Source organism: Paenibacillus castaneae, from assembly GCF_002884445.1.
Taxonomy (GTDB): domain Bacteria; phylum Bacillota; class Bacilli; order Paenibacillales; family Paenibacillaceae; genus Pristimantibacillus; species Pristimantibacillus castaneae.
The window spans coordinates 4,536,865-4,594,535 of record NZ_KZ614144.1 but is presented as its reverse complement, the minus strand read 5'-3'; the positions used below and the strand labels follow the sequence as shown (position 1 = coordinate 4,594,535).

At 47.5% G+C, this 57,671-nt stretch carries 45 protein-coding genes, 1 tRNA gene and 1 pseudogene (2 of these 47 only partly in view); 39 read left to right on the top strand and 8 right to left on the bottom strand.

The features are described 5' to 3' along the window. The 3 genes in view from CEF13_RS20615 to CEF13_RS20605 are tightly spaced (at most 18 nt apart) and all read right to left on the bottom strand, a layout consistent with a single transcriptional unit that may run on beyond the window. Positions 1–881, bottom strand: partial view of a CotH kinase family protein gene (locus CEF13_RS20615; protein WP_102713529.1) — the beginning only. The gene continues 940 nt to the left of window position 1, outside the view; only the first 881 of its 1,821 coding nucleotides appear in the window; it begins with the start codon at positions 879–881; its stop codon lies off the left edge, out of view. Between the two features lie 18 nt (positions 882–899). Next, entirely contained in the window at positions 900–1,622 is a 723-nt protein-coding gene (locus CEF13_RS20610; RefSeq protein WP_102713527.1) for a DUF4956 domain-containing protein, read from the bottom strand. 1 nt (position 1,623) lies between these two features. Next, the gene (locus tag CEF13_RS20605; RefSeq protein WP_102713525.1) at positions 1,624–2,337 is read right to left on the bottom strand and encodes a polyphosphate polymerase domain-containing protein; all 714 of its coding nucleotides are present in this window, start codon (positions 2,335–2,337) and stop codon (positions 1,624–1,626) included. Between the two features lie 168 nt (positions 2,338–2,505). Here CEF13_RS20605 and CEF13_RS20600 point away from each other — a divergent pair, with 168 nt between their 5' ends. Next, positions 2,506–3,744, top strand: a complete 1,239-nt coding sequence (locus tag CEF13_RS20600) for a purple acid phosphatase family protein (RefSeq protein WP_243864265.1) — start codon at positions 2,506–2,508, stop codon at positions 3,742–3,744. A gap of 23 nt (positions 3,745–3,767) precedes the next feature. Beyond that, the gene (locus CEF13_RS20595; protein WP_102713523.1) at positions 3,768–4,949 is read left to right on the top strand and encodes an acyl-CoA dehydrogenase family protein; all 1,182 of its coding nucleotides are present in this window, start codon (positions 3,768–3,770) and stop codon (positions 4,947–4,949) included. A gap of 40 nt (positions 4,950–4,989) precedes the next feature. Here the strand turns inward: CEF13_RS20595 and CEF13_RS20590 are convergent, their stop codons facing one another. Further along, positions 4,990–6,531, bottom strand: coding sequence for a sensor histidine kinase (locus CEF13_RS20590; RefSeq protein ID WP_102713521.1), 1,542 nt, complete (start codon positions 6,529–6,531; stop codon positions 4,990–4,992). Next, positions 6,528–7,214, bottom strand: coding sequence for a response regulator transcription factor (locus CEF13_RS20585; RefSeq protein ID WP_102713519.1), 687 nt, complete (start codon positions 7,212–7,214; stop codon positions 6,528–6,530). The genes CEF13_RS20590 and CEF13_RS20585 overlap by 4 nt, the downstream gene beginning before the upstream one ends. Positions 7,215–7,364: 150 nt before the next feature. Between CEF13_RS20585 and CEF13_RS20580 the strand changes: the two genes are divergently transcribed. The 5 genes from CEF13_RS20580 (at position 7,365) to CEF13_RS20560 (ending at position 14,087) form a co-directional block, all read left to right on the top strand. After that, the gene (locus CEF13_RS20580; RefSeq protein WP_102713517.1) at positions 7,365–7,934 is read left to right on the top strand and encodes a histidine phosphatase family protein; all 570 of its coding nucleotides are present in this window, start codon (positions 7,365–7,367) and stop codon (positions 7,932–7,934) included. A gap of 127 nt (positions 7,935–8,061) precedes the next feature. Further along, positions 8,062–10,371: a glycoside hydrolase family 95 protein gene (locus CEF13_RS20575; RefSeq protein WP_243864267.1), complete on the top strand. Its 2,310-nt coding sequence runs from the start codon at positions 8,062–8,064 to the stop codon at positions 10,369–10,371. Positions 10,372–10,434: 63 nt separating this feature from the next. Then, positions 10,435–11,340, top strand: coding sequence for a Gfo/Idh/MocA family protein (locus tag CEF13_RS20570; RefSeq protein ID WP_102713515.1), 906 nt, complete (start codon positions 10,435–10,437; stop codon positions 11,338–11,340). A 131-nt stretch (positions 11,341–11,471) separates the two neighbouring features. Further along, positions 11,472–12,746 (top strand): DUF445 domain-containing protein, encoded by a 1,275-nt coding sequence (locus tag CEF13_RS20565; protein ID WP_102713513.1) that lies wholly within the window; start codon positions 11,472–11,474, stop codon positions 12,744–12,746. A gap of 6 nt (positions 12,747–12,752) precedes the next feature. Continuing rightward, positions 12,753–14,087, top strand: a complete 1,335-nt coding sequence (locus CEF13_RS20560; protein WP_102713511.1) for a DUF445 domain-containing protein — start codon at positions 12,753–12,755, stop codon at positions 14,085–14,087. Between the two features lie 102 nt (positions 14,088–14,189). Here CEF13_RS20560 and CEF13_RS20555 read toward each other — a convergent pair whose 3' ends face one another. Both CEF13_RS20555 and CEF13_RS20550 read right to left on the bottom strand, forming a co-directional pair. Beyond that, positions 14,190–15,266 carry a sensor histidine kinase gene (locus CEF13_RS20555; RefSeq protein ID WP_102713509.1) on the bottom strand — a complete coding sequence of 359 codons (1,077 nt, stop codon included), beginning with the start codon at positions 15,264–15,266 and terminating at the stop codon, positions 14,190–14,192. After that, positions 15,263–15,955, bottom strand: coding sequence for a response regulator transcription factor (locus CEF13_RS20550; protein ID WP_102713507.1), 693 nt, complete (start codon positions 15,953–15,955; stop codon positions 15,263–15,265). The genes CEF13_RS20555 and CEF13_RS20550 overlap by 4 nt, the downstream gene beginning before the upstream one ends. Positions 15,956–16,246: 291 nt before the next feature. On the opposite strand from CEF13_RS20550, the gene CEF13_RS20545 reads away from it, so the two are divergent. The 30 genes from CEF13_RS20545 (at position 16,247) to CEF13_RS20395 (ending at position 52,824) form a co-directional block, all read left to right on the top strand. Then, positions 16,247–16,669, top strand: a complete 423-nt coding sequence (locus CEF13_RS20545) for a hypothetical protein (RefSeq protein WP_244917109.1) — start codon at positions 16,247–16,249, stop codon at positions 16,667–16,669. A gap of 245 nt (positions 16,670–16,914) precedes the next feature. Further along, positions 16,915–19,059: a right-handed parallel beta-helix repeat-containing protein gene (locus tag CEF13_RS20540; protein ID WP_102713505.1), complete on the top strand. Its 2,145-nt coding sequence runs from the start codon at positions 16,915–16,917 to the stop codon at positions 19,057–19,059. Between the two features lie 178 nt (positions 19,060–19,237). Further along, a complete protein-coding gene (locus CEF13_RS20535) occupies positions 19,238–21,025 on the top strand; it encodes a glycerophosphodiester phosphodiesterase (protein WP_243864268.1) in 1,788 nt (595 codons plus the stop codon). Between the two features lie 26 nt (positions 21,026–21,051). Then, on the top strand, positions 21,052–21,780 hold the full coding sequence (locus tag CEF13_RS20530) for a uracil-DNA glycosylase family protein (protein WP_102713503.1): 729 nt from the start codon (positions 21,052–21,054) through the stop codon (positions 21,778–21,780). Between the two features lie 27 nt (positions 21,781–21,807). Further along, a complete protein-coding gene (locus CEF13_RS20525; RefSeq protein ID WP_102713501.1) occupies positions 21,808–22,596 on the top strand; it encodes a GDSL-type esterase/lipase family protein in 789 nt (262 codons plus the stop codon). Next, a complete protein-coding gene (locus tag CEF13_RS20520; protein WP_102713499.1) occupies positions 22,593–23,504 on the top strand; it encodes an ABC transporter ATP-binding protein in 912 nt (303 codons plus the stop codon). Before CEF13_RS20525 ends, CEF13_RS20520 begins: the two co-directional genes overlap by 4 nt. Next, positions 23,497–24,468, top strand: coding sequence for an ABC transporter permease (locus CEF13_RS20515; RefSeq protein WP_102713497.1), 972 nt, complete (start codon positions 23,497–23,499; stop codon positions 24,466–24,468). The genes CEF13_RS20520 and CEF13_RS20515 overlap by 8 nt, the downstream gene beginning before the upstream one ends. Before the next feature lie 83 nt (positions 24,469–24,551). Continuing rightward, the gene (locus CEF13_RS20510; protein ID WP_208414271.1) at positions 24,552–24,899 is read left to right on the top strand and encodes a hypothetical protein; all 348 of its coding nucleotides are present in this window, start codon (positions 24,552–24,554) and stop codon (positions 24,897–24,899) included. Between the two features lie 157 nt (positions 24,900–25,056). Continuing rightward, positions 25,057–25,983: a metallophosphoesterase family protein gene (locus CEF13_RS20505; protein WP_102713495.1), complete on the top strand. Its 927-nt coding sequence runs from the start codon at positions 25,057–25,059 to the stop codon at positions 25,981–25,983. A 116-nt stretch (positions 25,984–26,099) separates the two neighbouring features. Then, a complete protein-coding gene (locus CEF13_RS20500; RefSeq protein ID WP_102713493.1) occupies positions 26,100–26,855 on the top strand; it encodes a YheC/YheD family protein in 756 nt (251 codons plus the stop codon). 528 nt (positions 26,856–27,383) lie between these two features. After that, entirely contained in the window at positions 27,384–29,207 is a 1,824-nt protein-coding gene (locus CEF13_RS20495; RefSeq protein ID WP_102713491.1) for a sensor histidine kinase, read from the top strand. Continuing rightward, on the top strand, positions 29,204–30,709 hold the full coding sequence (locus CEF13_RS20490; protein ID WP_102713489.1) for a response regulator transcription factor: 1,506 nt from the start codon (positions 29,204–29,206) through the stop codon (positions 30,707–30,709). The genes CEF13_RS20495 and CEF13_RS20490 overlap by 4 nt, the downstream gene beginning before the upstream one ends. A gap of 298 nt (positions 30,710–31,007) precedes the next feature. Next, on the top strand, positions 31,008–32,390 hold the full coding sequence (locus tag CEF13_RS20485; protein WP_102713487.1) for an ABC transporter substrate-binding protein: 1,383 nt from the start codon (positions 31,008–31,010) through the stop codon (positions 32,388–32,390). 90 nt (positions 32,391–32,480) lie between these two features. After that, on the top strand, positions 32,481–33,347 hold the full coding sequence (locus CEF13_RS20480) for a carbohydrate ABC transporter permease (protein WP_102713485.1): 867 nt from the start codon (positions 32,481–32,483) through the stop codon (positions 33,345–33,347). Beyond that, positions 33,344–34,249: a carbohydrate ABC transporter permease gene (locus CEF13_RS20475; protein ID WP_244917108.1), complete on the top strand. Its 906-nt coding sequence runs from the start codon at positions 33,344–33,346 to the stop codon at positions 34,247–34,249. Before CEF13_RS20480 ends, CEF13_RS20475 begins: the two co-directional genes overlap by 4 nt. Before the next feature lie 39 nt (positions 34,250–34,288). Then, on the top strand, positions 34,289–36,961 hold the full coding sequence (locus tag CEF13_RS20470; protein WP_102713483.1) for a family 78 glycoside hydrolase catalytic domain: 2,673 nt from the start codon (positions 34,289–34,291) through the stop codon (positions 36,959–36,961). Between the two features lie 439 nt (positions 36,962–37,400). After that, complete coding sequence (locus CEF13_RS20465) at positions 37,401–38,507, top strand: Gfo/Idh/MocA family protein (RefSeq protein WP_102713481.1); 1,107 nt, start codon at positions 37,401–37,403, stop codon at positions 38,505–38,507. Positions 38,508–38,612: 105 nt separating this feature from the next. Next, positions 38,613–39,416, top strand: a complete 804-nt coding sequence (locus CEF13_RS20460; protein ID WP_102713479.1) for a sugar phosphate isomerase/epimerase family protein — start codon at positions 38,613–38,615, stop codon at positions 39,414–39,416. 33 nt (positions 39,417–39,449) lie between these two features. After that, complete coding sequence (locus CEF13_RS20455; protein ID WP_102713477.1) at positions 39,450–40,844, top strand: sulfatase family protein; 1,395 nt, start codon at positions 39,450–39,452, stop codon at positions 40,842–40,844. Next, entirely contained in the window at positions 40,841–41,845 is a 1,005-nt protein-coding gene (locus CEF13_RS20450) for a Gfo/Idh/MocA family protein (RefSeq protein ID WP_102713475.1), read from the top strand. Before CEF13_RS20455 ends, CEF13_RS20450 begins: the two co-directional genes overlap by 4 nt. After that, positions 41,842–42,429, top strand: a complete 588-nt coding sequence (gene cysC, locus CEF13_RS20445) for an adenylyl-sulfate kinase (protein ID WP_342352597.1) — start codon at positions 41,842–41,844, stop codon at positions 42,427–42,429. Before CEF13_RS20450 ends, cysC begins: the two co-directional genes overlap by 4 nt. Before the next feature lie 55 nt (positions 42,430–42,484). After that, positions 42,485–43,912 (top strand): sulfatase family protein, encoded by a 1,428-nt coding sequence (locus CEF13_RS20440; RefSeq protein WP_102713471.1) that lies wholly within the window; start codon positions 42,485–42,487, stop codon positions 43,910–43,912. A gap of 46 nt (positions 43,913–43,958) precedes the next feature. After that, a complete protein-coding gene (locus CEF13_RS20435; protein WP_102713469.1) occupies positions 43,959–44,903 on the top strand; it encodes an AraC family transcriptional regulator in 945 nt (314 codons plus the stop codon). After that, positions 44,872–46,299, top strand: a complete 1,428-nt coding sequence (locus CEF13_RS20430) for a sulfatase-like hydrolase/transferase (protein WP_102713467.1) — start codon at positions 44,872–44,874, stop codon at positions 46,297–46,299. The genes CEF13_RS20435 and CEF13_RS20430 overlap by 32 nt, the downstream gene beginning before the upstream one ends. A gap of 126 nt (positions 46,300–46,425) precedes the next feature. Continuing rightward, positions 46,426–47,472, top strand: a complete 1,047-nt coding sequence (locus tag CEF13_RS20425) for a LacI family DNA-binding transcriptional regulator (RefSeq protein WP_146022743.1) — start codon at positions 46,426–46,428, stop codon at positions 47,470–47,472. Positions 47,473–47,757: 285 nt separating this feature from the next. Continuing rightward, on the top strand, positions 47,758–49,512 hold the full coding sequence (locus CEF13_RS20420) for a glycoside hydrolase family 35 protein (protein WP_102713463.1): 1,755 nt from the start codon (positions 47,758–47,760) through the stop codon (positions 49,510–49,512). Between the two features lie 57 nt (positions 49,513–49,569). After that, complete coding sequence (locus CEF13_RS20415; RefSeq protein ID WP_102713461.1) at positions 49,570–50,841, top strand: Gfo/Idh/MocA family protein; 1,272 nt, start codon at positions 49,570–49,572, stop codon at positions 50,839–50,841. 431 nt (positions 50,842–51,272) lie between these two features. Further along, entirely contained in the window at positions 51,273–51,974 is a 702-nt protein-coding gene (gene sigK / locus CEF13_RS20405; protein ID WP_102713457.1) for an RNA polymerase sporulation sigma factor SigK, read from the top strand. 189 nt (positions 51,975–52,163) lie between these two features. Then, positions 52,164–52,237, top strand: a tRNA-Ala gene (locus CEF13_RS20400). Between the two features lie 143 nt (positions 52,238–52,380). After that, on the top strand, positions 52,381–52,824 hold the full coding sequence (locus CEF13_RS20395; RefSeq protein ID WP_102713455.1) for a hypothetical protein: 444 nt from the start codon (positions 52,381–52,383) through the stop codon (positions 52,822–52,824). A 539-nt stretch (positions 52,825–53,363) separates the two neighbouring features. Here the strand turns inward: CEF13_RS20395 and CEF13_RS29750 are convergent. Further along, positions 53,364–53,749, bottom strand: a pseudogene (locus tag CEF13_RS29750) (AAA family ATPase); the annotation flags it as partial. 153 nt (positions 53,750–53,902) lie between these two features. Here CEF13_RS29750 and CEF13_RS20380 point away from each other — a divergent pair. Together CEF13_RS20380 and CEF13_RS20375 are read left to right on the top strand one after the other, a co-directional pair. Then, positions 53,903–56,572: a winged helix-turn-helix domain-containing protein gene (locus tag CEF13_RS20380; RefSeq protein ID WP_483406842.1), complete on the top strand. Its 2,670-nt coding sequence runs from the start codon at positions 53,903–53,905 to the stop codon at positions 56,570–56,572. Positions 56,573–56,748: 176 nt separating this feature from the next. Continuing rightward, positions 56,749–57,671, top strand: partial view of an NAD(P)-dependent alcohol dehydrogenase gene (locus CEF13_RS20375; RefSeq protein WP_102713451.1) — the 5' portion only. It continues 46 nt past the right edge of the window; the window shows 923 of its 969 coding nt (coding positions 1–923); it begins with the start codon at positions 56,749–56,751; its stop codon lies beyond the right edge, outside the window.

Here is a 57,671-nt window from a genome sequence, read left to right as displayed (position 1 = left end):
CCCTCGTCCTCATACAAATAATAGTTATGCTTTTTCTCGGATAAGTAGCTGTCAAAGTTGCCGGCTACTGCGTTCAACGCAATAAATTTCAATACTTCCTCGACATCGAGAACGCTCTCATAGTCACTGCCGTTATTCAGCTCATCCAGTATATCGAGCAGAATGTCATTATTGGACTTATCCGATTTCAAATCAAGTCCCGTATACGATTTCATGTTCCCAAGCCAGTTAAGCTCACTGCCTGTACCGCCATTTGCTTTATAGAGAGCGCCGTAGGAATTGCCGAAATTACGCTTGAGATAAGCATCCCCAATTTGCTCTATCGCTAAGTAAAAGCCCCAAAGCTCGTTATTCACATAGACGTTCACATATGAAAACTTAGGTGTAGGGAGCCCCATTTGCTCCGCCAGCTCGTAGGAGAGGAACTCTCTCATATACGAGGCATCACTGAAATTATTGTTTAAATTGACTTTGCTTATGCCCTGCATCGTCTGATTCACATATTCATCGAAAGAAATTTTTAAGCTGTACCGGTCGGAGTCGGCCATATTAACAACGCTGCTCAAGCTTAGATTGCCTTTTGTCCGAATAGCAACGTTATCAAATTTTTGTCCGTTATATTCCACCGAAGCTGTTTTGTACTCTTCCGCGCTCGCATTGTCCATCATATCCTGAAAATCATCTGGATCAATCGTAATTTTAACATCTACAATCTTGTCCTTCGGAAAATAGATCTCATCGAGCTTTTGCTCATCCGCTGATTTCTCGGTTACTGACGTCCCGGGATCTGAGGATGCGCTGCCTGCTGCACATCCCGAGAGTCCAATGATCAGGAGAATGGAGCAAAAGCATATAAACCAAGCATTAGCTTTCGCCTTCATTTGAACACCTCCTGATTATTAGGATACATAGTCGCCGCTATAGCTTATAAGCACAGCATTGCGCACGCCTGCCATGTCCGTCAATTGATTAACGAAACGGCCAGTCTCATCACAAAGACGTACCTCAAGCGTCATTTCAATATTGCCTTTAGTAACGGTTTTTTGCTTCACGTTATAACGTTTGACTAGTGTGCCGACTTGTCTATGAACAAGCTGCTCCGTAGCATCCGTATCACAGTTGACGACAAGCAGATAAGGGGTTTCAACGGAACCGCCTTTAACGAAGAAGAATAGGATGAGGCCGATTACGATTGAACCGATAACCGCAAGCGTGTAGAAGCCTGCTCCTGTAACGATACCAGCAACTGCTGCCCAGAATAGGAAAATAAGATCAGTTGGATCTTTGATAGGCGTTCTAAAACGAACAATAGACAGCGCGCCCACCATACCGAGCGATAGAACGAGGTTAGAGTTGATTGCAATAATTACGGTAGCTGTAATCATCGTCATGCCGATTAAGGAGACGTTAAAGCTCTTGGAATAAAGCACTCCGCTAAATATTCTTTTGTAAAGCAAGTAAATGAAAAATCCTAGCACAAATGCGACAGCAAGTGTAATTAATATTTTGGAAAGGCTAATATCTGAAGTGAAGTTATCAACCACCGAGCTTTTAAATAGGTTGGCAAAGCTTGTTTTGTTTGTTGTTTCGGCAGCAATAGCTGTTGTCGTCGTGGTTTCCATTTTACTGATCCTCCCAAGTGTTGTATTTCAGAAATTTACGGCAAATGACGTATTTTGAAGCTGACTGTCGGTTCAGTCCTTCAAGCTGCAAAGCGATTTTGATAAAAGCAGGAATATATCCATCAAATTTCACTTCAAGAATAATCATTTCATTGTCAATGGCTTGAATAGGGTCTAAGGTTTGATCGAAAATATCGATAGCATGCAGACCGGTTCGGAGATTTTTGTCAAAGGTTATTCGAACGTTGCCGTTATCGTACACATAAGGCTCGCGAACGTAATCAACAATTACTTTGGGCCTTAAGAGATTATGCTTCATCTCATTATGAATCTCGTTAAGCAGAGGCTTGTTGCCTTCTTTTAATACATCAAATTGGCCGGCGATAAGCTGATCATACATAGCTCTCGTAAGCGGCTCCTTCACTTTAGCAATGTAGTCTTTGAATTTGATTTTTTTCTCAAAATGAATGATATTATCGTTTCCGTTATAAATACGTATGCGGTATTTGGAGCGATCTCTTATTCCGCCTTGCTTCTCATGCAGGGCTTTGTTGTTAATATCATCAAAGTACAGGCTGCGTATATGGTATTCGCCTGATGGTCCAACATGCTTGTCTGGCTGCATGAGGTCTTTCAGCCTTTGACGAATAATGAAATACTGATGATGATTAATAAAAAATTTAAGTTCATTGCGATAGTTGAGATTTGTATTCATTTCACACCTCTTTTCTAGTTCAGCGCCGTTCATCTCTCTTACAAATGCAATTGTACTTGTCTTTACTTATTCTTAACTTAAGGTCGGCTGAAAGATTGCTGAATGCGCTGATCGTGGATTTATTGATAGAATAGAATAAAGATTGAAGGCTATTAAGGAGGCGTTAGGTTGAGGAAACGGAAAGACGTCATGGCACTGGCAGCTTGCTGCTTCGTACTGGTTCTTGGCTTAATAGGCCTGGAATGGTTCAAAGCAGAGAAATCGATAAAGCCCTATGCGATCGTGACGACATTCAAAGGCGATCCGCAGAGGAGCCGCGCATTTACTTGGTATAGCAACCATGCACAGGATGAAGCAATCATTCAGCTAATGGAAGGAAAAACGGCGGATAGCTGGAATACAGATAAGGTAATAACGTTTACTGGTACGACAACAACTGCGAATGGAACAAAACGATTTGTTCATAAGGTAGAAGCAACGGGGCTGAAGCCAGGTACTGCTTATACATACCGGGTAGGAAGCGGAGAGGATAAGAGTTGGAGTGATGCGGCTGTATTTCAGACTGCTTCGATAGACCAAAATGATTTCACCTTCATTAATGTTGCGGATTCGCAAGGAGTAACGGAGCAGGATTTCGAGCTGTGGGGTGCAACATTAAATAAAGCATTCGCAATCTTTCCAGAAGCGGCATTCATCGTTCATAATGGTGATTTTACCGAGAATCCGAAGGATGAGCAGGGGTGGACTTATTTATTCGCCAAAGCTAAGAAATGGGTAATGCAGGTGCCGCTCATGCCGGTCACCGGCAATCATGATGAAGTGGACGGCGGAGCGGAGCCCTTCATCTCACATTTCAATGTGCCGGATAACGGAGCCGATGGCTCTATTGCGGGAACGACCTATTCCTATGATTACGGATCCGTTCATTTCACGATGCTGAACTCGGAATCGAATATTAAGGAGCAGACGAAATGGCTGAAGCAAGACCTTGAGAGCACGGATAAGCCTTGGACAATCGTTGCAGTTCATCAAGGTCCGTATGGAGGCAATACCTATAAGAAGGTGAAGGGCTGGACGGAGCTGTTCGACGAATTCGGCGTTGATTTGGTGCTTCAAGGACATAATCATGAATACTCAAGATCCTATCCGCTTCGTGGCGGCGAAATTGTTGGAAACGGCGAGGATACGGTGTTCAACCTTGAAGGAACGGTATACGTTGTAACGAATGCAGCCGGACAGAAATTTAACGAGAAGAAGGACGACCAGTTCTATCATAAGGTTCATTTCCAAAATGATAAGCAGATGTTTGCGGGTATTCGAATAAACGGAGATACGCTGACCTTTCAGGCATATGATGTGGATGGCAACAAGCTGGATGAATTCATGCTGAAGCATGAAACAATATAAAAAGTTTGGAGAGATGAGTACAGATGACACCAAAGGCACAGATAGATCGGTTTGTACGTAACGAGCGGGAAGCGCGTATTGCCGCAGAAATAGACGAGCTAGCGAAGAAATTTGCCGAAAGATCAACAAAACATGATAGGGAGGGCTCCTTTCCGCATGAGAACGTTGCAGATTTGCGGCAGGCCGGATATTTAAAGCTGACCGTCCCGAGAGCCTATGGTGGGGATGAAGCATCGCTGTATGAGCTGGTGCTGGCACAGGATCATTTGGCTAGGGGAGACGGCTCGACGGCGCTTGCTGTCGGGTGGCATCTTGGACAGGTGATGCAGCTTCGAATAAACGAATCATGGCCAGATGAGCTGTATCGCAGCTTATGTGAGGAGATAGTCGGTAAAGGCGTGACGATTAACAGCTTTGCTAGTGAACGAGCGACGGGCAGTCCAAGTAGAGGCGGCAAGCCGGAAACGTCAGCGGTTCGCACGGAAGCGGGATGGTTGATCAGCGGCCGCAAGACGTATAGTACGCTAAGTCCGGACGTCACTTATTTCACATTGTCCGCATCCATTGAAGGGGAGGATCGGATAGGAGAGTTTTTGGTTCGTATGGGCTCAGGCATCACGATTGAGGAAACATGGGATACCCTAGGGATGCGGGCGACAGGAAGTCATGACCTTGTGCTCGATAATGTGTTCGTGCCTCATGGCGAGACGTTGGAAGGTGCCGAAATAAAATCAAAAGCGGGGACCGCCTATGACAGCGCTCCGCTTCTGCACATTCCGGCTTGTTATATAGGGATTGCACATGCAGCCCGTGATTTCGCGATTAAATTCGCCAAAAATTATCGACCGAACAGCCTGCCCGGCCCCATATCCGAGCTGCCTAATATTCAGCGTCAAATCGGTGAAATGGAAGCCGAGCTGATCACAGCCCGCACGCTCTTGTATAGCGTCGCTGACCGATGGGACCACGTTCCATCGGAGCGCTCAGCTCTAAAGCAGGAGCTTGGCCTTGCCAAATATGTGGCGACGAATAGCGCGATTCATATCGTCGATAAGGCAATGCGAATTGTTGGTGCGGCGAGCTTGTCCCGTAAGCTGCCGCTTGAACGCATGTATCGTGATGTTAGAGCCGGGCTGCATAATCCGCCGATGGACGATATTGCACTGAATAATTTGGCACAGCGCGCGATTGCAGAGGAAAACTGAAAGTGATAATGCGTCAATAGAGCAAACGGAGGCCGTTTTCTCATTCCCGTTCCAATGGAGATCGACCTAATGGAAGCAAGATTCGAAAGGCCGTTCCTTCGCCGGGATGACTGACAACCTCGATCGTCCCTCCATGCGCATCGATAATGGATTTGGAAATGGCGAGGCCTAAGCCGGCGCCGCCGTTTTTGCGGGTTCGTGACGATTCACTGCGATAGAACCGCTCGAACAAATGAGGAAGATGCTCTTCCTGAATGCCGACTCCATTGTCTTCGATAATTAGTTTGGCATTGTTGTCTTCATGGCTTAGTGTTAATGCAATCATGCCAGCGTCGGAATCGGTATGCTGCACCGCGTTAAGAAATATGTTCAATATGACTTGCTTGAGCTTATCTGAATGGTAGAAGCCGCTCACTCTTTGAGCAATGACAATTTGAACGTTGCGATTGCCGGCGAGAATAGCGAGCTGAGGTTCCATTTCCAGCAGCAGCTTATCGAGCTGAGTCTCCGTGAGCAGCAGCTGCTGATCTTGATCCAGCTTGGCCAACGCGAGAAGATCTTCTACCAGCTTATTCATGCGCCCTGATTCAAGCTGTATGCTCATAAGAGCGCGCTTCAGCTGCTCGGGATTCGTTGCGGCACCGCGCAGGAGCACTTCAAGAAAGCCATGAATCGATGTCATAGGCGTTCTAAGCTCATGCGAAGCATCAGCAACAAATCTACGCATCCGCTCGGTCAATTTCCGCTCTTCCTCGAATGCGGTATCGAGCCGCTGCAGCATGCCATTGAATGCCTCGGACAAGCGGTCGATTTCTTCTTGGCCTTGGTCAATCGGCAATCGTTCTGTAAGATTGCCTGCATGCGTTTCTTGAGTCGCCTGCACAACCCTGAACAAAGGCTGAAGCGTTCGACGAAGCAGCGGCAAATAAAGAGCTAGTCCAGCTGCGAGTGCGAGGATGGCAAGTACAGTAAATATCGCAAGCTGGGTTAACAGGAGCTGCCGCAGGGAGTCGGTCTCGGTGCTGACCTGAATAATGCCTTCAGCTTTGCCTGGCGGTCCGGCAAGCCGATAAACGACAAGCTGCTCCGTACCTTCGGCATTTCTAACAACCTTGTAATTTAAGGGTTTGCGATCCAGCAGGTCCTGCTTAATAAGATCATATTGCTCGGTTGATAGCAATGGCGCGCTTGTCCCGCTATTTTTGGATAAATCGGTAATCATGCCGTTCAAATCAACAAAAACAAATGAAAGGCCCGGCTGATACAAAATCGGCAGATCGGGACGATCTCTTTGCGGATTATTATCTGTTGAAGGATGTTCATCATTATTAGGCGAATGCCGATTATCGGGAGTATGGCTGTTGTTTGAGTTGATGAACCAATCAATCGGCATCGCCATAATTTGCGTACTTAGTGCTTCAGCTTTATTCTTATAAATAAAATCCTTCATTAATACATATTGAAGAACGCCGATTAGGAGAAATAAAACGGCTAGGATGAGCAGGGATCGGCTTAACAGCTGGTAGCGAAGGGAACGAGGCGAGAAGAGGCGAATCAAACGGTTAGACTGCAGCTTGCTCATAATAAGTCCATCCGATAGCCTGCACCTCGAAGCGTCCGAATCAACCGATGCTCCTTATCATTTAATTTATCGCGGAGGGAGCGGATGTACACCTCGACAATGTTCTCTTCGCCGCCGAACTGATAGCCCCATACCTTGTCCAAAATAAGCGATTTGCTCAAAACAACACCATTGTTCATAATAATGAAGCGTAGAAGCTCGTATTCGGTAGGGGATAATTCAAGTATTTCTTCTTTGTAAATAAGCTCCTTACGGCGATCATCGAGGCGAAACGGGCCATAGGTAACCTCTCCAAGCAAATATGGAAATTGATTGCGCAGCCTGGCTCCGATGCGTGCTAGAAGCTCGCTGAAGCTGAACGGCTTAACGAGGTAATCGTCAGCGCCGAGCGTCAGCCCCTTCACGCGATCGTCCACTTCATCCTTGGCTGTCAGCATAATAACTGCAATGTTGTCTCCCGTGGCACGCAGCGCGTGACATACTTCAAAGCCATTCATGCCGGGCATCATAATGTCCAATATAACAACATGGGGCTGGAAAGCAGCTGCTTCCTGAAGAGCGGTTTCTCCATCATACGCGACTCGTATTTCAAATCCTTCATTGATGAGTCCAAGCTCCAAAAACTGTACAATATTTGGCTCGTCATCTACCAGCAATATTTTAATCCCGTTAAAAGATGCCATAATCTATTCCTCCTGTAGCATGAGTTCTTCTCTATTATCAGCTTTTTCTGCACAAGATGCACGCAGCAGCATGGAATTTCAGTAAACTTTCAGCCAAGACTTATGTATGCTTAATAATAACAATTCCATTCCATTTTTAAGGAGGACTTTATGCTTACACATATTTATATGGTGAGACATGCTGAATCGGAATTTGTATTTGGCAATGAAAGAAGCAGAGGACTTACCCCTGAAGGTGTTGCAGAAGCTAGAAAGGTCGCGGTATTGCTGGATGACATAGAAGTACATTACATGGCTTCCAGTACTTATGCTAGAGCAGTGCAAACCATCCAATATTTATCCGAGAGTAAAAATATAGACATCATAGAGTATGAGAATTTAAGAGAAAGGGCTATTAAGGGCTTAGATTATAAGGCGCCATGGGAAGAGCTGCTAGCAGCAATTAAACGATCGTTTGAAGATCTGGATTATGCTCTTGCGGGCGGTGAATCTACGAGGGAAGCCCAGAACAGGGCCATACCGATTATAGACAAGCTGCTGGAGGATTACCGAGGCAAAAATGTAGTCATAGGAACACATGGAAATATAATGACGATCATCATGAACTATTACGATAATCGTATGGGATACGAATTCTGGGATAGCACTTCAAAACCTGATATTTATAAGATGGCCTTTATGAATAATCAATTACAAAGCATAGATAGAGTGTGGAAATGATTAGCTAAAGACGCAGCTGGATTACATTAGTTTTGTACATGGAAACCTTAGTTTCGTCCATCGCTATAAATTGAATGCGCTTTTATAATTGATGCAGCGAGAGAAAAGATGAAATGGAGTTGTAAAGATGGCAAAGCAGATGGAAAATCTATTATGGTATAAACAACCAGCGAAAGTATGGGAGGAAGCACTGCCCATCGGGAATGGGAAACTTGGCGGCATGGTATTCGGTGATCCTATACAGGAGCGTATTGCTCTAAATGAGGATAGTGTATGGTATGGAGGGCCGCGTGATCGAAACAATCCCGATGCTCTAGCCAATCTAGCGAAGATTCGCGAATTGCTGAAAGAGGGCAGATTGCGCGAAGCGCAGGATTTATCGGCGATGGCTCTGTCCGGCATACCGGAGACACAGCGCCATTATATGCCGCTAGGTGATATAATGCTTGCCTTTCATTATTCAGGAGCCGATGAACCAAGCGATTATCGCCGAGAGCTTGATATTATGAACGGAGTAGCGACTGTTTCCTATCGATTAGGTGATATGGTCTATAATCGAGAAACCTTTGCTAGCTATCCAGATGAAGCCCTCATCACCCGTTTAACGGCGGACAAGCCAGGAAGCATCAGCTTCACAGCCCGTTTAATGCGGGGTCGGAGTCGTTATTACGATGATATTGCAAAAGAAGGCCAGGATACGATCATCATGCGCGGCACCTGCGGAGGGGCAGGCGGTTCGGAATTCAGAGCGGCATTGCGTGCGGTCGCACAGGGCGGGAAAGTATCGATAATCGGTGAGCATCTTATCGTAGAAGGTGCAGACAGCGTAACGCTGCTGCTGACGGCTGCAACAACATATCGGCATGCTGATCCGGAGGCCTATGTCATTCAAGCCGGTGCGATTGCAGCTAAAGCCGAATATGAAGCGCTGAAGCTGCGTCATATTCGGGATTTTGCAGCTTTGGCTAACCGTGTCCAGCTTCATCTCACATCTGGAAAGGACGCTGTGGCAGCATTGTCCACGGATGAACGGCTTAAGCTTATTCAGAACGGTGAGACAGATTTAGGGCTCATGGCGCTTTATTATCAATACGGAAGATATCTATTGATATCCAGCAGCCGTCCGGGCTCATTGCCAGCTAATCTGCAAGGGATTTGGAATGAGCATATGCTCCCGCCTTGGGACAGCAAATATACGATTAATATCAATGCGCAAATGAACTATTGGCCTGCTGAAGCGGGCAATCTAGCCGAGTGCCATGAACCATTATTCGATCTGATCGAACGGATGCGGGAGCCTGGTAGAGCAACGGCTAGAGCGATGTACGATTGCAGCGGCTTTGTAGCACACCATAATACGGATATATGGGGGGATACGGCTCCACAGGACATTTATTTGCCAGCTTCTTATTGGACACTTGGAGCAGCATGGCTCTGCCTGCATATGTGGGAGCATTATGAATATGGTCTTGATCTTGTTTTCCTTGGGCGAATTTATCCGACCTTAAAGGAATCTGCTTTATTTTTTGTGGATTATTTGACTGAGACTGAAGATGGCTTGCTTGTCGGTATCCCGTCCGTGTCTCCAGAGAATACATATATTCTGCCAAACGGAGAATCAGGAACTTTATGTATCGGAGCATCGATGGACAGCCAGATATTATTTGAATTGTTCACCGCATGCACGGAAGCTGCGAAAGCGCTCGGAATGGACGAAGCGGAGCAGCTGCAATGGGCTCAAATAAGAGACCGTTTGCCGCAGCCAGCTATAGGGAAGCACGGACAAATACAAGAATGGATGGAAGATTACGAGGAAGCGGAGCCTGGCCATCGCCATATTTCACATTTGTTTGCGCTACATCCAGGCAAACGATTCACAGTAAGGGGGACGCCAGAGTGGGCAGAGGCCTCCAAGGTTACGCTGGACAGGAGACTTGCAAATGGCGGTGGCCATACTGGCTGGAGCAGGGCATGGATTATTAACTTCTGGGCTAGGCTTGAAGACGGCGAGAAAGCTTACGAGAACATAGAAGCGCTGCTTAGCCATTCGACGCTTCCGAATTTGCTGGATAATCATCCGCCGTTTCAAATTGACGGAAACTTCGGTGGTGCTGCGGGCATGTCGGAAATGCTGCTGCAAAGTCATGCTGGCGAGCTTCATTTACTGCCGGCTTTGCCCGCTGCATGGGCAGAAGGTGAGGTTAAAGGAGTGCGCGCCAGAGGCGGCTTCGAGGTTGATATCCGCTGGTCGCGAGGCAGGCTGGAAGAAGCGCGTATACGTGTGGTTAAGGACACTTCATGTATACTAAGAACCAGCTGTCAGGTTTCAGTAACAGACGATGGCGATCAGCTCCATTGCAAAACATCTAGTGTTGGAACAGCAGAATGGACTGCAGTAGCTGGGCGGGAATATGTTGTGCGGTCTTCTGAGATTTGAGATATAGATAGGAGCTAATCCACTGAAGGATCCCACAAAAGTATATTAATCGGGGTGCAAAGCATGTCTAACATAATAAAGATCGGTATTATCGGGCTTGATACTTCGCATGTGCTTGCGTTTACACAATTAATCAATGATCCAAAGCATGAATACCATGTACCTGGCGGGCGAATTGTAGCTGCGTTTCCAGGCGGTTCGCCTGATTTTGAATTGAGCATTTCGCGAGTTGAAGGCTATACAGATCAGCTGCGAGAGCAGTTTGGTGTTCGTATCGTAAATAGTCCGCAAGCGGTAGCGGAAGCTTGTGACGCGATACTACTGGAATCTGCGGATGGACGCGTTCATTTGGAACAATTCCGGCTAATTGCTCCGTATGGCAAACCAGTATTTATTGATAAGCCGCTTACGGTTTGTTCAGAGGAAGCGAGAGAAATTGTGGCACTAGCGAAGCAGTATGCCATTCCCATTATGAGCACATCCGCACTTCGATTTGCAGAGGGCTTTGTGCAAACGCTGCAGGCACCTAATAAATCACCTATTATCGGCGCAGATATTTATGGTCCAATGACGATAGAGCCTACCCAAAAGGGTTACTTCTGGTATGGCATTCATACGGTGGAAATGCTTTTTACCGTTCTCGGGAAAGCGTGCGAGAGCGTTATGGCATTTTCTAATGAGGATTATGATGTCCTTGTAGGGAGATGGAGTGATGGCAGAATAGGAACCATTCGCGGAAATCGTGTCGGCAATATGAAATTCGGAGCAACCATTCACCGAGAGACGGAATGCGATTTCGTTGATGTATCCTCCCATTCCAAGCCTTACTACGCCAGCTTAATGGAACGTGTGATAACGATGTTCCAAAGCGGGAAACCGGTAATGGATATGGAGGAGACTTTGCAAATCATTCGATTTATAGAAGCCGCTAATGAAAGCCGAACAATATCAGCTGCAGTTATGCTTTAGTTGCTGCACCAGCCTCCTGCTAAGGGAGGCTTTTTTCTTGTTCACTCCTTGTTGAAAGCATGCCATTGTTTCATACCCTATACATATGGGATAATTGATAAGATAACGATTATGAGGAACGGAGTTTGCCTATGAACAGATTTAGTATTAAGAAAAAAGCGGATATGGCATTGCTCTTTTCTGCAATCGGAATACTCGCAGCGTTTCCCTTTCACCATAATTTTGTTGGAGGGCTGCTATTTTCACTATTCAGTGCGGCGACGATTGGCGGTCTGGCTGATTCCTTTGCGGTCAGCGCTCTGTTCGGCAACCCTTTGCGCATCAAGTGGCCGACATGGATGGGAACCAATATCATCTCACGCAACAGAGAGCGGTTAATTGGCGAGCTCGTCCAAATGGTACAAAATGAGCTGTTAACGATCGCCAACATTAAAGAACGGCTGGGTGAGTATAATATCGCAGATGTTATCATGACCTATTTAAAGCAGCATGGCGGCGAAGAGGGCATTAATGATATTTTGCAGCAAGTGGCTGATGATGTAATTCAAACGATTGATTTGCAGGATTTAGCGAAAATGGTGCAAACCTTCGTGTTTGAGCATGCCGATACGATACAAGTGTCCAATATTGCTGCTGATATCGGCGATTGGACGCTTAGAAATGGGTATGATGACCGCATTATCGAGTTTATGATTCCTGAGCTCGTGAAGATTGTTAGGTCGCCGGCCTTTCTTTCTATTATTGATCAAATTGTCCATTCCACTATTGAGTCATACGAAGGTGACAAATTCCGCAGGAAGCTGATTGATTTCACGGCAGGTTTAGAAGCAGCGAATATAAGCGGGAAAATCCAAGAATGGCTTATCGCATTTCTCTTGAGATTCCATTCGGAAGCACATCCGCAGCGGATACAGCTTAAGCAGTATATTGCAGATTTTATTGTAAGATTGAAAACGGATGAGCAGCTTCGTTCGCGAATCGAGGCAGGGAAAATGAGCTTGCTGCAGACGTTAAAAGACGAGATTAAACTAGATGAGTACATACAAAGAGGCTTGGAGTCGATTAGGCAGGCTGCGGCAGCGAATGCGGAAGGGCAAATTGAGCGTTATCCATGGATTTCGGATCGAATCCATCAAGGAATCACTTACATGGAGAACCATTCGGAGTTGTTAGCACGTCTTGACCAGTATGTGAAATCGACCTTGCTGAAGTGGATGGAGCAGAAGCATTCTTACATCGGCAAAGTAGTGACTGAGAAGCTGAACACCTTCTCTGAGGAGGAGCTAATCGCGTTAGTTAAAGAGAAAGCAGGACGGGATTTGCAATATATACGAATCAATGGAATCGGAGTCGGCGCGCTTATCGGTGTTGTGCTGCATCTGGCGACCTTTTGGATAGGGGGTTAAACCGATATGGCGATGAGAAAAAAAGCTAATCGTAGTTTATTGCTGCTAGCTGTCTTATTTGTAATCGCTGCTTGCTGTGTATACGCTTTTCCGAATATGTGGTGGGCGAGAATGCTGCTATATACGACGGAGGCTGGACTTGTAGGCGCATTGGCTGATCTATTTGCAGTTACCGTATTATTTCGACATCCTTTTGGGTGGAAGTGGATTCCTCATACGGCAATCGTCCCGAAAAATCGTGATAAGCTGATCGATGGTGTTGCAACTATGGTGGAGGAGCAATTGCTGAGCAAAGGTATGCTGACGGATAAAATAAAAGAGATTTCTATCGTAGAAATCGCGATTGCCTGGGTAGATCGGCGTCCGCATGGCACGGTTATGGAGCAGGTGTGGACGCTAATTGCGGGCTTGCTTGCCAAGCTTGATATGAATGGTTTGTCGATCAAACTGGACGAAGGAGCTCGAAAGGGCTTAAGTAAGGTTGATATGTCATCATACGGCGGGAAAGCATTGAAATGGGTTATGGATAAAGGTGATTTTCAAAGCTGGCTCAGCCAGATTGTGGAGTATGCTGCCACACGTGCCTCAGAAGAGGAGATCAAGCTCGTTATTCGGGAGATGCTGGCGAAGGAGAAGGAGAAATTCGTTAGTAAGGGAAGTATTTTTTCCCAGTGGGTCAAGAAGATGGCTGTTGAAATTGCGGAGTCGACCAATGCGCTTAATTTGAACGATGCGACGGACGCTTTATATGAGGATTTGCAGAAGCTTATTAACGATCTGCGCAATCCGCAGCATGAGCTTCGTGTTTTGCTGGAGAATATGGTTTATCAGCTTGCTGACAATATGCAGAATCGTGAAGATGTTGCAGCGGCTGTGCATGAGTGGCGGGATGAGATGCTGGAGAAGGTCTCCTTGCTTCCATCGATTGAGGCTCTGCTCGGCAGCTTCAAAGAGCTGTTATTATCAGATGGGAAGCAGCAGCTCGCCTTGCCGGATAAGCACTCCGTCAATCATGGGGATATAAAAGAGCTGATCAATAAATTCGTTGAATCGTACTGGAATTGGTTCAAATCAAATGAGGACACGAAGAAATGGCTGGAGCAATATGCCCAGAGCTTTGTTCATAAAATCATTGAGACTGAGCATGCGATCATCGGAATGATTGTTCGAAAAACGCTAGCAGGCTTTACGGAGCAGCGGCTTGTTGAATTTATCGAAAGCAAGGTCGAGACCGATCTGCAGCGGATTCGCTTAAACGGTGCTTATATCGGGGCAGCGCTAGGTGCCGCGTTCTATATTATTTTGTATGGTGTATATGAGCCACTCCTGAACATGCTTTAAAAAGTAGATGCCTCCTCTAACTAGCTATTTGCTAATTTAGAGGAGGCTTTATTTATAGGCTGTGACCTATAGCGTGAAGTTTGTTCGGCCAAATACGAACGTTCAACAATTCACTCCATCCGAAGGTGTCTGCGTAGAGATCCACCCTGTAATTTCAGTGCCCCCGGTAGACTGATTACAGGCGGTCAGATCGCCTCCGTGAGCTTGAATAATACGTTTGGCGATCGTCAGGCCAAGGCCGGTCCCTCCCGTCTCGGAATTTCGAGAAGCGTCCGCTCTATAAAAGGGCTCGAAAATGTGGGGAAGATCTTTCTCTGGAATACCTGCCCCTGTATCGGCGACGCTGAATACGATTCGATCTGGCTGACGATGCCACTTGATCTCGATTGTGCCTCCAGATGAGGTGTGTCTAAGCGAATTGTCAATCAGATTGCCGATCGTACGCTCCAGCAAATGTCTGTCGGCTTCTAGACGGCAAGTGGCTTCGGGGCCATTTTCCTTAATAGAGATTTCTCTTGAGAGGGCTAGGGTCCGGTATCCTTCCACTATTCTGTGGATGAAAGGGCCGAATTCAAAATGTTCTTTATGAGTCGATTGCTCCAGAACATCACTTCTTACATAAGTGAACAGATCGGAGACAAGCCGTTCCAGATGCTCGGCTTTCTCGCTGCATATGGACAAGTACCTGGCAGCTTTCTCTGGACTGCTCGCAAGCCCCCGCTCCAGCCTCATTAAGTACCCGCGCAGCGCAAATAAAGGTGTACGCAGATCGTGGGCGATCGCACCTATATAGAACTGGCGTTCTTGCTCCAGCTCGGACTGGCGGATCACCAATTCCTTTAGCCCGTCCCCAAGCGCCTGTAGTGCTTCTCGGACTTCGGCGATTTCCCGTACGGATGTCTTCGGTAACTCAAAATCCAGATCTCCCCCCGCCATTTTTCGAGCCGCCGCGCTCATAGCTTCCAGAGGCTTTACCACGTATCGGCCCATCTGTCTCCATATAAACAAGACAACCCCAACGGGGATGAGAATGGAGAAGATAGAGGATAGGAGAGGCCCGCTATCCAATAATTTGGGGATGGGCTCCAGCATGCGTGGCAGAAAAAGGAGGAGCAGCATTCCGAGCAGCATAAAAAGTCGGATGCGTAGCGCTCCACGGACTAATTTCGGGGCATTCATTTCCTCACTCCCTCGAATCGATATCCGACTCCCCAAACGTTGACCATATAAGTTGGGGAAGAAGGGGCTGGTTCTAATTTCTCGCGGATTCGTCCGACGTGAACCGTCACCGTATGCTTGTCTCCAATTCCATCCCAAAAGCGCTCGAGAAGCTGCTCGTAGGTAAATACTTGCCGTGGATGTTCGGCGAACATCGATAAAACATCAAACTCCTTCGGCGTCAGAGCTACAGGCTTGCCGTCCACTCGGGCTTCATGCGCTTTCAGGTCTAGCACCAGAGATCCGTAGTTGAGCGTATGCTCTTCAATTATCTCTTTTTTGCCGTATCGGCGAAGAACGGCTTTGATCCGGGCTATGACTTCCTCTGGCGTCGCGGATTTGACGATATAATCGTCAGCGCCTAGACTGAATCCACGTATTTTGTCTATATCCGAATCGCGTGCACTGAGAAACAGGATCGGGATGTCGCTCGTTCGGCGTATGTGCCGACACAGCTCGAATCCGCTTTGGCCTGGCATCATGATGTCGAGAAGGATGCAGTCGACGGCCATCCGATTCAGGATTTCTATAGCTTCTTGGGAATTGGAGGCTTGCTCCACTTGGAATTCCTCGTCCTCAAGAAAATCATTAATTAACTCCACGATCGATTGATCGTCGTCTACTAGCAACACCTTTGTCTGATTGTTCATCGAAATTGTCCTCCAACGTGTAACTAACCGGCTTCTCTTCCTTTCAAGGATAACATTTTAATCATCGCTTTTTGATCCTTGTGAGAGAACTGTAACGGTTTGTGACTGTTTTGTGATTGTTTCAGGTATAATTTTGTGATCAGTGGCAGATATGATAAAAATAGATGCATAAGAAAAATCAATTTTATCGCGGAAAGGGTGGAAGCTCCTATTGTTAAAATTACGATGACACAAAAAAAATGGTTATTGTTCATTCATTTATTTTTTTCCTCTATTATGCTCGGGGGCGCTATGACCTTTTTGTTACTAAGTATAAACGCCGGTGCCGCCAATGATGCTAGCCAGCTGCAAATGTGCTATGCTGCCATGAACTTTTTGGCGAAGACAAGCGTAAGAGTTTCCACAATTGGCGCTGCGGTGTCCGGGGTTCTACTATCCTTGCTGACCCATTGGGGGATGTTCAAATATTATTGGATTATAGCCAAACAAATATTGACGCTGCTGTCGATTTACCTAGGAATTATCGGGATGTATAACTGGGCACTGAAAGCATTTGAGGTAACCTCGGCGGAGGGCCTGGATGCTCTTCACAATGCAGTCTATATGGTTAACCATCAGCAGCTCTGGGTTGGAATCGTACTCCAGATCATATCTGTTGTGTCTATGTTTATTTTATCGGTTTTTAAACCTTGGGGGAAAAGGAAAACGTCGTAGGCAAAGAAATCGAATAATCAGCTCCGATTCAACTGTGTTAGATGCTATGTTAGCAGCGCCTAGGGCAGTTTTTTTTATTGGGGGATACCCAAATCGTTAGGAACAGGGAACCATTTTCTTGGGATACATACAAAATGACGTGCATTGTTCTTTATTAAGAATAACCGCAATGGTATATTAAAGGGATTGAAAAAGAGGGAATCATTTGAAGGTTTGTTAAAATTTGCTGAATAGGAGGGCGAAATATGAATATGATGAAGCTGCTATTGTTGGTATTGCTGGCCGCTCAGCTTTCATTGATGCCGGTACAGTCTTTATTAATAAATAAAGATAGTGATAATGGAGGTAATAGCGAAGCTCAGAAATCCGAACAAATCGATTTAGCGAAATGGGGAATTTATAAGGATGGCACACATCCTGTGGAAACAACAAAAGGAATAAATAACGCGCTGAAATGGGCGAACCAGAACGGGAAAACCTCAGCATCGCTGCCTTCAGGCACGTATTTGATCGACAAAAACAGTCGAATTGAAATGGTAAGCAATATGCTGTTCGAGCTGCCGATGGATGCCGTGCTCAAAAAAGAAACAAATGATAAAGAGAGCTACCAGCTGATGTACATCGGCTATGGAATCCATCATGTAACGCTCAAAGGCGGTACCTATTATGGTGATAAAGAAAAGCATGATTATTCCAAAAAGGATAATAAATATAGCTCAGGCACCCATGAAGGCGGTTATGGCATCATGACTGCCGGCGCCACTGACGTGACCATTGATGGGGTAAAGGCTGTTAACTTCACAGGCGACGGATTAATTCTGGGTGGCTATGGCACGATGATACAAGATCTGTATGAGAATCATTTCGTATCAGGTGAATTTGATAATAAAGGGAAAAATATTAGCAATGCCAAGAAGATAAGAACAAAAAATCCGATTCCATTAAATAACGTTATTTTCAAAACAGAAAGAGAATTTGAATTGTCCAACGCTCAGAAGCTTCCGAGCTCATTTGATCTTTTTTTCTATAAGGCAGATAGCACATTTATTTCAAAGCTTGCTAACCGAAAGCTGAGGGATAAGCTTACCATCCCGGCAGGAGCGACACAATTCAATCTCGTGTTTAACCAAGCGACTAAAGATAAAGCTTATGTGGAGGTTTGGAACCGGAAAGCAACACAAAATGTGACCGTAAAAAATTCGGAATTTGCCTTTAATCGAAGACAAGGCATTACGGTAGGCGGTGCTGATCAAGTGCTTATTTCGAATAATTCGCTTCATGATATGAAAGGTACGGCACCGCAAGCGGGCATCGATGTAGAAGGCGGCTTTGAAGTGAACGGCTATCTCAATACCAATGTGGTCATTAGCGATAATGAATTTTATAATAATGCGGCTTATGATGTCGTTTTATTCGATGGACATGATGCCGTAGTGGATAATAATCATTTGGCATCGAAAGGTGCCATTGGGCTTGCTATATCGCAACCCTTCAAGGGAGCAACCGTTACTAATAATCATTTCGATGGATCAAGATTGATTGCGGCGCATGACGCTGCGTTTATTGGCAATAAAATGAATGATTCGTATACGACGCTGGAAGGACCCAACATTCAAATCGATGGCATGGAGTTTACAGATTCGGTTCTAGGCATTAGTTCAAAGGTTCCATTCGGAATCAGTGTATCGAATGTTACGATGTATAACAACAAAAAGAGTGATTCAGGGCTATCCATTTGGAAAGAGCCGATCCATTTGAAGGATGTCACCATTATCGGTGAATCCAAGCTGCGCTCTATAGTTGGCGGAGTTGCCGAAGGTTCCATATTTGATAATTTGAAAGTAATCGGATTCAATACGTTTTATGACTTATCGCTCCCTCCCGGAACGTATAACGGCTGTCAATTTGAAGGTGCTGAGGGAGGAAACAACGGAGTTCTTTCTCTCTCGGCATCGGGTAAATATGTGTTCGATCATTGTACCTTCAAACCACCCGCTTCGGGCGGTGCTAGCCTATTAGGTAACCATCCGAACTTGGTGCTTACAGTGCAAAATTCAACTTTCGAAATACAGGGCAATACGCAGGCAATCAGCATTCAAGCAGCGAAAAGCGCATTAGTGGAAAATAATACGATTAACGCTAATGCGTTGACTAACACATCAGTTGAACTGCTCCGAATCGGCGATTACTGGAAACAGAAGGAGAAGCATCGCGTATTGAAAGCTGTTATTCGCGGCAATACGTTTAATACGAATTTAGCTGCAATCGGAATTTCCACGATCTATGCAGGAACGAGTGCTCCAGTGTATCTGATTGAGAATAATACACTGTATACAGCCAAATTGGCATTAAAGAAAAATGATAAAGATCAAAATAATGTTTTAAAATAAGGCCTTGATGAAGCTTTGACTTTTATAGTCAGAGCTTTTTTTGCGAAATATAAAAAATAAACGACTGTTTCAATCTTTTGAATTCGACGCAGGGGCAGGCTCATGCGTATAATAATATATAGGTGAAAAATAACAATAATAAGCATTTTGCAGCATCTACACCAGGAAGATAGGATGAATGTCTATGCTTCAACTTTTTGTCAGAAGTATTCGCGACTTCCGCGCGACATACAAGAAGCACCTTGTGTTCGAGTATTTATTTATGCTGCTTACGAGCTTTGTCATCATCCCTATCATTTCATTTATATTCAACCGAATTATTCGTGTGGTTGGAACGGGCTCTCTACTGAATGGCGAAGTGTATAAGATTGGCCTGAGCTATACAGGCATAATTGGACTTATTGCGATTTGTTTAGTAGCAGTGCTGGTACTGTTTATTGAATTTGGCGTCATTATTACGATTGCCCAGCAGCATTATTTCAATAAAAACATACTGATTACAGATGCGCTGCTGACGACACTAAGGAAGACGCCAAAGCTATTTGGCTTTGGTACAATCCAGCTGTTGTTTTTCCTGCTATTTCTTATGCCGTTTATTGAATCTCCGTTATCTTCGTCATTGTATGAATTATTTAACGTTCCAATATTTATTAATAACCGTATATTGGGCTCTTCTTTTATGATGGTTGTTTTATTGGGCATTCTATTATTAATATCGGTTTATACCATATTGCGATGGATATTTGTCCTGCACTTCATTATGATTGAAGGCAAATCCATACGGATGGCGATTAAGGGCAGTCTTGTCTTAACCAATGGAAAGCGATTATCGATTTTCATTTATTTGTTTCTGTTGAATGCTGCTGTGCTCTCGCTCGGCTTTTTCGTAATCTCTTCTGTCGCTTATTTGCCGTCATGGCTTAATATGAATGTGCTCAAATTGATTTCCAATCATTATTCCTTAACATTAACGACCGTACTTACTTATATGTTCACGCTGCTGCTCGTCCCGGTTAATATGATCGTATTGACCCGATTATTTTATAATTTCAGCCGCAGGCTTGGTGTTATGCCGCAAGATGAGCTTCGCGTTTACCGGAATCATTGGATTGGGCTTTTGGAGAAGAGTATGTCGGCCTTCTTGCGAGGAAGAACTCGCAAAACGACGCTTTACGCATCTGCGATCGCGATATATTTGGCTGTGGCTCTATTTGTAAGCTACGCAGCTAATGATAACCTCGTTTATATCAAATGGAGTGTTCTACTATCCGCACACCGCGGAGATACGCTCTCAGCACCTGAGAACTCGCTCAGGGCTGTGCAGAGCTCTCTGGATCAAGGCATTGATGCCGTTGAAATAGATGTCCAGCTTACGAAGGATGGTGTGGTCGTCTTGCATCATGACTATAACCTTCGGCGGATGACTGGTATTGCGAAGCGGGTAAATGAGCTGAGCTATGATGAGATCAAGGAGCTTAACATCAGCAATCGAGATGGCGGAGCAGAGGAAGTGGTTCGGATTCCGATGTTGTCGGAGGTGCTTGCCGCGGCGCAGGGGAAAGGAAGGCTTATTATTGATCTTAAGCCTTACGGCTCCGGTGAGGAGCTTGCTAAGGAGGTCGTTCATTTGATTGAACAATTCGATATGATTCAGAATTGCTATATTCAATCCTTTGACGGTCTGACCCTTCACCAAATAAGACAGCTGAATCCCGACATTAAGATTGGTCAAATCTTATATTTCGCGGTAGGGGATTTATCGCTGCTGGACGTGGACTTCTATACGATTGAGCAGGTGATGCTGACGAAGCAGCTTGTAGATCGCGCCCACAGAAACGGCAGAGAGGTATGGGTGTGGACGGTCAACAGCGAACGTAATTTGAAAGAAGTGCTGAAATTTGAAATTGACGGCATCATTACAGACTATCCTGTCCGTGCGCAAAGCATGGTTGAGCTTAATATATAGCTGATTCAGATTAGGAGAAAGACGCCGTGAGCCAAATTGAAAAGTACAAAAACTATATTATGTCATTACCGCCAGGCAGCTTATCCAAAGAGCAGTTATTGGTAAGAGAGCTGCTAATTGATGAGCATCTGAATATGTCTATTTATTACGTCCCATATGAATATGTGAATGATGCAGCGAAAGTAATGATTATTGGCATAACACCAGGCTTTACCCAAATGGAGCTTGCCATTCGGAGCGCGCGTGACGATTTATGGAAAGGTGTAGCTGCTGCGCAAATTGACCGAAACGCTAAGAAAATTGCGAGCTTTGCAGGCTCGATGCGAAAAAACTTAATCGAAATGCTCAATCAAATCGCCTTGCCTGAACCTATTGGGCTTGAGAGCAGCGAAGCTTTGTTTGAAGAGCGCAGGGATTTGCTGCATACGACTTCCGCCATCAGGTATCCTGTATTTTTGGATGGACATAACTATACAGGCCACAGCCCTGCAATTCTTAAATCTGAAACGCTCTATCACTATGCAGAGACGATCCTTCTTGCTGAATTAAGAGCAGTGAAGGACGCTTTAATCATCCCTTTGGGAAAAGCAGTGTCGGAGGTTGTACAAGCATTCGTTGATAAAGGCTGGTTGGACGAGAAAAGATGTTTGTTCGACATGCCTCATCCTTCCGGTGCTAACGGTCATCGAAGAAAACAGTTTGAATTAAATAAAGCCAAAATGCAGCAGCAGGTTGAATTTTGGTTTCGGAGCTGACAGAACGAATAGAGAGGAGTGGACGCATTGCATAGCAAGAAGGTTCGCATCATTACCGTTTTTGCTGCTTTTACCTGTCTCCTATGGATATTTGGCCTGGGCTGGACAGTAAAGGATTACTTAATTGGCGCAGCACATTCGGCGTATTCACCGCCTGCTGCAGATGAATCAGCTGCACAAACAAATGAGTTGAAAATCATAGCTCTAGGAGATTCCCTGACAAGAGGCACCGGAGATATTGAGGGGAAGGGATATGTAGGCTATGTGACCGACCAATTAAAGAAGGAAGGGTTGGACGTTTCCTTAATTAATTTGGGCATTAAGGGGCTCACCTCAGAGCGATTGGCAGAGCAAATCAAGGAGAAGGAAATCAAGCGCCAGATCGGACAAGGGGATATTATACTGATGACGATTGGCGGTAATGATTTGTTTCTAGGCGGTCAGACGTTAACCAATATAACGGACGATAGCATATCCAAGCTAGAGGAAGCTTACCTCTCCCATCTGAAAGCGATACTAGCGGATATTCGAGCAGTCAACACGGAGGCAACCATTTATTTATTAGGCTTGTATGATCCGTTTAACGAGTTCCCTGAAGGTGCATTGACGTCGAAAACAGTGAGAGGCTGGAACTCTAAAACGATGGAACTGCTTGCGGAAGATTCTAAGGCGGTATTCGTTCCAACCTATGATTTGTTTCAACTGAACGTGAATGACTATTTGTTTACTGATCACTTTCATCCCAATGAAGTAGGGTATCGACTGATGGCTGATCGAGTGGCAGCGTTGATCACAAGCGGAGGTGGACCTCGATGAGCAGCATCACTTTATCTGTTCAAGGCTTGCGGAAAGTAATCGGCAAACGCACCATCATAAAGGATTTAAGCTTCGAGCTCAAGCGAGGCGAGGTATTTGGCTTTCTCGGGCCTAACGGCGCAGGGAAAACTACGACGATTCGAATGCTGGTTGGCTTAATTAAGCCAACTTCCGGAACGATTCATATATGCGGATTAGATATCGCGAAAGAGTTCACGAAGGCGATGAGTCATCTCGGCTGCATCGTTGAGAATCCGGAGCTGTATCCATTCCTAAGCGGAATGGAAAATCTTCGTCACTTTGCCGTTATGCTAAAAGGGACCACACAAGCTCGAATTGACGAGGTCGTTCGATTAGTGGGCATGCAGGAGAGAGTGAATGATAAAGTGAGCACCTACTCCTTGGGCATGCGGCAGCGGCTTGGCATTGCGCAAGCTTTGCTTGGCAAGCCGGATGTGCTCATTCTGGATGAGCCTACGAACGGCCTAGATCCATCCGGCATTCGGGAAATGCGGGCATTTATTCGCTTTCTGGCAGAGGAGGAAGGGCTGACTGTTCTTGTTTCCAGTCATTTGCTGCATGAAATTCAGTTAATGTGCGATCGTGTGGCGATCATCACCAAGGGTGAAATTATTCGTGTAGATTCTGTCACCAATCTATTGTCCAGCGAAGAGAGGCTTCAGTGGCGGCTAAGACCATTTGCTTTAGGCAAATCGGTGCTGGGCAGCTTGACCGAATTGCTGAATGAACAGGAAGAAACCGTAACAACTATTTATTCAGAGCAGCTGAGTGGCGACTGGAACCGAAAGCTGGTTGAAGCAGGCGTAAGCGTACTCGAAATGAATCGGAAGCTGCCGGCGCTCGAAGACTTATTCCTGGAGCTGACTGGAGGCGAATCGATTGATTAATCTCGTACAGAACGAAATGACAAAGCTGCTTGGAAAGCGCCGTTTTATCATTATATCGGTCATTATTCTCGTACTTCTCTCCATGTTTACGTACGCACAGGCGCGGCAGGCGGAGACGATAAAAGAGCGGCTTGGCACGGTTGATTGGCGTACAGAGCTGCAGCAGAAAATCGTCGACTGGCAAAACCGCTTAAGCAGTGCGGGTCAGTGGAGAGAGCAGCTTCAGATCCAAATTGAGCAGTCTCAATATTATTTGGATCATGATATCAATCCATCGGAGCCAGGGGCGCCAACGTTTATTAGAGGTTTTGTGGAAAACTCAGCGGAGCTGTTTTTGCCGCTATTAATTATGATTATTGCTGTCGATCTCGTATCCTCAGAACGAAGCATGGGAACGATCAAGCTGCTGCTAACTCGGCCAGTGAGCCGCTTTCATATATTGCTAAGCAAATATATAGCGCTCATTCTGTCGGTTTCGTTAGTTATATTCATATTCGGTTTGCTGTCGTATATTATATCGGCTTTCATGTTCGGTAATCAGGGCTGGGCAGCGCCGGTGCTGACGGGGTTTAAAGTAGAGGGTGGCGAGCTCAACATCTCGGAGGTTCGCCTCGTGTCGCAGTGGCAATATATTATTCAGCAGTTTGGTCTGGCGTGGTTTATATCGCTGGTCGTTGGAACCTTATCCTTCATGCTGTCTATTCTAATGAGAAGCAGCGCAGCAGGAATGGGAACGATGCTGGCTTGTTTAATCGCAGGGGCGATACTAAGCAATATGGTTTCTTCATGGACATCAGCCAAATATTTATTTATGGTTAATCTTGGTCTTATGAATTATGTGAGCGGAACAGCGCCTCCGATCGAGGGAATGACGCTTGGCTTCTCGCTGGCTGTACTTGCGGCATGGATGCTCGGATCATTGGTTGTATCGTTTGCGGTGTTTATGAGGAAGGATATTTATTAGAATTAGCGCAATACAGCTCGGCATCTTGTCCTAAAATCATTCTCTTAAGCATATGTATGCAATAGAAGAGGAGAGTGATCACTTTGGATAAGATCGTTCGCAAATATTATCAGCAAAAACAAAAGCAAAAAGAAATAGAGCAGGAGCTAACGGACTTGCGGACTGAGATTTTAGCTTATTTGGCGGAGCAGAATGCGAATGAGCTGGAAATTGGAAGCCACAGAGTGAAGATCATTACGCAGGAGCGGAAAGAATACGATGACAATAAGCTGTTCGAAGCATTGCCGGACCCAGAGCTATGGCGCTTATTGTCGAAGCCGGATTCCGCCAAAATTTCCAGCCTGCTTAAGCTTAACGTTATCCAGGAGGATACGATTAAAGATACGTTCTCTACAAAGACCGTAAAGCTTCTTCAAGTCGATAAAAAGTAGCACATTTCACAATAAAAGAGCCTCCATGAGCGAAATATGCCGCATATGGAGGCTCTTTTATTTGGCATTCCCGAAAGCCGATCATCCGACAAAAAAGGATATACTCGGCACCAAATACGGGATATGATGGTAATATATTTTACTAGGAGTTGATGACATGAGAGACTTATTTTTTGGGGATAATGGGACATTCACCATTGTTCAATTTACGGATTTGCATTGGCAAAATGGTGAACCCGAGGATCTCCGCACCTATTCGTTAATGAAAGATATTTTGCAGAAGGAATCGCCTGATTTAGTCGTTTTTACTGGTGACGTCATTTATAGTAATGATTGCAATAATCCGTCTGATTCTTACCGGAATGCAGTCAAAGCGGCAGAAGAGCTTCATATTCCTTGGGCCGCTGTCTTCGGAAATCATGATACGGAATCCAAATGCACCAAGGAACAGCTGATTGCTGTACAACAAGAACATAAATATTGTTTAACAGAAACGGGTCCTGTACTAGATAATAGATTAGGCAATTATACGATTCGAGTTAATTCCCGTAAATCCAATACCCCAAGAGCTGCTTTATATATGTTGGATTCGGGAGGCTTCTCCAATCATTCACAGGTTGGAGGCTATGAATGGATCACACATAATCAAATCGGTTGGTATAAGGAGCAATCCAAGCTGTTAACAGAAAACAATGGAGGAGCTCCATTGCTATCATTGGCTTTCTTACATATTCCATTTCCTGAATATAAACAAGTATGGGATGAGCAAACGTGCTATGGCCATAAATATGAAGGCATTTGTTGTCCAGAAGTGAACTCCGGACTTTTTAGTGCTTTTGTCGAAATGGAAGATGTTAAGGGCGTTTTTGTTGGTCATGATCATATTAATGATTTCCTGGGAAATTTGCACGGAATCAGCCTTTGTTATGGAAGAGCAACGGGGTATAACACGTATGGGAAAGAAGGATTTCCACGCGGGGCACGAGTCATTCGGTTGGAAGAGGGCAAGCCGAACTTCGAATCATGGATTACTCTGGATGACGGTACGACGATAAGCAGCCAACAGGAGCATGCTCCTGAGTAAAACTCATGAAATAAACGGCAAAATTATTCGGGCTTGAAATGGTACATGTTGTAGGCAATAGCGGTGACAAGCTCTTTTTTCCTTACATATGCTGAGTGAGGAAAGGAGGCTCCGAGATGAAATATAGAAGCAGTACAATCAAAAGCAAATGGATCAAAAACAACTGGCTGCTGAAGCAGCCGAATTTAAGAAAGTATGTACCTCAAACGATGCTTTTTAATAAAAAGAATTTAATAACAATGCTTGACGAATTTTCAACCGTTTTTTTTAAGCCGACAGGCGGTTCGGGCGGAGTGAATATTATCCGGATCAGAAGAAAAACGGATGGATATGAAATCCAATACCATTCGGTTAAAACGTATTATCCAACGATCACACGGTTATTCAAGAAATTGCATCGGTTTTCTAAGCAGAAATCATTTTTGCTGCAGAAGGGAATTGATTTAGCGAGAACAAACGGGAAGCCCTTCGATATTAGAGTCATGGTCCAAAAAACGAACAAAGGGAAATGGAAAAGCACAGCTATTTTTGCGAAAATAGGCAATCCGAGAAAGGTAGCAACAAACTATAATCAAGGCGGGAAGATAGGCTATATTAACGATACGCTGTCCGGCGCTGGCTATAATAAAGCTTCGGTTCAACGTATGGAAAAAGAATTAAAGCGGTTGGGTACCTCTGTTGGCAGAAACTTTGAGCGTCATTCGAAAGGAATGAGAGAGTTAGGCTTGGATGTGGCTTTGGATGCTAATAGAAAACCGTGGATTCTCGAAGTGAATACAAGACCGCAATTTTATCCGTTAAAAAATATGAAGGACAAGAAATTGTATCGGCGTATCGTTTCTTATGCCAAGCAATATGGAAGATATAAATAATCATAGGGTTGGTGCACGTTGCGCTATGCACACAATCGAAACTTATGTACAAGCCGATTCTATTCTTCATCCTCAAAAGTCCCGTCCAACTTGCTGGTTAATTGAGGATCAATATTTCTTCGCATCAAATAGTACACCCATTTTCATTAAACGTGGAACAACCGTTTGGTTATCTATTGTTTCTATAATGGGTGTATTTTTGCTGGAGATAGGATCATGATCGCATAACACAATCGACGGAGGAGTGGGGGATCGACATGTCGAATGATTTGAGGAGGAATTTCCAGATCATGAAGCTTCAGCAAATTTGGATGAAATACTCATACAATTTTTTTGCAACTATTTAATTGAGAGCATATCCTTGGATCATCTTGATAGGTTTAAACCTCGTGAAACAGCCCCTATTTCATAAATTGTTCAAATAGAGTGAATCAATTATAAGTAAAATGGAAGTGTCGAGCAGCCACTACATACACATATCTGAAGACAGACATCCCTTATGACTCATGCCAGAGGAGAATCTCCTAAATGAAAAATTGGAATGACTACCTTCTGAAGAGTAAAATGTTCATCGTGTTCTCTGCGGTGTCATTGTTTATTGTCGTGCTGACGTGCATTGTTTTCTATTATAAAAATGTTAGCGATATTAAAAATCAAACGTTGTCGCTTTCCGACACGATTACCCGGCAGTTCAGCCGGACCTTCGAGCTGTATATTCAGGATATGGAGAAGCTCTCCGTCTCCATTATTGGTGATCCGATTATTCAGCAAAGCTTGATCGATCATTATGGAATTCCGGAACCCGTCGCACAGAACCAAATTGAACTAACGATCAACAACAGGCTGTTCACCCATCTTCAGCCGCGCCCCCAGCTGCAAAGCATCTATATTTTCACGACGGACGATATCGCTTACTTCGTATCGAAGGCGGGGGGACCCAAGGTGAGCTTTAAACTGCGGGACGAGAGCTGGTATGAGAATCGGCTGGAAATGCCCGGAATCAAATTTCTGCTTCGGCCAGTCGCTACGGAGAATACGGGCGGCGACCGTGAAGCCCAGGTTATATCTTTCGTGCGGAATATTAACCGCATTCCCTATCGGGATGTACTGGGGTATATGAAAATTAATATAAACGTTAAGGTTATCAAAGATATGCTCGTCCATTCGGATCGCAACGACGTTGAACGGAACATGAGAGCGTTCATCATAACCGATGAAGGAAGCGTCGTCTATGACGACAGGAACGAGCTGACGGGCAGCGAGGATACTGGAATTGACCTTTCGATCTTCCAGGGCAGCCACCAATCTAACGAAGTGGTATGGAACGGTGTAAGCTATCTCTATACCACATCGAAGTCCTCATACACGAGATGGAATACGCTAATTCTCATTCCGAACGAATTTCTGCTGTCTAAGCAGAAGCACTCTACCTATATTCTCATTCTTGTTGGCTTGATAGCGATGGGGCTGACCGCTTTCGTTTCTTATGCGATGTCCTATCAGATCACGCTTCCTCTCCGCAACCTGATGAAGAAGATGGCGCGTGTCGAGCGGGGGGATTTAACCCAGAGGATGGAGGTGGCCGGCAATAATGAGATCGGCCGACTCAGCCGTATTTACAATAATATGCTGGACAGCATTACACGGTTGATCAGCGAAGTGTACACATCCAAACTAGCGGAGAAGAATGCGCAGCTATCGGCGCTGCAGGCGCAGATCAACCCGCACTTTTTGTACAACACGCTTAACATTATGAAGTCAATCAGTCGGGTTCGGGGCATCGAAGAAGTTGCCGAGATGGCAGAATCGCTGGCGGAGCTGTTCAAATACAGCATGAAAAATCTTCAACAACCTATCCCGCTGCGTGACGAGATGGATCATATCAGCAATTATATGAATATTCAGCAGCATCGGTTCGGCAGCCGATTCGAGTTCAGTATGGACGTACCGGAGCCGCTGCAGGAAGCTTCGGTGTTGAAGCTTACCGTTCAGCCGTTGATTGAGAATGCTATCGTTCATGGACTCGGCAAGGTCAAGTCTGGTGGACGAATCGATATCGCGGTCAGGCGGCTTGGCGGCGATCTGATTATCGAAGTGTTCGACAACGGCTGCGGTATTGAAGAGGAGCGCATCCACATGCTGCGCAGGAGGCTGGAGAGCTCCCGAACGGCGGACGCTTATGACGAGGGTGAGGTGGGTATAGGGCTGTCTAATATTGCGCAGCGGATCAAGCTGTTCCACGGTGTCAAATACGGAGTTGAGCTGATAAGTACTCCTGGCCGCGGAACGACTGTCAGGCTGACGTTCCCGTTTGAAATATTCGTCAAGGTGAAAGGAGAGGCCGGATTATGAATTTATTTCTGGTGGAAGACGAACGGTGGGCGTTGGCGGAGCTTGTGGCCCTCTTCAAGCAATACGAGCCGCAGCATCGTGTGCTTGCGTTCGAGAACGGGGAAGATGCACTCGAGGCCGCGAAATCCATAGTCCCGCATCTCGTGCTGACCGACATCACCATGCCGGGCATGGACGGAGTGGAGCTGCTGGCCGAGCTAGGCCGTCTCCATCCTGACGCCAAAGGAATTATTCTCAGTGTCCATGACGATTTTGCTTATGCGCAGAGAGGGATGCAAACGGGCGTGACGGACTACTTGCTGAAGCCTGTCAGGAAAGAGATGCTTTACAGGGCGGTGGACCGCATGCTTACGCGTATTGAAGATGAGTCCCGCAGCCGGAGCGATCGTGTCGAGTGGTCACTTCTGCAGCAGCTGCTGTCGGCGGACGCGCTGGAGCGCGGGAAGCCAGTGGCAGCCGGGCCGCAGCGCATGTTCATGGCGCTGCTGCTTCTGGAAAACTGGGCATCGCCGCTCACTTGGAAGGATGCCGGACTAGACACAACAGACATTCTCGCGCATTTCGGGAGTGGCTTGAACGGAGAGTCGGATCATCATCACTGCGTCACGATCGACGGCCGCCGCAGAATGCTGCTGCTGCCTGCTGACAATGAGGCAAGTATTCAATCGATAAAGACAAGGCTTCAAACATTGTTCCAGTATGTGGAAAATCGCGGCATTCTACTCCACGTGAGCTTCGAAATAAAGAAAGAGTACGAGAGTCTGAACCGCTGCTTCGTCCGCATCGGCAAACAGCTGGAAGAGCATTTGCGAATTGGTGTGCCCACCTGGGCAGCACCGGATATGAAGCCGGCTGTGCCTGATATCGGCGGAGTTTGGATAAAGGTGCGCGCGCTGCAAGCGCAAATCAAAGCAGGCGATATGGCCAGAGGCCGTGATACAATATCCCGCATCGTCTCGGGGCTTCAGTGCAAAGAAGTCACCCAGAAGCAACTGAAGCAGTTCATTGACGATCTGTTCTACTCATTGAAGTTTAATCTTCAATCAGAATCCAAAGCCCGGCTGCAGATGGATATGAGCCTGCTGAACGAAGCAATCGACTACGAGTCGATTACGGAATGGCTTACGTCAGCGTTATTCGGGTTTGCGGGAGAAATCGAATTAAAGGAGCAGAAGCCCAAAGGGCTAGTACCGATAGTAATGAACTGGATCCACGCCAACTATCAAGGCGAACTTTCCCTTCAGCAGTTTGCTTCGGAGCATCATGTCAGTCTGGGGCATTTATCCAGATTGTTCAAAAGCCAGACCGGCTATACCTTCTCCGACTATGTGATCGGCTACCGAATAGGCAAAGCGAAGGAGCTGTTATCCGACGGCACATCGCGCCCGTCGGAAGTCGGCGAGCTGGTCGGATACGAGGATTCCAAGCATTTCTCCCATTTGTTTAAGAGAATAACGGGTGAAACGCCGACTGCCTACGCAAAACGCAAAATGAGCGAATGAGAAGAATGTAAGTAATAAATTTAAAGAATCGAAAGGTTCCCCGGACTCAAGCCATTACTTTTGGTCAAAAAGGAAAAATCCCCCCCTTAAAAAAGCAAAAAAGCAGGTATGCATCTAAAGCACGAACCCGTAGACTGAAACTACGAGGGAACCCGGGCCCTTGGAGCGGAAAATCACTCATGATGGAAGCGTGTTCATTAAGCTGCAACATACGGAATCATCGATGTGAATAGGGGGCAACAATGGACGGCTGCCGAAGGGTACACGATCCATGCCTACAAAGGGAGGCTGCGGAACAATGAATCGAACGACTGGCAGAGCACTTACATTCGTGACAAGCGTCATTATGATCGTGGCGCTGCTCGCTGGCTGCGGCAGCGGCAGCGGCAGCGGCAACAACTCACCTACGACAAAGAACAATACCGGTGACACGAACAGTAAAACGAACGTGAAAACCGAAGCCACCAACGCACCTGTTGAGAAAACGACATTAACTCTGATGGTCGGCAATACAGGCACAACGCTAGACGCGCTTAAAGCTGTTGGCACGGAAGCAGAGAAAAAGCTGAATATCACCATTGAATACGATATCAAACCGGATGGCACGGAAGGCGACAACCTTGTCAAGACGCGCCTAGCAACGGGTGATATGTCCGACCTGCTCGTTTATAACACGGGTTCGCTGCTGAAGGCAGTTAATCCAGTGGAAAACTTCCTCGACGTGACGAATGAAACGTTCATGGCAGATGTGCTTGATTCCTTCAAAACCGTCGTAACGGTAGATGGCAAGGTGTACGGTGCGCCCGTAGGATCAAGCTCTGCAGGCGCGATCTTGTACAACAAGAAGGTGTACGGCGAGCTTGGATTGACCGTTCCGCAAACGTGGAGCGAATTCATGGCCAATAATGAGAAGATCAAAGCTGCGGGCAAGACCGCTGTGATCGCGTCCTACAAGGATACCTGGACGTCCCAGCTGTTTGTCCTCGGTGATTACTACAACTTACAGGCGCAGGTTCCGAATTTCGCCGACGACTACACGAATAACAAAGCGAAGTATGCGACAACACCACAGGCACTGCGCAGCTTCGAAAAGACCGAGGAACCGTTTAAAGCCGGCTATATGAATAAGGACTTCCTAGCCACGACGTATGACGTTGCCTTGAAGATGCTGGCCGACGGTTCAGGCGTACACTATCCGATGCTGACAAGCGCTTTGGATTCCATCTTGCAGAATAGCCCGGACAAGATTAACGACATCGGCGTGTTCCCTATACCGGGCGACAGCGCTGATGTTAACGGACTGACGGTATGGATGCCGAGCGGCCTGTATATCAACAAGAACAGCAAGAAAGTAGAAGCCGCCAAGAAGTTCATGGAATACTTCGTGTCTAAGGAAGGCCAAGCGATATTTGCTTCTAAAGTTAAGGCGGCCGGTCCCAATGTCATTAAAGGAATCGAGCTCCCCGACGATGCTTACGAAGGTGTCAAAGAAATGCAGAAATATTTCGATGAAGGCAAGACGTCACCCGCACTTGAGTTCGTATCTCCGGTCAAAGGTCCGAACTTGGAGAACCTCACCGTCGCTGTAGGCAGCGGCATCATTTCCGCCCAGAAGGGTGCCGAGGACTATGACAAAGACATTCTGAAGCAGGCGCAGCAGTTGAATCTACCAGGTTGGTAGATCGACAGCCGTGTGCTGCAATTCTAGTTGAAGACGGGGCTCCGCGCAGGACGGTGCGGGGCCCGTTTTCTTCGGAAAGAAGGGAGAGCCATGACCAAGCTGAAGATTCGGACCTACTCGTACATTTTTCTTGTACCCGCATTTCTGATTTACTTCGTCTTTTATTTGCTGCCAACTGTGTTATCGCTGTTTTTTAGTATGACTCGGTGGACTCTCACACATTGGAATTTCATCGGTTTCGACAACTATGTCACTTTTTTCTCGGAGACGGCTCTCAGCATCGGCTTCAGGAATACGTTAATTTACGCGGCTGTAACTTGTGGTCTCAAGGTCATTCTCGGTCTCTTACTCGGCGCATTCCTCACCTCTACTGTTCTGTTCAAAAACTATTTGCGTTCCGTTATTTTCTTCCCGACACTGCTCAGTACGATTGCGGTCGGGATTGCGTTCTCTATCTTGATGCATCCATCGCAAGGACTGATTAATACAAGTCTGGCCGCGCTTGGCATCAACGGACCAGATTGGCTTGGTAATACGAAGATCGCGCTGCTGTCAGTTGCTCTGGTAGACGTATGGAAAGGCATCGGCGTCGCAACCGTCATCTATATCGCCGGCATTTCGGCCATCCCGGGTGAGTATTACGAGGCGCTCAAAATCGACGGCGGGAGCAGCATGAACGCATTCCGATACATCACGGTTCCTCTAAGCAGACCAGCGATGAATTCGGTCATTATACTGGCATTTATCGGAGGACTTCGTTCCTTCGACCTGATCTGGGCCATGACTAAGGGGGGGCCGGGTTTCACTACCGACCTGATCGCCTCGATCATATACAAGCAGTATCAAGCGGGCTTCTACGGCCTGGCGACTGCGGGCAATGTCATCCTGTTCGTCGGCGTGTCACTGCTGGCGTTTCCATTGTATAGGTACCTGACGAAAGGCGAGGTGTACTTATGAGCAGGGGAATGAGCAGGATTATGGATAAAGGCGGGGGCAAAGCGCTGATCCGTGACGAAAATAGGGGGATTAGCAGTGGAGCTAAGCGGGTCCTCATTGCCGTGCTTACGCTGGTGCTCAGCACTGTCATCTTCTGGATTCCGTTCTATTTCGTTATCATCAACTCCTTCAAGAATCAGGCCGAATCCGCGCTCATGAATATGTCATGGCCGAAATCATTTCATATTTTGGAAAATTACAGGAATGTGTTGACTGCCGCCGATCATATGCTTGTCCGCGCCTTTTACAACAGCATGCTGCTGACCGTTCTGTCGATCTCAGTACTGATCATTGTCAGTGCGATGGCTGGATTCGTATTGCAACGTCGCGAAGGCGGGCGGTGTTCTTCCTTCTTAAACTTTCTTGTTCTGGCTGGTTTGATGATCCCGCCTGCTATTGTGCCTACGATCTGGGTGCTCGACTTGATCGGCCTGTTCAAGACGTTAGCCGGCATCACCTTAGTGGAGGTGGCGCTTCATTTTCCGTTCGCGGCAATTTTGTACAAAGCGTTTGTGGCAACGCTGCCGCGCGAAATCGATGAAAGCGCGCTGATCGACGGCGCTGGGGGCGGGCGGCTGTTCTTCAGTATCATATTTCCTCTGCTGAAGCCCGTTACTTCGACCATCATTGTGCTTGAATCAATAAATGTATTTAATGATTTCGTCAATCCGCTTTACTTCTTCCCTGGATCGGCCAACGCGACGGTGCAGCTGACGCTGTACAACTTTATGAGCCGATTTACGACATCGTGGAATTTGCTATTCGCAGATATCGTTCTAATCTCTATCCCGATGCTCATTCTGTTCATTTTCTTCAATAAGAAAATTGTAGCCGGTATGACGGCAGGCGCCGTTAAGGGGTAATTAAGCCCAGATTGCGCCGAGGAGAGGAGCCATTTCATAATGTTTACGATAACAGGACTGCGCTGCGAATATCTAGAGAACCCGATTGGCATTGATGTACGAAGCCCTCGAATTAGCTGGAAGCTGGAAGCGGACGAACGGGACGTTGTTCAGACGGCTTACCAGATTGAAGTCGACACCCTTGAAAGCTTCTCCCGCCCGGTATGGGATTCGGGCAGAATAACGTCCGACCAGTCCACGCATGTAGAATTGGACGGACTGGAAGTGGGGTCTCGCACGCGGTACATGTACCGCGTACAGGCCTGGAACGATAAGGGGGAATCTACCGGCTGGTCGGAGATTGCCTACTGGGAGACTGGACTAATGAAGCCAGATGCATGGAAAGCGGCTTGGATCAGTGCTCCCGAGGATCTGTTCCCAGAGGAGTCGGAGCAGTGTCCCATGTTCAGGCGCGAATTCACGCTGGAAGGCGACGTGGTCTCCGCTCGCTTATACGCGACTGCATTGGGGCTGTATGAGCTAGAGCTGAACGGCAGTCGGGTAGGCGATAGCTACCTGACTCCAGGCTGGACCAGTTATAATACCCGTCTTCAATATCAGACCTATGATGTTACGGATATACTCTGTCATGGCAGCAATGCGCTTGGCGCGATGCTGGGCAACGGCTGGTACAAAGGTAATTTAGCATGGTCCGATTCCAAAAACTTGTACGGCGACCGCGCCGCTCTGCTGATTCAGCTGCATATCCGATACATGGATGGCACGGAAACGATTGTGGCATCGGATGGCGGATGGAAGGCAGCAGGCAGTCCGATCCTAATGGCAGAGCTGTATCACGGGGAAACATACGATGCCCGCCTTATGAAGAAAGGCTGGAGCGAAGCCGGCTTTGACGATGGCGACTGGAAGGCGGTCTCGGTTATTGAGCGGAACAAAGCAAATCTTATCGCGCAGGAGAATGTGCCGGTAAGGAAGCGTGAGACAATTAAACCGGTTGGTGTCATCACGACTCCGAACGGAGAGACCGTTCTTGACTTCGGTCAGAATATGGTCGGCTGGATTCGCTTCAGTGTCCGAGGCAATTCCGGCGACACGGTTGAAATTCATCACGCCGAGGTACTGGATCAGAACGGGAATTTCTATACGGAAAACCTTCGCACAGCCAAGCAGACCATTCGCTATACGCTAAGCGGTGAGGGTGAGGAGGCCTATGAGCCGCGGTTCACGTTTCAGGGCTTTCAATACATTCGGCTTATCGGATTTGGGGAGCATGTGAATCCTAACGATTTCACAGGCATTGTGCTGCATTCGGATATGGATACGACCGGCTTCTTCTCCTGTTCCGATCCCCTTGTCAACCAGCTTCAGCACAATATTTGGTGGGGGCTGAAAGGCAACTTTGTGGACGTGCCGACCGATTGCCCGCAGCGGGATGAGCGGCTCGGTTGGACGGGTGACGCCCAAATGTTCATTCGTACATCCGCCTATCTGGCGAACGTAGCCCCGTTCTTCACAAAGTGGCTGCGCGACTTGAAAGCCGACCAAACAGAGGAAGGCAGCGTGCCTTTCGTCGTGCCGAACGTACTGGGGACAGAGCCTTCCGGCAACTTCAGTGCGCCGCTAGGCTCGTCAGCATGGGGCGATGCAGCTGTTATTTGTCCGTGGACGATCTACCTCGTCTATGGTGATCGGCGGATTCTGGAGGAGCAATATGAAAGCATGAAAGCATGGGTAGACTACATCCGTCGTCAGGGAGACGATGAATATTTATGGAATACGGGTTTCCATTTCGGTGATTGGCTCGCACTCGATGCCAAGCCTGACAGCTATTTTGGCGCGACGGATAGCGACTACGTATCAACTGCGTTCTATGCGTATTCGACCTCGCTGCTGAGCAAGACGGCAGACATTCTGGGTTTTACAGAGGACGCAGCGGAATACGCGAAGCTGTACAAAAGCGTTCGACAAGCTTTCAACGATGAGTTTGTAACACCCTCTGGCCGACTGTCCGTACCGACGCAGACCAGCCAGGTGCTTGCGCTTATGTTCAATTTGCTGGATGGTGAGGCTAAGGAGAGAGCGGTTAGGAGATTGATGGCGCTGCTGGAAGAAAGCAAATTCCATCTGACGACAGGATTCGTAGGTACGCCGTACTTGAATCATGTGCTGAGCGCGAACAGTCAAGGAAGCGCGGCGTATAAGCTGCTTCTGCAGCAGGATTATCCGTCATGGCTCTATCAGGTAACTAAAGGCGCAACGACGATTTGGGAGCATTGGGACGGCATCAAGGAGGACGGCAGCTTCTGGAGCAAAGATATGAACTCCTTTAATCACTATGCATACGGTGCGATTGGTGACTGGTTGTATCGTTCCGTAGCCGGAATCGATACGGAAGAGTGTGAGCCTGGCTATAAGAGGATCGTCATCAAGCCGGAGCCTGGGAACGAACTGACCTGGGCTGATGGACGGCTGGAGACCATGTACGGTACAGTCCGCAGCCGCTGGGAGCGCGGCGAAGATGGCTGCATGACGGTGGAGGTGACGATTCCGCCGAACGCATCGGCATCGATCCTGCTGCCGGGTGCAAAGGAGGAAGCGGTTGAAGAGAGCGGCACGCCGCTTCAGAAGGCGGTCGGCATCAGCGGAGTGGAGACGGTCAGAAGCGGGGTCCGCCTGTCGGCAGGGTCCGGCAGCTATCGGTTCACGTACTAAGCAGCGCAGACCGTACTAGGTCAGATTCGCTCAGCCTGGCGTAGGCTGAGCACCCAGCTGCTGAGGCACCTTCGTCGCCAAGTGAGAGCAGTCGGAATTTATAGTAAACGTTGTAATTCGTAGAGCCGCAGTCTTTCAGATTGCGGTTTTTTATTTCGAGTGTTTCCGGTGAACTAGTTAGGTACAAATGGCACATCGCGAGGGATTTGGCCGACCAAAGAAGGTCGCCTGTCTGACGTATAACCAAGATTGAGCCATATCTTCTAAGAAAGCGGTCTCGATCGGAAAGGTTTTTGTCCCGAACCGCCATGATTCAGACGGAAGGAGACAGTATGATGGAAACATAAAGCGTTTACAACTATGACAGCTTGATAATTTCGGCTATTCATTTTAACTAAGAACATGATTATCCAATTCAGAGGACGAAAGGACGTTGAACATGGCGGTCAAAATCGGAATCGTAGGCATGAATGGCATCGGCAACAACCATGCGAACTGCTACAAGGAGGATGAATTGGCTGATGTCGTTGCGGTATGCGACGTCATCAAGGAGCGCGCCGACGCGGCTGCGGAGAAGTACGGTGTAAAGGCTTACTATACGCTCAGGGACATGATTGAGAACGAGCCCGACCTTCAGGTCGTCGATGTGACGACAGGCGGCATCGACAACGGCAGCTGGCATTTTGAACCGGCGATGGAAGCGATGTCTTACGGAAAGCATGTGCTGGTGGAGAAGCCGCTGTGCAATGATGTGCGTGAAGGTCGCCAGCTGGTGGCTTTTGCTGAGAAGCAGAAAGTGTATCTGGGCTGCAATCTGAACCATTACTTTACGCAGCCGGCGGAGAAGGCGAAGCAATATATGGATAGCGGCGAGGTGGGTGAACTTATTTACTGTCTGGCCAAAATGGGTTTTAACGGCGGCGAGCTCAACTACGCTCTTGCTAACTCGGACAAAATCAAAGGCCATCCCTACTTTCATATGCGGGCGTTTCTGACTCACCCATTCAGTGTCATGCGCCATTTCTGCGGTGATATCACGCATATCCAGACGTTCTCCGACCGCCCTGGCTTCCGGCGCAGCGCAGGCGATGTTATGGTGTCCATCAACAGCATCCATATGAAGTTCGCAAACGGTGCCGTTGGCTATCTATTGAGTCAACGCGGCGATGCAGTCTACGGATTAGGCGGCTGGTGGAGTCTGGAGGTCGCAGGCTCGAAGGGTACATTCACAATTGAAAACTGCGTCGAGAAAGTGTCGTTCTGGAAAGCGGACAAAGGCATTCCGGCCATCAGCGTTCAGACTGAGCCTGAAGTGACGGATTTCGGTACGAATGATTTCAACCGGACGTTCAACAATCGGCTGCACGCGTTTCTGGAGGATGTTGACAACAAAGTGTCTCCGGATGCGCTGCGCGCCAGCGGACGCGATGCGCTTGCTGTTCTGGAGTATGTGCATGCGGTGCAGGAGTCGTACGAACGGGGTGGCGAGGTCGTTCGGCCGCAGCCGCTGCCGCCGCTGCACGGCGATCCGTTTTATCTGAAATAAAGATTGTTCAATGACGTTATGCTCTGTCACTGCTTCCGATTCCTTAGCAAGGATCGTAGACACTTATACATGCTTTACTAATCCATTATTTAGGGGGACTCATACATGATTAAATTGGGTGTCAATTCCGTACTGTTCAAAGAGTTCGACTTTGCCGCAGCGGCGAAGCATATTGCGGCATGTGGCTACGACGGAATAGAGATCGCCGCAATCCAGGGGATGTGTGAGCATCTGGATCTCAGCCGCTGGAAGCAGCAGAAGAGCGAGCTGCAGGCGATCGTGCAGGAGCACGGACTGACGTTTCTCTCGACTGAGGTTGCGTCGCTCAATGAGGAACGGCTGCTGCCGGCGTTCGAGGCTGCCGCTGAAATCGGTATTCCGATCGTCAACGTTGGTCCTGGCGGGAAGCTGGGTGTCGAAGAAGACCTACAGGCATCGATTGATATGCTTGCGCGGATGGCGGAAAGAGCTGCTTCGTTTGGCATAACGCTCTGCGTGAAGGCACATGTCGGTAACGCCATCCACAATACGCCGACCACGCTGCGGGCGATGGAGGCCATCGCTTCCCCGGCGTTCGGCATCGACATGGACCCGAGCCATATCCACCGTGCCGGCGAAAATGCGGAGAAGGCGCTGCCCGCTGTACTTAGTCGCGTGAAGCATGTTCATATCCGTGACTGCAGAGGACGCGAGCAGGGACCGGGACCGATTAACCTGCAGGCATGCGGACGCGGTGATATCGATCTATACGGCTATTGCAAGGCAATGGTGGACGGAGGCTACGAAGGACCGGTCGTCGTTGAAGTCATCGGCTCTGCACCGGAGTATACGCTTGCGGATGTATCCATTGTAGCTGCTGAGTCATACGGCTACCTGAATGCGGTGCTTAAGCAGCTGAACGCGCGATAAAAGCATATTTTCATCTAAAAGGAGGATTTCAATATGGCCAATAAGAAACCGAATATTTTACTGTTCGGCATAGATAGTCTTCGTAGGGATCATATGAGTTCGTACGGCTATTCAAAGCTGACAACCCCGCATCTTGATAAAATTGCTGCTCAGGGCGTTCTGTACGAGAAGCATTTCAGCCCGGGCATTCCGACAACGCCGGCATACGCATCGATGCTGACAGGCATGGACGTGTTCGGCACCGACGTTGTAGCGCTGCGCCATGAAGGTCCGCTTGGCAGCCATGTTAAGACGCTGCCGGAGGTTCTCGCGGAGAACGGCTATAACACGACATGCGTAGGCTTCACGGGCAATCCGTCGTCACGCGGTTTCCAAACGTATCTCGATTATGAGTCTTGGGTTCCCGACGAGTCGGGACGCACGCCCAAGGCACAAAACCTGAACGACGTCGCAATTCCGGAGCTGGAGCGGCTGGCGGCGGACGATAAGCCCTTCCTGTTGTTCATGCGACATATGGATCCGCATTCGCCTTATTTGCCGCCTGTGCCGTTCGAGCGGATGTTCTACGGCAAGGACGAGAAGGACCCAGCGAATGATTCCATGGAGCCGGTTTACGATTTCAAGCCATTCGCCGACTTTCTGAAGTCGTGGATTCCGGAAGGCGTCACCGATGAAGCCTATGTCAGCGCGCAATATGATGGCGCAATCGCTTATATGGACGCTTGTATTCAAAGCATATTCGAGAAGCTGGCCTCGCTAGGCTTAGAGGAGGAGACGCTTGTCGTTATCACGTCGGATCACGGCGAGACGCTGTATGAGCACGACTGTTATTTTGATCATCACGGCCTATACGACTGTACGCTTGTTGTGCCGCTTATCATTAAATTCCCCGGACATTTGCCAGCGGGAACACGGAATCAGAATGTGTCGGTCATCTCGGATATTATGCCGACGCTGCTGGACTTGATTGGCATCGACAGCGGCATTTCCTTCAACGGCCGCAACCTGACGGAGCAGGTAGCGAGCGAGGAAACAGACCGGATCAGCGAGCTGTATTTGACGGAATGCACGTGGATGCGCAAGCATGGCTGGCGTACACCGGAATGGAAGCTGATCCGCGCGCTTGAGCCGGATTTCCACTTTAAGCCGGAGGTAGAGTTGTACAATCTGATCTCAGATCCGGAGGAGAACAACAACGTGGCAGAGCAAGAGCCAGAAGTCGTTGCGCTGCTGACGAAGCGGATGGAGGAGCATATCGCGAGACGCGAAGAGCAGACGGGCCGTACGAATCCTATTTATACGAACCTGAACTGGCATGGCAAGGGTGAGACGTTCACCTCATCCAAGCAGGCGTACGAGTCACTGCATATCGGCAGCATTGTCAGTGCACGCTCCCTCCAAGCCAAGGAGGAGGCGGCATCCAAATGATTCGGGTTGCGGTCGTAGGGGTCAACCATATCGGAAAAATACACTGTCGCGCCTATCGGGAGCATCCAGACACGGAGCTTGCAGCGGTCTGCGATCTGATGCCGGAACGCGCGGAGGCGGCAGGTGTTGAACATGGCGTTCCCGCCTATACCGACCTCAGGGAACTGCTAGTTAAAGAACAGATCGATGTAGTAGCGGTTGCTACGGCGGGTGTGGAGAAGGGCAGCCATCATTTCGAACCTGCGATGATCGCGATCGAAGCAGGCAAGGACGTCCTAGTGGAGAAGCCGATCTCCAACCGAATTGAGGAAGCAAGGACGCTTGTAGCAGCCGCTCGGGAACGGGGCGTCCGGCTTGCTTGTAATTTAAATCATCGCTTTACGCCGGCTGCTTACAAAGCGAAAGAATTAATGGAAGCGGGCAAGCTAGGCTCCCTTCTATTTCTTAACATGCGGCTAACCATTCAGAATCCGCAGGAGGATACGGAGTGGCTGCATATGCGTGCTCTGCATCCCCACTCCATCGATGTGATGCGGTATTTTGCCGGTGATATAAAGCGGGTACAGGCGTTCATGACCAAGGCGCCGGGCCGTCAGAGCTGGTCAACTGCGTCCGTCAATTTGGAGTTTGCATCCGGTGCGGTCGGTCACTTGACCGGCAGCTACGACATGTCGATGCGCCATCCGATCGAATATTGCGAGGTGGCTGGTAACGAAGGCCGGTTTATCATCGACAACGTGTACGAAAGCATGACCTATTATCCACATCAATCCGACGAGCTTCTCGTTGTCCGCAACTCGCTGTTTGGTGGGATGCAGGGCTTCAATGATACGTTTACACATCGGATCAATCGATTCATTGGGCAGATCAAGGCAGGCGATGCGCCGGAATTGATCGAGGCGTCAGGAGCGGATGCGCTTGCCGCACAGGAAGTTATAGAAGCCGCGATTCGTTCGCAGCAGTCCGGCGGTATGCCCGTTGACGTACCCGCGAACGGATAAGCGAAAGAACTAGGGAAGAGGAGACGATCAGCATGGACAGACAACACGGTTCGGTTATATGGTTCATGGGATTGTCGGGAGCAGGCAAGACGACGACTGCCCGGCATGTAGCGGCGGAGTTGCTTAAGGAAGGGAGGCACGTGGAGCTGCTGGATGGCGACGAGCTTAGAGAGACAATCTGCAAAGGGCTTGGCTTCTCACGTGAGGATCGAATGGAGAATATCAAACGGATCGTCTACGTGGCTAAGCTTCTCTCGCGCAATGGCGTGGATGTGCTCGTCTCCGCCATTACACCCTACCAGGAAATGCGCGACTACGCCCGGTCACAGCTGCCCGGGTTCGTAGAAATTTACGTACAGTGCCCGCTTAGCGAGTGCGAGCGCCGTGACGTGAAGGGCTTGTATGCCAAGGCGAGAAACGGCAACTTGCACCATTTTACCGGCGTTTCGGATCCGTTCGAGGTGCCGCAGTTCCCCGACATCACAATTGAAACGGTTTCTGCTTCGCTGCAGGATAATGCAGACACAGTAATTGGCTGGCTGCATGCCAATTTGCGGTTCATGCACGCAGCACAGAGAGCATAGCTTGAGAGGCAATTGATGACCGGACCACCGGACATACCGAAGGAGACGGCATACAATGAAAATCATACTCATATCGCTTGATACGCTTCGCGCCTCAAGGTTAAGCGGATACGGCTATTCGAAGCCTACGAGCCCATATTTGGATCGGATCGCCGAGCAGGGTGTGCTGTTCGAGCGCGCTTATGCCGCCGATATTCCGACCGAAGTGGCGCATACTGGCATTTTTACCGGCAAAGTGGGGCTTACGACAGGGATTGTCTCCCACGGTTCAGAGCTGACACATTTGCCCAAATCGACCCCGTGGCTGCCGAACCTGCTGCGTGGGGCCGGCTTCACGACGTCGGCGGTGGACAATTTGTACCAGCTTAAGGAATGGTTTGCGCGCGGTTACCGTTACTATACGAACAGCGTAGGCGGCGATCGCTGGATCGACGGTCGGATCGTCAATGATCTGGCATTGCCATGGCTGACGGAGCACAAGGATGAATCATTCTTTTTGTTCCTTCATTATTGGGACGCTCATACGCCTTATTTGCCACCGGAATCGTATATTCCGGAATTTTATGAAGCGGGACGAGATCCGTATGATCCGGACAACCGTAGCATGGAGCCGGCTTACAACCATCCCGCCTACCCATTCTTCAAGCACCACCATTATGATCTGGTCGGGCCGGTAACCGACAGCGCCTACTACGACGCGCTGTACGACGCAGAAATTCGCTATCTTGATGATCGACTGAAGGAACTCGACGGTCATCTGGAGAAGTTAGGTATTAAAGAAGATACGCTGCTGATTTTGTTCGGCGATCATGGTGAAAGTCTGACGGAGCACGACATCTACTGGGATCATTGCGGCTTGTACGAGCCGACCGTCCATGTGCCGATAATTATGCGGTGGCCGGGACGTATTCCTGCGGGACGCAGGGTGCAGGGCCTCGTGCAGCAGGTGGACATTATGCCGACAGTACTGGAAGCGATACGCAGTGAAAAGCCTGGTGGCGTCGACCTTTCGAAGGTTGCAGACCCGCCCGCAATGGACGGCCGTAGTTTATGGCCTTCTATCCGCAGTGAGACGGAAGGTACGCATGACGTCGTCTACCTGAGTGAATGCGCCTGGCAGGCGGCGCGCGGCATACGAACGAACCGCTACAAGTTTATTCGCACGTACGACGCGGGTCCTTTTATAAGACCGCCAAGAGAGCTGTATGATCTGGAAGCTGATCCAGAAGAAATGGTTAACCTCGCGGAGCGGGAGCCGGAGCTCGCTGATCAGCTGGAACGGCAGCTGGATAGTTGGGTGGAGGCGAAGCTGGACGGCCGTGAGGATCCGAAGGACCGGCAGCTCCGCGAGGCGGGACTTCCGTTCCGCAGGCGCATTGAGCAGATTCTGGCGGAATCGGGGATGACGTGGGACGAATGGTTTCAAGATCCGCGTCGTGAGCGATTCGATCTGGCGACGGATGAGCGGCATGTCCAAGCATAGTCTATTGATCCGATTACGATGCAAGGATGACGTGAGGGGATGAAGGATGGAACGAATACTGGGAAGCAATACGTACATGAAGGATGAATTTCCGTTCTGGATCAATCGGACGGTGCAAGCTTCTGTCGCTGAACACGGCCACGAGTTTATTGAGCTTGTATTCGTGGTGCAAGGACAGGGTGTCCACATCTTCCAAGGCAACCATTACAACATTCATGCGGGCGACGTGTTTATTATCAATCCAGGTGAGACACATGCTTATTTCGTAGAGGCTGGCGAGCATATGGAAATCGTTAATTGCTTGTTCATGCCGTCCTTTATTCCCGATGCGTTGCTTCAGGAGCTGGAAATTACGGCATCGATGGATTATTTCTACGTGCATCCCTTCCTGAAGCAGGATGTCCGCTTCAACCATTACCTGAATCTGAACGGCCAAGAGGCGTCGTCCGTGCTAGCGCTGCTGGAGAGCATGAACCGCGAATTCAGCAGCCGCGGCTCCGGCCACACGACGCTCATCCGCCTGCAGATGGTGGAGCTGCTTATTCTGCTGTCCCGCTATTACGCCAATATGCAAAGTCATCGTATCCATAGATCCCCGCGCCAATCGGAGCGAGTGATGATGGCCAGACGGATTTCCGGTTATCTTGAACGTCATTTCGACAAAAAAATTACGCTTCAGGCGCTGTCCAGCCTGTTTAATGTCAGCACTCGTCAACTGAACCGGTTGGTGCGCGAGGAGTTCGGAAAGAGCGTATTCGATCTGCTGCACGAAATTCGCATTGAACGGGCGAAACGGATGCTGCTGGAGTCCGATGAGAAGGTCATCTATGTTGCGACTATGGTCGGCTACGACGATCCATCATTCTTCAGTCGACTGTTCGTCCGCTATACCGGTTGCTCGCCGCGTGAATACCGGACCGGCTCGCATGGTCAGCGGGAAGGAAAGGAGCGGATAACGAATGCCGGATTCGATGAAAGAGCGGAAGCCTAACGTACTGCTGATCACGGCCGACCAATTGCGAGAAGATTGCGTCGGTTTCAGCGGCAAGTATCCGGTTCGCACACCAAATCTGGACCGTATGTCTGAGCAGGGAGTCTCCTTCCCCCACGCCTACTCAGTGCTGCCGGTCTGTTCGCCTGCCAGGCAGTCACTGCTGCGTGGGAGGAGGCCGGAGACATTCGGCGCCCTATGGAATTATAGCGGTGCTCTGCCTGTGACGGCACTGCCGCCGGAATCCTACACATGGACGCGAACGCTTGCCGAAAGTGGCTATGCGACGGCATATTTGGGCAAATGGGGTGTCAATCCGGTGCACGACCCTACAGCTTATGGTTACGAGTCGTACGTCAGTGAAGCAGATTATCGCGACTTTGTCTCGCAGAAGCACCCGGACGTCCGTTACGAGAACGGTTTCTTCGGCGAAGAGAGCCCGCTGCCTCTGGAAGACGCGGAGACGCATTGGTTCGCCGCGCGTGCGGGCGAGACGCTGGAGCGGCTGCGGGATGACGGGCGGCCCTGGCATCTAGCGCTGCACTTCAGCGAACCCCATTTGCCCTGCCGACCTTCGGTTCTATTCGCAGGGATGTACGATGCTGCGGACATCCCAGAATGGGCAGGCTTCCGCGAGACATTTGCCGATAAGCCGTATATTCAACGCCAGCAGCTGGAGAGCTGGGGCGTCACCGGTTACGGCTGGCAGGACTGGGCGCCGATCGTTGCCCGTTATTATGCCGTTATTAGTCAACTTGACGATGCGATCGGTCTAGTGATGGGAACGCTGGAGCGGTTAGGCATGGCGGATAATACCATCGTGATCTTTACCGCAGACCACGGCGATATGTGCGGTTCCCACGGCATGATGGATAAACACTACATTATGTATGACGATGTAGTACGAGTGCCGCTCATCATTCGGATGCCGGGTGGCGGGGAAGCAGAATCAGGCTGGCGATGCGAACAGTTCGTCTACAATTTTCTAGATTTGCCGCCTACGATTCTGGAACTTCTCGATTTGCAAACGCGTGATCCTGGGGATCTGCAGGGCCGCTCACTTAGGCCGCTGCTAGCTGGGGAAGAGCCGGCCGATTGGCGGGACGCCGTCGTGTCAACTTATAACGGCCAGCAGTTCGGGTTGTATACGCAGCGGATGATTCGCACGGCAGACTGGAAATACATCTGGAATTTATCGGACGTTGATGAGCTGTACGACATGGTCGGCGACCCTGGCGAACTGGTTAACCTGAGCGGGAAGGCAGAGCACGCAGAACTGCTTGCTGTGCTGAGGAAACGGCTGTACGAGCAGCTGTCCTCGGACGGCGATGCGATCGTCGCCAATGAATGGACACGCCGCCAGCTGCTGCAAGGTGCGAAGCTGGGCAGGATATGAAGAAGACTGCAGAAGATTAACAATCAGATTTTTATTCATCACCATATTGACTCTCGAATAAGAGCATATTACAATCAACATGGAAAGCGTTTGGCGTCAAAATTCAGGAATAAGGAGCACTGTATCTTGCCCACACTCAAAGATATTGCAAATCAGGTCGGTGTTTCCGTTTCTACGGTTTCAAGAGTCATTAATAACGATACGAGCAGGCAAATTAATGCGGAAACAAAAAAAAGAATTTGGGAAGTTGTCGTAGAATTAGGCTATAAGCCGAATGAAGCTGCACGCAATTTGGTTCAAAATAAAAGGGAAGGAGCTAACCCTTCAATGCAGGTAGGCTGCATAGTGATGAAACCGCAGTTTCGAGGGCAGCATCCTTATTTCTCCCCCATTTTATCAGGGTTGAGCAAACAGTTGCAGAATTCTGGCTATACATTAACTTATGTTCACTCTTTGGATGAATTGCAAAGCGAGCAGCAACTGCACAGAGTGGTAACGGAATCACAGCTGGATGGGATGATTGTTATCGGAGAAATTGATTCAGAGATTTTAACCTATATCCGAAAGCACATCCGAGCAGTTGTCGGCATCGATTTAACGGATGGAGACGTTGCTGACATTGCTATTGTGGATTATGACCGGATAGCTGCTGTTCAAGCCGCAATTGAACATTTAATTGCGCAGGGACACCGTGAAATAGGCTTTATCGGAGGCGATACCGGTATCAATGGCAACCCAGAAGATAAGCGATTTATAGGGTTCAAATATGCGATGCATCGCGCCGGATTGGAAGTGAATCCCGACTGGGTAATCGATACCGAGTGGCTGGTTGAGAAGAGCTATAGCGGCATGATCAATGTAATAGATTCACAGTCAAACGATTTGCCGACGGCCATTTTTGCTGCAAGCGACACTCTTGCAATTGCGGCCATGAGAGCGGTCTCGGAGAGAGGACTACGTATTCCTGAAGATATGAGTTTTATCGGTGTAGATAATATCGAATTGTCTGAGTACACGAATCCACCTTTGTCGACAGTAGCAGTTCCGAAATACGAAATTGGGGTTACTTCGGCCAAGATATTAGTTCAATATATAAACGGAACCTTAGATATACCTGTGAAAGTTCAATTACCAGTACAACTGGTCATTCGACAGTCTTCTATGAGTTCATAATTATTTACGGAAATCCGTAGATAATTTTTTTTAGCAGAATGGAAAACGTTTTCCTGTGTTGCCCCAAAGAATGGTGATGGTCAAATATTAAAATCTACATATTGTACTCGATAAGCTGGCTATAAGTCTAGGTAAACGAATCCGTCCCACATAGCATAATTATTTACGGAAATCCGTAGATATTTTTTTAGTAGATTTAGAAAATGCTTTATGTGATGAAGGTCATCGATAACGTTAAATGATATATGCACGAATTTAAATCATAAATAAACGGAGGGTAATACCATGTCTATTTTTGCTGTGGAAGGTAACCAATTTGTTCTTGATGGTGAGCCAATTAGAATTATTTCAGGAGCAATTCATTATTTTCGTGTAGTTCCCGAGTATTGGCGGGATCGTCTGATGAAGTTGAAGGCTTGCGGCTTCAACACGGTTGAAACCTATGTACCGTGGAACCTTCATGAGCCGCGCGAAGGGCAATTCAATTTCAAAGGCATCGCTGACATCGTCAAGTTTATCGAGACAGCAGGTGAACTAGGGCTGCATGTTATCGTTCGCCCGAGTCCGTATATTTGCGCGGAGTGGGAATTCGGCGGAATGCCGGCTTGGCTACTGGCTGATCCCTGTATGCGCTTACGTTGTTTCCACCAGCCATTCCTTGATAAAATTGATGCCTATTTCGACGTTTTGATGCCGATGCTGGTTCCGCTGCTCTGTACGAACGGCGGGCCGATCATCGCCATGCAAATCGAGAACGAGTACGGAAGCTATGGAAATGACACGCAATACCTTGAATATTTAAAAGAGAGCAAGATCATACGAGGCATCGACGTGCTGCTGTTCACTTCCGATGGACCAGGAGACTTTATGCTACAAGGCGGTATGGTACCGGGTGTGTTGGAGACTGTCAATTTTGGTTCACGGCCAGAGGAAGCTTTCGCTGAGCTTCGTATTTACCAGCCTGAAGGCCCAATCATGTGTATGGAATATTGGAACGGTTGGTTCGACCATTGGTTCGAGAAGCATCATACCCGGGATGCCGCCGATGTGGCGAAAGTATTCGACGAAATGCTGGCAATGGATGCATCAGTCAATTTCTATATGTTCCACGGCGGGACGAACTTCGGCTTCTGGAGCGGCGCGAATGACTCCGGCACCTACATGCCCACGGTCACAAGCTACGACTATGATGTAGCGATCAGTGAATCCGGCGATTTGACGGACAAGTTCTATGCCGTACGCGATATCGTGTCCAAATACGTTGATCTCGGTCCACTGGAGCTTCCGGAACCCATCGCGAAGAAAGCTTTCGGACAGGTCAACATGACACAGAAAGCGCTGCTATTCGATTCTCTAGACGAGCTGTCTACGCCGGTACTGAGAACATGCCCGGACCCTATGGAGATGTTGGGACAAAACTACGGCTTCATCTTATACACAACGCGAATTTCGGGACCACGCCAAGAAACCAAGTTGAATTTGCAGAACGTGCATGATCGTGCGCAGATCTTTGTCAACGGTGAGTTTAAAGGCGTAGTGGAGCGCTGGAATAATGACGCGGATCCTATTTCTTTCAGTATCCCGTCTGAAGGAGCACAATTGAGCGTGCTCGTCGAAAATATGGGGCGGACAAACTACGGCCCATATCTGCGTGATGTGAAAGGGATAACCGAAGGAATCCGTTTTGGTGCGCAGTTCCTCTACCATTGGACAATCCACAACCTGCCATTGGAAGATTTATCAAAGCTGGAATATGCCTCATCAGAAACGAAACACGAAGACCAGCCAACATTCTACAAAGGGACGTTCCAAGTGGATGAAACGGCTGATACATTCCTCGAGCTGAAAGGCTGGAACAAAGGTGTGGCGTACATCAACGGATATAACCTTGGTCGGTATTGGGAAACGGTAGGGCCGCAGAAAACATTGTATATCCCGGGCCCTCTCCTCCGAAAAGGAGAAAACGAGCTTGTGCTATTCGAGCTGCACGGTGCCAAAGACCTGGTCGTTACCCTGCGCGAAAGCGCTATTCTCGGGTAGGCTGTATTCGGATGTAAATGTAGATTGACCATTCCAAACGAAGGTAGGAAGAAGAACATGAATCAAATTAAGGCTGTTTTAATCGGAGCGGGAGCCAGAGGGAACAGTTATGCTAAATACGCTCTTGATTATCCGCACGAGCTTGAATTCGTTGCTGTAGCTGAGGCTGACCCGGTGCGCAGAATAAAATTTGCCGAAGAGCACAACATCCCGCTGGAGCGGTGTTATGAATCATGGGAGCCTTTGCTGCAAGAACCGCGCATAGCTGAGGTCGCCATCATTTGTACGCAGGATCAGATGCACTTTGGTCCAACAATGCAGGCATTAAAGCAGAAATATCATGTGATGTTAGAGAAACCGATGTCGCCTTCGCCTGCGGAATGTCTTGAGATGGAGCGGATGGCGGAGGAGCGGGATCGTCAGCTGACAATCTGCCATGTACTAAGATACACATCGTTTTGGAGCAAGATCAAGAAAATCATCCAAGAAGGGCGTATCGGCGAAATCGTATCGATTCAATTAAATGAAAATGTAGGCTATTGGCATATTGCCCACAGCTTTGTGAGGGGAAACTGGAATAATTCCGATACCTCCAGTCCAATGATTCTTTCTAAATCATGCCATGATATGGATGTCCTTTCCTGGCTTATGGATCGTCAATGCCTTCGGGTCAGCTCCTTTGGTTCCCTGAAGCATTTCCATGAAGGAAATGCGCCCGCCGGCTCCACAGAACGCTGCCTAGACTGTGCAGTCGAAGCTACCTGCGTATACTCTGCACCCCGTTTCTATCTAAGTGAACAATTCCGTGGCTGGGCTGGTCATTTTACATCAGAACTGACCAAACCGAATATCATCAAGGGATTACGCGAGACGGACTATGGTCGTTGCGTGTATCGAAGCGACAATAATGTCGTCGACCATCAAGTAGTGAACATGGAATTTGAAGGCGGCGCGACGGCCATGTTCAGCATGAGCGGCTTTACATTCGAGCAGGAGCGCCGAATTCAGATCATGGGTACTCAAGGAGAGTTGCGGGGAGAAGGAGATCAAATCACGTTGTATGATTTTTTAACCCATCAAAAGACGACCACGGAAATTCCTGTTCAGACTAGCGGACATGGCGGGGGCGACAGCGGCATTGTTCGGGATTTCCTGAATCAAGTGCGTGAAAACAACGGTCAAGAAAGTTTGACTTCTGCGGCCGCATCCGTCCGCAGTCATATGATCGCTTTTGCCGCAGAAAGCTCCCGTCTTAATGGAGGACAAGTGATTGAACTGAATGGTTTCATGAACCAGTACTCACCTGCCGGGTCGGTTTCCGGGGAATAATCTCGTTATCTATTGAATAGCCTTTAAGACTTGAGTAGTAACGATAGGTGGCTCCTGAAATCATCAGGAGTCATCTTTTTTAAAGCTAGAGAAAATCCTAAGCGGAATTTAATTTGTTGAAGTTCACCATCGAACATGAACTGTACACGCTTACGAAACTCGCCTTCTTCAAATCGGTTTTTATAATGCTCATCAAACACATTGTATTTTGTGAATGCACGGCTCTCAAGTAGTATTTTGCAAGTTATTTTAAATGGTGTGAGACAAAGAGAAGGAGGACGAAGTATTATGTGAATTCTGTTTTGAATCAGTCGTACATGCACTTCTAGGCAATTACCCACATACACTAAAGAACAGACTTCAGTTTGCTTGGAATTAGCTTCAATTGAGCTAATCGTCTAAGCGAACACATCGTGGGGGTGTACGGTTCTATGCCTGGATTATTCTCAGCAATTGCGCTTTTCATTAAACAGCTTTCGCTGCTCGTCTCTTATGTCAAAAACAACGCTTTTCCCCAGCCTCTTCAAGAGGAGGAGGAAGCGAAGCATTTGCAGTTAATGGCCGAAGGCAATCAGCGTTCCCGTAACCTGCTCATTGAACATAATTTGCGGTTAGTCGCGCACATAGTCAAAAAGTTTGATAATACAGGCGAGGATCTCGAGGACTTAATTAGTATTGGGACAATCGGCTTGATCAAGGCGATTGAGAGCTTCCAGACGGGAAAGGGCACGAAGCTGGCGACTTTCGCAGCTCGCTGTATTGAGAACGAAATACTTATGCACCTGCGGTCATTGAAGAAAACACGTAAAGACGTATCGCTGCATGATCCGATCGGCACGGACAAGGAAGGCAATGAAATTACGTTGATCGATATTCTCGGAACTGAAGCGGATGATATTGTAGATCGGGTGCAGCTGAAGATTGAAAAGAGCAAGATTTATAAAAATCTTGATATATTGGATGACCGTGAGAAGGAAGTTGTGATTGGTCGCTTCGGGCTGGAGCATGGCGGGGATGAGCGGACGCAGCGGGAGATTGCGAAGGAGCTTGGGATTAGTCGGAGCTATGTTTCGCGGATTGAGAAGAGGGCGCTGATGAAGCTTTATCATGAGTTTTATAAGGTGAAGCGGTAGGGATGTACACACGATTTATTCAGTATAAGACCTCAACGCTGACAGCAAAGTTACAAATTGAATAATGGGGTTATAGCGTATCTGGGAGCACACCATGTACTGTTCACACAACCCAAGGAATGAAAAACGAGTAATATGATTTAACTTGGGGCATGGCTCAAGTTGTTGAGTTGGGTCACAACTAAATAAGGGGCTATAGTTTAGGGGGAAAATAGGTCGCTGGCAGCGATCAGTCGGCGGTTCGATTCCGCCTAGCTCCACCACCAAAAATAATCAAAAACGGCAGAAATGCCGTTTTTTTTGTTATACTTATAGAGGGATTTTTAACTCGAAATAATAATTTACTTTTACGTTTACATTCAGGAAAATATTGCAAATTGGCGAATGTGTATGAGGGGGTGATATTATGGTAAATGATGAGAAAGTTCCTCTAGCGAGGGAATTCATAAACAGATTACACAAAATAGATGACCCTGCGGCTATTGTTGTAACAATCCATTTGTTTTGTGAAAATGCTTTAAATCAATTGATGAAACAAAAAAAGAAAACACCTGATAAATACATAACAGAACAATCTGCATTTTTAGTTAAACTTGATTTATGCTATAATATGGGCTTGTTGAATGAACCAATGTTCAATAACTTGGTAAAACTCAATACACTCAGAAATAAATGTGCTCATAAGGTAGATGTTGATTTTGACAAAATCGATCATAACTATTGGATGGGAAATGTTGAAGATAAGATTGGCAGTAATGAAAAGTCCTTTAAAGATAATTTAGTCCTTATTGGTGTTGTGACTTATGGAATCTTACACAACCATTTAGCGGGTATAGGAATTAAATTGTAATATTTGTGATGGTGGCTGGAGTTGTACATTTCATTACAAGTGAGGAAATCGTAATGGAGAGGTTATCAAAAGATAAAATAGAAAGAATTGCTGTTGGTGAAATAAATAGAATGTGCGATCAACCAAGTTCGAAATTATTGGCAAATATAAAAACGGGAGATAAAGTAATTTCTTTCGATGGTGAGATAAGTGTATTTAGTAGTAACAGTGAAACTGTTTCTTCCCTAGTTGAAACAATACCCGTTCAAGTAAAGGGAACACAGGTTAAGAGGTTTTCAATAGATACTCGTCCCTTTTCTATAGAAGTCGACCACTTGAAAAACTACTATAATAGAGAGGGCGTAGTGTTTCTAGTTGTTGAGATAGAAGTTAGTGCCGAACTAGCAATCTCATGTAAGGTTTTTTATAAACAGTTATTAACAAAAGAACTGTATGATTTAATTCAACTTTGTGATAAGAGAAATCAGAAGAATAAGAGAATTGAGCTCAGGTCTCTTGAAGAATCAAGTTTATACATAGTATGTCATAGATTTATCAATGAGAGATATCATCAGACATGGCGAATGGGTTGCTACAATAAATTGACAATCAAATATCTTGCAAACTTATTCATTTGTTCTGCCAGTTGAATCTGGTTAGCAGGTGATAGAGACGTCTCTGGTTCGTCCAGCAGGTAAAGCGCATTCGGAACAAGATACTCATCAAATATTTGCATGGATGTCTCTCCGTTGGAATACTTCTCATTAGCAAACTTCATTATTTCAATTTGTTTGTACATTTGTGACGAAAGCTTTAGCTGTTCCAATTGCTCTTTGGTATACCCCAATTTAGAGTGTTGATAAAGATATCCTTCCCTTAGGACTGCTTCTTGCTGTATTTTCTTAATTTCATATAAGATATCCTCACTTTTGATGTACTGACTGTTATGTGGTACTCGAACAGTTTGATGTAGAAGCTATAATTAACTGAAATGGTGGCTAAGTCAGTCTGTTAAAGGGAAAATCAATTAAACCGTCGAACTTAATAATAGATATTTATACCGCGCCGATTGATAGCGCAGAGCGGTGGTTTGATGCCTATGCCAATTTTATCCACTAAACTTTATATCCCTACTCCTCGTTCTAAAGTCGTCTTACGCCCAAGCCTAATCGAGCATCTGAATGATGGAATGCAACGCAAGTTAACCCTCGTCACTGCTCCCGCTGGCTATGGTAAAACTTCGCTTGTCAGAGAATGGCTCGCTGAGTGCTTGCAACCAGTCGCATGGCTGTCATTGGATAAGGCAGATAACGATCCTGTTCGATTTCTGAAATACTTCATTACTGCTTTACAGACGACTGAGGAGAATATTGGAGCAGGGATGTTAGCTTTGCTTCAATCCTCTCAATCATTACGAGTCGAATCGATAATAACTGCATTGATCAATGAAATAACTGCCATTCCGCACCATATCATACTTGTTCTTGACGATTATCATGTTATTGATTCTAGGCCAATTGACAATGCCATATCCATATTGCTCGAACATATGCCACCAAAGATGCATCTAGTAATTATCACTCGCGAAGATCCTCAACTACCCTTGGCGCGTTTGCGCGTCAGAGATCAATTAATCGAAGTGCGTACACCTGACTTGCGCTTTACTTTCAATGAAGCCGCCGAATTTCTTGGTGAGGTGATGGGACTAAATCTTTCATCCGAAAGCATTACACTGCTTGAATCTCGCACAGAAGGCTGGATCGCCGGACTACAGTTAGCTGCACTTTCCATGAAGGGGCATAAAGATCCCGATAGCTTCATTAAATCTTTCACTGGCAGTCAGCATTATGTACTAGACTATCTGGTTGATGAAGTGCTCCAACAACAATCTGAATATATTCAGACTTTCTTATTGCGTACATCAATCCTCGACCGTTTGTGTGGTCCTCTTTGTGATGCCATTCTTCTTAATGGAGACGTGAAGCCCATCCCCCCATTCTGTTCGGGGCAACAAATCTTGGAGTATCTCGAACGCTCTAACCTATTTATCATCCCGCTGGACGAGGATCGGTGTTGGTACCGCTATCATCATCTTTTTGCTGAATCGCTGCGAAATCGGCTGAACCAGAGTATCAGCTCCGATTTAAATGATAACGTAAGGGGAGTAGCCGACTTACATATACGGGCAAGCGTATGGCATGAGGACCATGGATTGGAGATGGAAGCATTTCACCATGCCGTAGTCGCAAAGGATATTGGTCGTGCTGCTCGTCTTTTAGAAGGAAAAGGGATGCCCTTGCATTTTCGTGGAGAGGTTGTCCCAGTAGTGAAATGGCTGGATTCATTATCATATGAGGAACTCAATGCAAGGCCATCGTTATGGGTGATATATGCCTCTGTGTTATTGATGGTAGGCAAAGTGACATATGTTGAAGAGAAACTTCAAGCAGTTGAGAAAGCCATGAAAGGTGTCAAGCAAGACGTAACGACTAATGATCTTATCGGACATATTGCCTCCATACGTGCCACACTGGCAGTCAGCAATAATCAAGTAGAAGCCATCATCGCGGAGTCACGACGTGCACTGGAATATTTGCACCCAGACAACCTGCCCGTTCGAACTGCCACCCTTTGGACAATGGGATATGCTTACCAACTTCAGGGGGAACGTGAGAAAGCAGGTAAGTTTTACTCTGAGGCATTATCAACCAGTCAGAAGATCGGGCATGTAATGATTACCATTATGGCGTCACTAGGTTTAGGTAACATACAGGAAATGGAAAACCGCCTTTATTCTGCGGCTGAGACCTATCGGGGAGTACTGAATATGACAGGTGACTTACCCTTGTTGGTTGCTTGCGAAGCGCACTTAGGCTTAGCGCGCTTGTATTATGAGTGGAATGACTTGGATGCTGCTATGTTACATGGTCAACAGGGTGTCCATCTAGCAAAACGATTTGAACAAGTGGACAGAGTCGTTTCTGGCGAGGTGTTTCTAGCAAAGCTGAAGCTTACACGTGGAGAGACGAGCGGTGTGACCGCTAGTTTGGCTCAAGCAGATTATTTGGCTCGCCAGTATAGTCTTGAGTTTCTGATACCCAAAATTACTGCTGTACAAATGCTACTGTTACTCCGTGAGGGAAATCTGACTGCAGTAGCATATTTGGCACAGAAGCATGAGCTTCCTATCAGTGCGTCTCAGGTTTATCTCGCACTGGGAGATACGTCCGCAGCACTCGCGGTGCTTGAACCATTACTGAGTCAGGCAGAGGCAAAGCGTTGGGAAGATGAACTCCTCAAGATATTAATTTTACAAGCGGTTTCACTGTATGTGCATGGCGAAAAGGGTAAGGCGGTGCAAATCCTAGTAGACGCTCTGACGAAGGCTGAATCTGGTGGCTTCATTAGGATCTTTGTCGACGTAGGCATGTCGATGTATAGATTGCTATATGAAGCAGCTACTTACGGATATATGCCAGACTATATAGGTAAGTTGCTGGCAGAATTTAAAGTGGAGGAACTGAAAGGTGGAGTCAAATCGGCTCAGTGCTTAGTCCAGTCTGCCAATCTCCTTATCGAGCCATTGAGTGCGCGCGAATTGGAGATATTACACCTCATTGACCAAGGCCTATCGAATCGTGAGATTAGCGAGCGGCTTTTCCTCGCCTTGAGTACGGTTAAAGGGCATAATCGAAATATATTTGGCAAACTGCAGGCCAAAAGTCGAACCGAAGCTATAGTATGTGCCCGTAAGTTAGGTTTGTTGTAATCTTTAGAGCATACACCCTCCAAGCAGTACCACAATAATGCCCATAAACCATACTTTAGTATCTATATCTCAATACCGAGTAGCAGATATACTACTAGCATGTGAAGCAACTGGCTTATACTGGGATATTTGGTCCAGTGATCATGAATGGATCAAATCAATTTAGGAGGGATCTTATGCAAGCGATTGTATTCACCAACTACGGGTCACCGGATGTTCTTCAACTCAAGGAAGTAGAAAAACCTGTTCCCAAGGACAATGAAGTATTGGTAAAAGTATACGCGGCATCCCTAAACCCATTGGATTGGCATTTCATGAGAGGCACGCCCTACATTATGCGCCTAGATACTGGGTTGTTAAGACCAAAGAACAATGGTATGGGAGTAGATGTGGCAGGTCGCATAGAAGCGATAGGAAATAACGTGAAGGAGTTTCAACCGGGAGACGAAGTATTCGGTGTGTGCAATGGAGCCTTTGCCGAGTATGTATGTGCATCCGAAAGGTTTTTAGTAAAGAAACCAGTCAACGTGACATTTGAGCAAGCAGCGGCCGTACCGATAGCGGCATTCACAGCTCTGCAAGGTCTTCGCGATCAAGGATTGATTCAGCCAGGGCAGAAGGTATTGATTAATGGTGCAGCAGGAGGTGTGGGTACCTTCGCTGTTCAGATAGCTAAATCGCTCGGAGCGGAAGTGACAGGCGTGTGCAGCACGAGGAATGTAGCGATGGTTCGATCAATCGGCGCTGATCATGTCATTGATTACACCCAAGAGAACTTCACCCGTTGTAGGAATACTTATGATCTAATCTTCGATGCGGTGGGTAACCGTTCGCTCTTAGTTTGGAGACGAATGCTAAGACCTCAGGGTACCTTCGTTATCGTCGGATCGCAGAGTAAGGGACGTTGGCTTGGAGCATTGGTTCGGCCGCTCAGTGGGCTCCTGATGTCACGGTTCGTAAGCCAAAGTATTAAAATGTTTATGGCGACATGGAGCAAAAAGGATCTGGTAACTATGCATGAACTTCTAGAAACTGGAAAAGTAACGCCGGTTATCGACAGATATTACAATCTGAGTGAAGTAACGGAAGCGATCCGCTA

Excerpts from the sequence above, each read along its gene's own strand:
- CEF13_RS20490 (WP_102713489.1), top strand. The coding sequence starts at position 29,204 with ATGAATTTATTTCTGGTGGAAGACGAACGGTGGGCGTTGGCGGAGCTT.
- CEF13_RS20540 (WP_102713505.1), top strand. The coding sequence starts at position 16,915 with ATGAATATGATGAAGCTGCTATTGTTGGTATTGCTGGCCGCTCAGCTT.
- CEF13_RS20565 (WP_102713513.1), top strand. The coding sequence starts at position 11,472 with ATGAACAGATTTAGTATTAAGAAAAAAGCGGATATGGCATTGCTCTTT.
- CEF13_RS20430 (WP_102713467.1), top strand. The coding sequence starts at position 44,872 with ATGCCGGATTCGATGAAAGAGCGGAAGCCTAACGTACTGCTGATCACG.
- CEF13_RS20560 (WP_102713511.1), top strand. The coding sequence starts at position 12,753 with ATGGCGATGAGAAAAAAAGCTAATCGTAGTTTATTGCTGCTAGCTGTC.
- CEF13_RS20480 (WP_102713485.1), top strand. The coding sequence starts at position 32,481 with ATGACCAAGCTGAAGATTCGGACCTACTCGTACATTTTTCTTGTACCC.
- CEF13_RS20420 (WP_102713463.1), top strand. The coding sequence starts at position 47,758 with ATGTCTATTTTTGCTGTGGAAGGTAACCAATTTGTTCTTGATGGTGAG.
- CEF13_RS20605 (WP_102713525.1), bottom strand. The coding sequence starts at position 2,337 with ATGAATACAAATCTCAACTATCGCAATGAACTTAAATTTTTTATTAAT.
- CEF13_RS20395 (WP_102713455.1), top strand. The coding sequence starts at position 52,381 with ATGGTAAATGATGAGAAAGTTCCTCTAGCGAGGGAATTCATAAACAGA.
- CEF13_RS20595 (WP_102713523.1), top strand. The coding sequence starts at position 3,768 with ATGACACCAAAGGCACAGATAGATCGGTTTGTACGTAACGAGCGGGAA.
- CEF13_RS20580 (WP_102713517.1), top strand. The coding sequence starts at position 7,365 with ATGCTTACACATATTTATATGGTGAGACATGCTGAATCGGAATTTGTA.
- CEF13_RS20460 (WP_102713479.1), top strand. The coding sequence starts at position 38,613 with ATGATTAAATTGGGTGTCAATTCCGTACTGTTCAAAGAGTTCGACTTT.
- CEF13_RS20470 (WP_102713483.1), top strand. The coding sequence starts at position 34,289 with ATGTTTACGATAACAGGACTGCGCTGCGAATATCTAGAGAACCCGATT.
- CEF13_RS20585 (WP_102713519.1), bottom strand. The coding sequence starts at position 7,214 with ATGGCATCTTTTAACGGGATTAAAATATTGCTGGTAGATGACGAGCCA.
- CEF13_RS20435 (WP_102713469.1), top strand. The coding sequence starts at position 43,959 with ATGGAACGAATACTGGGAAGCAATACGTACATGAAGGATGAATTTCCG.
- CEF13_RS20475 (WP_244917108.1), top strand. The coding sequence starts at position 33,344 with ATGAGCAGGGGAATGAGCAGGATTATGGATAAAGGCGGGGGCAAAGCG.
- CEF13_RS20465 (WP_102713481.1), top strand. The coding sequence starts at position 37,401 with ATGGCGGTCAAAATCGGAATCGTAGGCATGAATGGCATCGGCAACAAC.
- CEF13_RS20590 (WP_102713521.1), bottom strand. The coding sequence starts at position 6,531 with ATGAGCAAGCTGCAGTCTAACCGTTTGATTCGCCTCTTCTCGCCTCGT.
- CEF13_RS20610 (WP_102713527.1), bottom strand. The coding sequence starts at position 1,622 with ATGGAAACCACGACGACAACAGCTATTGCTGCCGAAACAACAAACAAA.
- CEF13_RS20520 (WP_102713499.1), top strand. The coding sequence starts at position 22,593 with ATGAGCAGCATCACTTTATCTGTTCAAGGCTTGCGGAAAGTAATCGGC.
- CEF13_RS20545 (WP_244917109.1), top strand. The coding sequence starts at position 16,247 with ATGACCTTTTTGTTACTAAGTATAAACGCCGGTGCCGCCAATGATGCT.
- CEF13_RS20570 (WP_102713515.1), top strand. The coding sequence starts at position 10,435 with ATGTCTAACATAATAAAGATCGGTATTATCGGGCTTGATACTTCGCAT.
- CEF13_RS20535 (WP_243864268.1), top strand. The coding sequence starts at position 19,238 with ATGTCTATGCTTCAACTTTTTGTCAGAAGTATTCGCGACTTCCGCGCG.
- CEF13_RS20380 (WP_483406842.1), top strand. The coding sequence starts at position 53,903 with ATGCCAATTTTATCCACTAAACTTTATATCCCTACTCCTCGTTCTAAA.
- CEF13_RS20505 (WP_102713495.1), top strand. The coding sequence starts at position 25,057 with ATGAGAGACTTATTTTTTGGGGATAATGGGACATTCACCATTGTTCAA.
- CEF13_RS20500 (WP_102713493.1), top strand. The coding sequence starts at position 26,100 with ATGAAATATAGAAGCAGTACAATCAAAAGCAAATGGATCAAAAACAAC.
- CEF13_RS20450 (WP_102713475.1), top strand. The coding sequence starts at position 40,841 with ATGATTCGGGTTGCGGTCGTAGGGGTCAACCATATCGGAAAAATACAC.
- CEF13_RS20575 (WP_243864267.1), top strand. The coding sequence starts at position 8,062 with ATGGCAAAGCAGATGGAAAATCTATTATGGTATAAACAACCAGCGAAA.
- CEF13_RS20485 (WP_102713487.1), top strand. The coding sequence starts at position 31,008 with ATGAATCGAACGACTGGCAGAGCACTTACATTCGTGACAAGCGTCATT.
- CEF13_RS20440 (WP_102713471.1), top strand. The coding sequence starts at position 42,485 with ATGAAAATCATACTCATATCGCTTGATACGCTTCGCGCCTCAAGGTTA.
- CEF13_RS20495 (WP_102713491.1), top strand. The coding sequence starts at position 27,384 with ATGAAAAATTGGAATGACTACCTTCTGAAGAGTAAAATGTTCATCGTG.
- CEF13_RS20455 (WP_102713477.1), top strand. The coding sequence starts at position 39,450 with ATGGCCAATAAGAAACCGAATATTTTACTGTTCGGCATAGATAGTCTT.
- CEF13_RS20550 (WP_102713507.1), bottom strand. The coding sequence starts at position 15,955 with ATGAACAATCAGACAAAGGTGTTGCTAGTAGACGACGATCAATCGATC.
- CEF13_RS20555 (WP_102713509.1), bottom strand. The coding sequence starts at position 15,266 with ATGAATGCCCCGAAATTAGTCCGTGGAGCGCTACGCATCCGACTTTTT.
- CEF13_RS20415 (WP_102713461.1), top strand. The coding sequence starts at position 49,570 with ATGAATCAAATTAAGGCTGTTTTAATCGGAGCGGGAGCCAGAGGGAAC.
- sigK (WP_102713457.1), top strand. The coding sequence starts at position 51,273 with ATGCCTGGATTATTCTCAGCAATTGCGCTTTTCATTAAACAGCTTTCG.